Source organism: Enterococcus sp. DIV1337a (genome assembly GCF_051712285.1).
GTDB lineage: Bacteria > Bacillota > Bacilli > Lactobacillales > Enterococcaceae > Enterococcus > Enterococcus faecalis.
This window is the reverse complement of sequence record NZ_JBIOOP010000002.1, coordinates 1-57,671: the sequence shown is the minus strand read 5'-3', so window position 1 is coordinate 57,671 and position 57,671 is coordinate 1. Positions and strand designations below refer to the sequence as shown.

Sequence of the window (57,671 nt, the reverse complement as noted above, 5' to 3'; positions counted from 1 at the left end):
ACGGAAATTCAGGTAAAATTCCTTTAGAAGCTGAAACCATAAAGTTAATCAGTTTATGGTCTGCAAATGATCCTGCTCTTATACTAAAAAGATGGACTATTTTTCTACCAGAAGTCAAGTGTTTCAATGCATTTAGGTTGTTTTATGAGCGTTATGGCAAAGCTGTGCGTACTATAACAGCCGACAATGGTTCTGAATTTATCTCATGGGACTTTTTAGAATATGTTCAAAAAGAGCTTAAAATTAAGCTATACTATGCCACACCGTCATCACCACAACAACGTGGTTCAAATGAAAACAGAAACCGTAAGCTACGTGATTGGTACCCTAAAGGCACGTCATTTAAAGATGTGAAACAACGACAATTAGATGAAGTAGCTTCAAAAATGAATGCTATGCCATTGAGACAGGCACTTGACGGTAAACGACCTATGGTAGTCTTTGAGCAGGAATATAAAGCCATGCAACGTTACCGTAGAGCTTATGAAAAGCGTAAACAACGTATGCTTGAAGTTAAAAAACAAGAATTCGAGAATAATTAAAAACGACATTGCAATTAAGCGGAGTAAATGGTATAATAAAAAATATACCAATAGCTGGGTTGTGGCTAGCTAAAAAAAGGTAGGTGTAATTTAATGGGATATATATTTTTGGGGCTCGCGGTTCTAGGTGAACTCTTGGGAACGAATTTGTTAAAAGCTTCAAACGGATTCAGTTCGCTTTGGGAAACTGTGGGGTCTTTAGTTTCATACGGTGCAAGTTTTTATTTTTTAGCATTAGCTATGAAAACTATAAACTTGAATGTTGCTTACGCTTTATGGGCTGGCTTAGGAATTGTATTGACAACTGTTTTGGCAGTAGTCGTTTGGAAAGAATCTATTAATCTGAGCAGCGTCTTAGGAATTGTATTAATTTTGTCAGGAGTTGTCGTTTTAAACTTGTATGGTCCTGGTCATTAAACCAAAATAAAAAACGACTAGCTGTATAAATATTATAATAAACAAAAGGCACCTGGTGTGTCTTTTTATTATGCTTAGAATATAAATATTTGAAAACGGGTTAATTAATTGAAATATTTGATATAATAGTGAGTAATTTGATTGCTAAAAGCCTTTGCGTAGACGTTCCAAAAACGTGTACGTCCGATTTACTTTTAAACCAAATCATGATATTCTAAAAAAAGTTGTGCTCTGATTAAAAAATAATCTTCGTTAATTTTACATACATGTAACCAGTAGTTTACTAAAATATTAAACATGTGGTTTTCAACTTGACATCCGCCGACCAATGTTTGGTTTACTTAATGTCGCTTATGCCAAGTTAAAAGCGCCAAACCTTAATTTAATCGGGTTTGGCGCTTTTTCTGTGATCTGTTCTTGTGAATTTGGCTCAAATAAATTGGTCTAGTTCTCACAATCCCGGCAACAAGGCTTTTGTCATTTGTGAAGTTTTAGTCCGTGAGCGGTTTATGAGACGGCTGTTTGTGCTTTTTGCGGAGGCGTAAACGGACCACCAATTTGTGTTGGGCGACTTCCTCATCAGACAAGGTTAACTTTTCATCAATTGAAAACGAGGTCGTTTTGTAATTTTTGGCTAGGACAACTGCATAAACCGCCTGGTTAATCTGTTCACTTTGTTCCGGTGTTAGGGCAAACGTATAGGATTTCTCGCCATACAAAATCGTTTTATCAGGGGCTACGCGCGTAAAGCGACCCTTAATTGCATTGTACGTCATAACAGCACCTTTCTTGATTTTATTAGATAAATCTCATCAAAGGGGCGTTTATTACCTTTTTGCCCCATAATAGAAATGTCAACTTAATCTTACTCCCCCAAGCGTTGAGGAGGGGTTACCTGTCGGTTTATTTGCAATTTTACCCCCCCTATTAGTAATTTGGGGGGCTTAGTTATTTTTTTAATCGTCTTTAATTGTCAAAAATAACAGTCTAGCCATCATACTATCAGCGTCACTGTATTTTAAAGTGGGCCACCAGGCTTGCCCAGCGTACTGGCCCAAGCCTTTGAAACAGCAGAGCTGTTTCATGGCAGTTATTGTTTATAATTATACACTGTCTCGCCCTGAAAGGAAACTTGCTTCAAAAAAAGACAAACAAAAAGAGCTGGTGTTCCTACGCACTAGCCCTTTTTACTAGAGAGGTTAGTCTCCATGTACTTTTTCCTATTAACATTATAACATCATATTATTGGTATTTCAAAACATGCTATACTTAAAAAGCTGTTGTTTCCTACTATACTGCAACGGCAAGGAGGTTTAGACTCCATGATTTACTTTTTTCAAGAACTCACACAATTGTTTAACGCAATCTGTGTTGCTGTTGTGACGTTCGCAATTAAACGTTATTTTGATGATCTTAATGATCGTTAAAATAATGTGGGCACCTTAAGAGTGCCTTTTTGTTTGCTTTTATTGTATAACATCTATTAATTGCGATAGTCCACTACAATTTTTTTGTTATTATACACTTACGTTTACAGCTATCAAAGGCGGTGTGGGAAAGACAACTATGACGCTTAATTATAGCGATTGGCTAGTTAGGCAAGGAAACAAAGTTCTATTAATTGACTTAGATCATCAATGTAATTTAACAACGATATTTGAACCAACAAGAAGAAACAACACAATTGCAGAAGCCTTTAAAGATGAAGAGGACGCTCAAAAAGTTCAAATAGATCATATTAAAGAGAATTTGGATCTAATAGCTGGATATTTTGATTTAGATGAAATCGGAAGTAAATTAGAAAACAACAGCAACAAAGAAATGATGTTGTACATGTGGCTTAAAAATAACTATGATATTCTCAACATTGCTAGCTATGATTATATATTGATCGATACGCACCCTGATTTTGGAACTATTACTAAAAATGCTATTGCATTAAGTAATTATTTGATTAGTCCTATCACACCAAGTGAACATGGTTATTCAGCTAAATTTGACTTAGAAACACGTTTAGAGAAGTTTAGAAAAGCATTGTTTGACTATAAGACTGGTGAGACTTACGTAGACGCAAAATTATTCTTTGTAGCTAACATGGTCAAGCACAACACTAGCACCTCTCGTGAACTACTGGATCACATTAAAGATGATAAGACGGTATTGACTATTGTTCCTGAAAGAGAAATATGCTCTTATGCTAGATTTACGGACAGATTTTTCTCTGCCCTGTAAACTAATAGCAGAGGAGCATTTTTTATATGATTCGATATTCACCAGAATTTAAGCAATCTCTTGTCGAGATGCACAACCAAGGGCGTTCTTACACTGAACTAGCCGCTGAATACGGGCCTTCGGCCGATTCAATCCGTAACTGGGTCAAATTGTACACAGTCCACGAAGTGGACGGCGAAAAATGGACGCAAGCTGATGTAAACGCATTACAAAAGGAAAACGCCAAACTTCGCGAAGAACTTGAGATTTTAAAACGAGCCGCGGTGTTGCTTTCGAAGTACAATTAACGCAAAATCGCGAGTTAGGACTGGAAATCATTGACCGGTCACTCGCAATGGGACACCGCATAACAAGCGTTTTATCGGCTTTGAACATTGCTCGAAGCACGTATTATCAATGGAAAAACTGGCAACCTAGCCAACGAGAAACACGGCGTAATGCTCTGAAAACGGCAATTAAAGCCGTTTATAACACCAATCGTGGCATCTATGGCTACCGTCGTATCGCAGCGTTCTTGCGCTTCATTTTGAAGACTGATGTTGGCGATCGTTTGGTTTGGGAACTCATGAATGAGCTCAATCTCAAATCTCGCATGGTCAAGAAGTCATACAAGAAGCCAACAACAACCACTGACACACCTCAAAAGCCCAACCTCATGAAGAAGTTGGATAATTTGAGTGGCGTTCTGGCAACTGACATTACATACATCCAGTTGATGAATCGTGAGTGGGTTTATCTGGCAACCGTCTATGACCCAGAAAAGCGTCGCGTAGTCTCATACGGACTAAGTCCAGAAATGACCAAGGAATTCGCAACATCCGTCGTAGTTAAGGCTCTAAGAGCCAACGGTAAGCCAAAGATGATTCACAGCGACATGGGAAGCCAATACACTTCTAGCCTGTTCGAAGGAACATTACAAAACTCTGGAATAAATCACTCTTACTCCCGTAAGGGGCATCCTTACGATAACGCTCGTATCGAGAGCTTCCATTCGCTCATCAAGCGCGAAATGATTTATCACGAAGAGTACAGGACCATTGATGATGTCCGGGTGTCTGTCGAGTGGTATGTGAACTGGTACAACAACAGTCGCATCAACTCACGCACTGATTGGCTTCGGGCCGCCTAGACCAATGTCTGGTTTACTTAATCTCGGTTATCGGCACTAGCCGGTACGACGCCGTTTATAAGCCGTCACTTGTGAATTTCAAAAATTCGCCTTGTGAAGGCTTATTTGTTGCACGATACAACTTGTGAAATTCGGCTGGTTCACAATCTATACCACCTGTTTTCTCTCACCGGTAGGGCTCGGCCCTGTTCCACCTACAAAAACACCCAGAAATCACGCCGTTTTAAGCTGAAATCCGGGTTTTGAAAAATTTTCGGAGTGCGGTACCTCTCGGTGCCAAAAAAGCCTGTCCATAATCTTGACATCAGCGCCATATTCAATAAGGCTACAACTCAACATTTATCTGTTTTTGATTTTTCAGAGATAGACACTAAGATTGCACAATCGAATAAAAAAGCCATTGTTGAAATTAACAATAGTTTTAACGCAATTTATGACATTACTAAATAAAAAATAAAGGAGAATGATTATGAGTTTTGAAGCATTCAACAAAGATAAAGATAAAGCAGTAAAAAACAATTTAAAATCTACAATTAACCCAGAGACAAGCGAGGGAGAAAGTGTAAAAAAAGCCTTGCAAGCTATTATTAGTCCTAAAAACAAACCAGAAGAAAAAAAGCGATCAGTTACTTTTTCTATCACTGAAAGTCAATTGAAAAAAATGGATCAAGAAGCACGTAAGAATGGTTTTAAAAATAAGTCTGAAATGCTAGCTTCGTTCATTGACGCTTTATAAATAAATTATTTATTTATTTAATTAATTATTTAATTATTGAAAGGAGGAGAAAGTAGATTAATGGCAACTAAATTACTGGATTTTTGGTTGTATTTGTATCTAGGTTGTATCTATTTTGTACCTTTGGTTGTTATCATGCGCTCAAAAGACACAGACGGACGTTTCTTGCTACGCAAGATGTTATTCCCACTAGGGTTCTGTTGCAAAGTTTTAAATCTACTATCAAATAAGGTAGAATAATAGAAAAAGATAGCAGGAGGAATGACGATGAATCATTTTAAAGGAAAGCAATTTCAGCAGGATGTGATTATTGTAGCCGTGGGCTACTATCTTCGTTATAACCTTAGCTATCGTGAAGTTCAAGAAATCTTATATGATCGTGGCATTAACGTTTCTCATACGACGATTTATCGTTGGGTGCAAGAATATGGTAAACTACTCTATCAAATTTGGAAAAAGAAAAATAAAAAATCCTTTTATTCATGGAAAATGGATGAAACGTACATCAAAATTAAAGGAAAATGGCATTATTTGTATCGAGCCATCGATGCAGATGGTTTAACCTTGGATATTTGGTTACGTAAAAAACGGGACACACAAGCAGCGTATGCTTTTCTTAAGCGGTTAGTGAAGCAGTTTGATGAACCGAAGGTTGTGGTCACAGATAAAGCCCCCTCTATTACAAGTGCCTTTAAGAAACTAAAAGAATACGGCTTTTATCAAGGGACAGAACATCGTACCATTAAATACCTGAATAATTTGATTGAACAAGACCATCGTCCAGTAAAGAGACGCAATAAATTCTATCGAAGTTTACGCACTGCCTCACCCACGATTAAAGGCATGGAAGCCATCCGAGGGTTATATAAGAAAACCCGAAAAGAAGGCACTCTCTTCGGGTTTTCGGTCTGTACTGAAATCAAGGTATTATTGGGAATCCCAGCTTAAATCATAGATACCGTAAGGGATTTTATTCTTTATTTAAAACTTTGCAACAGAACCAAAATTAGGATGAATGATTCAAAAGGTTTTTCAAATGATGTTACAGAAATTAAAGATATTTATTTGACTGGTGTCAAACAACCCGCATATTACTCAAAAGAATCAATCTATGATTTTATAAAAGGCGGAAATACTGTTGATGTTAACATCTATCCATACCCTAAATTAATTCCTGCAATGAGAAATGGACAGCGATATGTTCGATCTGAACCGAATGATACACCAAATGATAATTTGCTAAAATTGCCTAGGGATTAATTTTCATGACTACGGTTAATCACGTATTCTTTTTTCATTTTAATAACGCGAATTGTAAAATTAAGTTAGAAAAATAAAAAGGCATTTATGGTACACTCAAATTGTATTTCCGACGAAAGAAAACAAAGGAGTGTAACCATAAATGACCTACAAACATCTTACCATAGACGAACTGACAATGATAGAATCATATTATCTTCAACATAATAAGCCGGTTGAAATCGCTAACCGAATGGGACGTGCTATACAAACTATTTATAGTGTAGTCAATAAGTTCAACCAAGGCAAGACTGCTCTTGATTATTGGCACCAGTATAAAGAAAATAAGAAAAAATGTGGGAGAAAAGTCATTCAATTACCTGCTCATGAAGTAGATTACATTAAAGAGAAAGTCACTCTTGGTTGGACGCCTGACGTCATTATCGGGCGAAAAGAAAGGCCTGTTTCATGCGGTATGAGAACACTTTATCGTTTATTTTCTAAAGGAATATTTGATATTGACACACTACCGATGAAAGGTAAAAGAAAACCCAATGGCCATCAGGAAAAACGGGGAAAACAACAGTATCAGCGCTCAATCCATGATCGACCTGATAATTATCCTGATTTCAATTCTGAGTTTGGTCACCTTGAAGGTGATACGATCGTTGGCATTCATCATAAAAGTGCCGTCATTACTTTAGTTGAAAGGTTATCTAAAGTCATTATCACGATTAAACCCAACGGCCGTAAGGCATTAGATATTGAAACTGCCCTTAATCAATGGTTTTCTCGCTTCCCTAAAAACTTCTTTAAATCTATTACGTTTGACTGTGGAAAAGAATTTTCTAACTGGAAAGCCATTAGTAACCAACATGATATTGATATATATTTTGCGGACCCTGGAACACCTTCTCAACGCCCATTAAACGAGAATTCTAACGGGATTCTGCGTCGTAATGGACTGCCGAAATCAATGGATTTTAGAGAAGTGAATCAGACATTTATTTCCAGTGTCAGCAATCAACGTAATCATATTCCAAGAAAATCATTGAATTACAGAACACCAATCGAAATATTTTTGAGCTATGTACAAGAAGCATTTTATTCTAGCTTAATTTGACAAATCATATGATATAATTACGTATTACAAGAATGAACAGAAAAAATTATTTAAGTATAAAGGAACAAAAAGATGGGACAATAGGCATTGGTACGATTTAGACCAAGAAAAGAAAACAAGCATACTGAAGTTGATGAAAAGACTTAATATCGACAAATCTCTATATTTTTCTATATATGGAATTGGATCAATGGATGTTCATGGAACTGGCACTATTAATCATATTGCATCAAATATTGGAATAGAATCAGCGTTACAAATACATGTATTGGAAAAACTATCATTTGTGATAACTTTAGATACTTTGAAAGTAATAAAAGAATTCTATAGATGTAACATCGAGAGAGTGTAAAATATTTTGTGTAAATAGAAAAAAGGAAGTCCCTTCTGTAGAATAGAGTTACCACAACACATTCACAGAAAAGAGGACTTCCATATGAACGATTTTACTACAGAAATTCTAAAGACTCTAGCGAACAAAGGCGATTTGAATGAATTATTCCGTGTCCATTTGGAAAAAGCTGTCAATACGCTTCTCAAAACGGAGTTAACGGCTTTCCTCGATTACGAAAAGTACGATCGTATTGGTTTTAACACGGGTAATTCTCGTAACGGCTCCTATGACCGTACGGTCAAGACCGAGTACGGGGAACTTCATCTCCAGATTCCGCGCGACCGCAACGGCGAGTTCAAGCAACAGACTGTTCCTGCTTATAGACGGACGAATGATACCTTAGAGGAGACCGTCATTCACCTCTTCCGAAAAGGTATTACCATGTCGGAAATCGCAGACTTGATTGAGAAAATGTATGGGCATCACTACACGCTCCAAACCATGTCCAACATGACTAAAGTGCTGACTGAAGAAGTAAATGCATTTAAAGTTAGAACTCTAAATGATAAGTATGTCGCTATTTTCATGGATGCTACTTATATTCCTTTAAAACGGCAAACCGTCTCCAAAGAAGCAATCTATATTGCCATTGGTATACGAGAAGACGGCACTAAAGAAGTACTAAGTTATGCGATTGCTCCGACTGAATCGACCTACGTTTGGAATGAGTTGTTACAGGACATTTACTCCAGAGGGGTTCATGATGTCTTACTGTTTATTACCGATGGCTTAAAAGGCATGAAAGATACGATTCACCAGATTTATCCTAAAGCTAAATACCAACATTGCTGTGTTCACGTTTCCCGTAATATTGCTCATAAAGTACGTGTCAAAGATCGAAAAGAAATCTGTGATGATTTTAAGGCTGTTTATCAAGCTAGCTCAAAGGAAGAGGCAAATACCTTTTTAGGGAGTATGATTGAGAAGTGGCAGAAAACTTATCCTAAAGTGACGCAGTCACTGATAAAAAATCAAGATTTATTGACTTTTTATGAGTTTCCGCCTGGTATCCGCCGAAGCATTTACTCAACTAATTTAATCGAATCTTTCAATAAACAAATCAAGAAATACAGCCGCAGAAAAGATCAGTTTCAAAATGAAGAATCACTAGAGTGTTTCCTAGTATCCATCTTTGATACATACAATCAAAAATTCTTAAATAGAAGCCATAAAGGCTTCCAACAAGTGACGGATACATTAGCTTCAATGTTTACTGAGTAACCCATTATTTTGCAGAAGGACGAGTTATTTACACAAAATTATTGACGCTCCCAACATCGACGATTTGGATGATAATATTATATTAATGGAGGAAGCTTTTAAAAAGATAATTGAGTAATTATATTTACATTTTACAAATTTTATATAGGAGGAAAATAATTATGGATTCGGGATTTTTATGGAATATAACAAGTACAGTGTTGGCATTATTTATACCAATTGCTACATTTTTATTTGAAAATGAGAATGCTGTTGATTGGGATAAAATGGTAGTATTTGATCAAGTTATAAAAATAAAAAAACTGTCTTTTGGACTAATATTGTTAACATTGCCTTTACTTTTCTATCAAACAAATTCAGCAAGTAATGAGTTTTATAGAAAACTTAACTGTATAGTACTTCTTTTATATGTAATCGGCATAAGCTTATCTATTCTATCGTTAGTTAGGTGCTATTTTTGGATTATTAACAAGCGTACTTATTCAAAAAACAATTCTAGTGAAACCGTTAAATATAGAACAGAATGTAGGAAAAGATATATTAGTAACTTATCCAAGAATGAAGCTGTTCAGAAAGAAATATGGTCTCTCATATGGAATTCAGTGGATCAACATGGAGAGATAGAAGAAATCGATCTGATGGATATGTATATAGATCAATGTGAAGAAAATAAAGACTATGAAAAAAAATTAAAATTTATGTCTATCTTTTTCACTAGTATAGACATGAATAAATTTGATGAAATAAATACGTACAATACTATCGATTATGATGTTTATGAGCGTTTATCCAAATTTATTTATTCCGAAATAAAATGTGTGTATCTTGAAGGAAAGAATATAGATATAAAAAAAGTAAATGATTTTTTCGATATCTATACAAAAAACTCTATTTTTAATTGGAATTCTAGTAACAGATATAATCAATTCCTATCACAATTTTTAGAAGAATTATCTGGAGAAGAATATAGATTATTCCTAAATAATAATATTTTAAAATTAATATCTTATGCCAAGAAAGCTAATAGCCTATCTTTAGTAGATAACTTAGATAATCTTTTACCCGATAAACTTATTTATGATGAGAATGAAGATAATTCACAAAAACAAATAATTATATTTGAATTGTATTTAAAGTGGCTTAGCAGCCTGTCAGTGTCACCAGAAAGCAATGATGATGATAAATATTTTGCGAACAAACTGTTTCAATTTATATTTCCAGACTATTCTTCAATGCCATTTTTTACATTAATAAATTTTATGCTGTATGTTAAAGAACACTTAGGATATGATGATTTAGTAGAAATGATAAAGGCATATGATAAAGAACCTTATCCATTCAAAGGAATCAATACTGGTTCAGATATGGCTATGATTTCAGGCGAAACTGTAGAAGAAATTCTAGCTAATTACAAAGAACAAAATATAAAAACTCTGGAATTAATTAAAAAGAATATAAAATACTATGATCCTTTACTAGCGAATAAAGAAAATATTGATGAGTTATTAAATGCAATTGCTGATTCTGATGTTAGATCTCCTAGAATTGATGAGTTAAAAGAAGAAATTTTAATGTATAAAGAACTTTTTTAATTCATTTGATTACTGTTATACTCAATATCATTCTTAATTCTGTAAATAGTTTGTCTAGTAATATTGTAGTTTTTAGCAATTTTTGAAATAGCTATGCCCTCATTTAAATCCTTAACGATGTTTTCATAAACTAAACGTCGTTGAGGATTTTTTGTATCTGCACTATAGAGTTTTGGACGATCTTTATAGACGCCATTTGCTTTTGCAATTTTAATGCCTTGCGCCTGGCGTCGTTTAGATTCGGTACGCTCTTGCTCTGCAATCATGGCCAAAATTTGGATGATTAAATCTTTAATGAATTTATCCAAAAGAGGATTGCCAATTGCTTCAGCCATGATCGGTAGACTGGTGATGATCAGCTGCACGTTTTTCTTCTTTAGGTAATTGACTGAAGCAATGATTTCGTCGTAATTTCTTCCAAGTCGGTCGATTGCTTCGACAATAAAAATATCTTGGTCTCGGACAAACTCTAAAGCTTCCTGGAAAATCGGTCGATGAGTAATCGTTGCTCCAGATTGTTTCTCGATGAAAATTTTTTCTGCGCCGAACTTTTTCATTTCTTCAATTTGGATTTGAGTCAATATCTTGGACACATTTTAGTAGAGACGGTTAAGCCATTTTTTCTTTTGCTAATTCTTCAAATTCCTGTGGGGTTAGATAGTGAATCGAGCTATGGATTCGATTTCGGTTATAAAATCCTTCAATGTAGCTAAATAGCGCTCGATTTGCTTCTTCAAAATCTGAGTAGCTAGTCGTGTAGACTTCTTCTTTTTTCAATGAGGCATGGAAAGATTCGATTCCAGCATTATCATAAGGTGTTCCTTTTCTACTATAAGAATGCCTTATTTTGTTGGTTTTAAGCCATTGTTCCACTTCTCTTGCTGTGTATTGGCTGCCCAAGTCAGTGTCTAGAATCATTCCTTCTGGAATGTGATAATGTATTTTTGCTTTATTCAATGTTTGAATGACACAATCCACAGTCATTCGTTTTGAAAATGTATAACTAATAATTTTTTTCGTGTGTAAATCCATGATTGAAGATAAGTAACACCAACCATTTTTCTTAGTAGGAATGTACGTAATGTCAGCTGCCCATTTCTCACAGATCGTTTCAGTAGAAAAGTCCTGATTTAAGAGATTCTCTTTTAAAATGATCGGTTTATTAGACCTTTGAGGTCTATATTTTTTAACTACAATCGACCTTAAATTTAATTGTTTCATTAGCTTTTGGACATGTTTAAGAGATACTGAAATCCCTTCTTTTAATAAAACTTGATGGATCTTTGTGGCACCATAGCGTTGTTTATTCGTAAAAAAAATTGTTGAAATCTTCTTTTTCAACTTATTATTTCTGATTTCTGTAGCTGTCAACGGTTTATTCTTATAAAAATAATAGACACTTCTAGGGATTTCTAATAACCGACACAACAAAGAAACAGTGTAATCCTTACACCATTTTTCAATAAATTGAACAAGCGAATTTAGGTTTTCCGAGAGAATATGGCTGCGGCTTTTTTTAAGATTTCAAGTTCCTCATTTAAACGAGCATTTTCTTTTCTCAGTTCAGCTACTTCTTTTCCAGTCAGTCCTGTGGACTGATCAGGTAAATATAAATTCTTCCATTTGTAAATCGTTGCTTCAGATAAGCCATATTCTTTCGCTAACCCTCGAACAGAACGTCCAGTTTGATTCAGTTCAATAATCATTTGTTTAAAATTTTCTTCATATCGGGTCATAAAAATTCATCCTCTCGTAGATAAGTTTAATTTATTCTTGTCTCTACGAAAAGCTGTCTAAGATTTGATACTAACACCATTAAAAATGTGGGCACAATACCTAACAAACGTACTAAATATTTACATGGATGATCAACTTAATGAAAAACAGAATCGATTAAATAAATTAAATCAAATCGTAACAAATTGGCACAATTTATTGCCATCCAGTCATTTGGTAGAAGGTCTACACGGCGCTTTCCAACGTTTATCTGACAGAAACGGTGATCGTCCAAACAACATTCATATTCCACCTGTATACATTTTAAAGCCATAGGAAAAAGCCTAGTATCTATTGCTAGGCTCTTTTGTATACCTCTACACATTCATTTCCTTCTTCCAGCATTCATAAGACTCAACAGTTGCACTTTTTTTCATTCTCCTACAAATTCCACTAAACAACGACCACTTATAGTCATCCAAAATAGCAGTACCTACTCCCCCTAATCCTAAGAAAAACAGTAAAAGTAAATACAAAAATAGCATCATATTATATGTACGGAGGCATTTCATTTACACAAGATTCTTGACGCTACCCATATTACTCAATAGATTAATATCAAATGGTAAAAATCAACGAAAAAAGGAGATCTATCAAGCAATCTCCTTCCCAATAAATCTCCTCTTATATAAAGTTATTTATGAACACTGATTTAAGCTAAGCTGCCGATATCACAATCTCATCATCCACTAAATCAGCCTTCAAATTTTTGACATCTAAGTGGTCAAGGTAGAAATCCGTTACCTTATCACGAATTTGTTGTTCAATTACTCGCCGTAATGGCCGCGCACCCATTGCTTCATCATAGCCTTGTTCCATCAGCCAATCTTTAGCCGCTTTAGTTACCTCAAGTTTGATGGATTTTTTGGCTAAAGTTTTTTGTACATCCGCCAACATCAAATCGACAATTTGACTTAAGTCTTGCTTAGTCAGATGTGAAAATTCCACGATTCCATTAAAACGGTTCAGAAATTCTGGGCGGAAAAATGGTGCTAACTTATCCATTAATGACTGATCTCGTTGCTTGTCACCACTTAATGCTTCATTACCAAAGCCAGCATTAGAAGTAGCAATAATAATCGTATTTTTGAAATTAATGACATTGCCTTGTCCATCCGTTAAGCGCCCATCATCCATCACTTGTAACAGTAACGTTAATACTTGTGGATCAGCCTTTTCAATTTCATCTAATAATACAATGGAATATGGATTACGCCGAACCCGTTCAGTTAGAGTATTAGCATTATCTTCATAGCCTACGTATCCAGCCGAGGTACCAATTAATTTCGACACAGCTGTACGATCAGCATATTCACTCATATCTAGCCGAATAATCGCATTTTCATTTCCAAACATATCTAAGGCTAATTGCTTAGCTAATTCAGTCTTTCCTACGCCAGTTGGGCCCACAAACAGAAAACTTCCAATCGGCTGATCACCCTCTGAAAAGCCCGCACGGTTACGCCGAATTGCTTTTGCTACCATTTCAACCGCTTCATCTTGACCGATTACCTTACTTTTCAGACGCTTATCAAGATTTTTCAAGCGCTCAATATCATTAGCGCCCATATCAGAAACTGGTATACCAGTTAAACGTTCAACCGATTGTGCCACATCATCAATCGTGGCAGTGATTTTTTCTTTTTGATCCGTTTCTTTAATTTTTTGCTTGGTTTCCTCGATCGACTTCTTGATATCAGCGGCTTTTGTAAAGTCCTCCGCTTTAATGGCGGCCTCCTTAGCTGCCTCTAATTTTTTAAGGCGTTGATCCAATGTCTCAACATCAGTTTGCGAATTTTTAGCCGCTAAATGAGCCGCAGTCATGTCGATCAAATCGATAGCTTTATCTGGCAAAGTGCGTTGTGGTATATATTGGATTGAATAATCCACAGCCGCCTTCAAAACATCATCTGGTAATACAACATGATGATGTTTTTCGTACAGCTTTTTAACACCTTGTAATATACGTAAAGTGTCAGCGGCCGTCGGTTCATTAATCACAACATCATTGAATCGCCGTGCCAAAGCCGCATTTTTCAAAATAGTATTGCGATATTCATCTTGAGTCGTAGCCCCGATTACACTCAGCTCGCCACGTGACAAAGCAGGTTTAATGATATCAGCCAATCCTTTGCCACCATCTTCACCACCAGTGGCACCCGTGCCGAGAATCTGATGAATTTCATCGAAGAATAGAATAATATTACCAGCTGCTTTAACTTCCTCTACCAGCTGTTTAATATTTTCTTCAAAAGAACCGCGATATTGAGTTCCCGCTTCCAAAGACGATAAATCAATCGAATAGATTTCTTTATCTTGAATCGTTTCTGGAACTTTACCAGCCACAATTGCTTGTGCCAGACCTTCGACGACTGCAGTTTTACCTACACCGGCATCACCAACTAAGATTGCATTATTTTTCGTTCTACGACTCAAAATTTCTGCAGTATCTTGAATCTCTTTCTCACGTCCAATCACTGGATCTAGTAATCCATCACGAGCCTGTTCCGTCAAATTAGTCCCTAACTTTTCTAAAATCCCTCCTTTTTTAACAGCCTGTTCACCATCTTTAGATACTTCTATTGTTTTATTATTTTGGGGTAGCTTACCAGTTGCTCGGTATTGAGCAAACTCATCCGGTGTCAACGATTGTCCATTAACTAAATACCGTGCACGCTCCGAATTTTGATTATCCATACGCCGAAATAATTGATTGAAAACATCATCCATATCATTGTTGAAAAAAGGATCATTTCCGTAGAAATTTGCCATAATACAACACCTCCATAAAAATTTATATGTGTAACTTAGTGACCATAATATCCTTTAAAACTACAATTGAATTGTACCATAATTTTTATGTATTGCTAAGTAAAGTGCTTATAGAATCAATTAGAAATAATATGGTATAACAATGAGGAATATTGACAAATTTTGGTTTTTTATATACTATATTTTGTATAGTATATATAGGAGGGTAATTCAATGAAAGATCTTTCTCGTGAAGAAGTTTTAACTTATTTAGAAAACAATGTGGTAGATAAACAAGGTGCTGCAAAAATTACAGGCCAATCATTAAATGCCTTCACACAATCCGTAAAATTGAATGCAATTAAGCCTTACTTTGAAATTAAACATGTAAACGGTGAACGACCTACTGTACGCTTGTATCACGTAGACGATTTAAAGGAATACGCAAAAAATAAACGAAGATAAAAGAGAACTCCCTTCTTTTATTCTCGTTTATTTTTTTATATAAAATCCTTAGTTTATTTTATGACTATTCACTGAAAAATCGTCTTTCCATTTTTTCATACCTAATTACTTTGTTTAGTGTTTATTTCTATCTCGCTCCAACCGCCACCACCGCTCGAAAGAAATGCCTTGCTAAAGCAAGGCAAAAGAAAAGAAAGAACTAGCCGCTTTGCGTCTAGTTCTTTTAAGTGCATTAAAATTTCGCCTCTTTGGCTCATGCTTTTACGGACGTGTGTCCTCTCAATCGTTTTATGACCGCTCATTGTCGTCTGTCCCGGTCAGTCGCTATTTGTTACAGTATCATAGCCAGTCGAAAAGACAAGGGTATATGAACTCACTCCGTTCGCCCTTGTCTTTTCTTGGTGTCTATGATTCTTTCTCGGCACAGCAACCGACCGAAACATACTGGCGAAAATGAACAATCAACTCTAAAAACGAAAGGAGGATAGTGTCCCACGTCCTAGCATGAGCCAAAGAAGCGAACAGCTTCCCTCCCTCACGCCAGACAAAAATGGTTGCTCGAAAACAAAAATCAAAACCAGAAAGGAAGTAGTAAAAATGAACGACCCACAGCTAAAAAATCAGCTAGAGCAGGCACGTAAAGAATATCAGAAGTTAAATAAAGCCATTCTTGAAAATGATACGCCTACATTGTTACTAAACTATGGTTGTCTGAAAAATGCCAATAATCGTTTGAATCAGTTAGCATTCTTTTTAAATCACATTGAATGGAAGGACATATAAATATGTCAGAAAAAAAGAAAAAATATTGTGTGACAATTGTTGAAACCTTAGAGGTAGCTGTTTCTGTATTTGCTGAAAGCGAAGAACAGGCACATGAATTGGTTTCTAACATGTATTACGACCAAGAAATTATCTTGACAGAAGAAAATCACGAAGCAACAGAGTTTATCATTTAAAACAACGAAAGAGGAGAGCTTTTATGGGAACACGAACAGCAATTTTTAAAGAACAAGCAGACGGAACGTATCAAGGCATATATTGTCACTGGGACGGTTATATAGAGGGCGTAGGCGCTGTTTTATATGAACATTACCAAGACCCTGAAAAAATTCAAAAAGTTATCAATCAGAAAAAAGGCCTGTCCTGTTTAGGAGTGAAAGAAAACGTACTTTACGAATACGACAATGTCGGCTGTCGGGAACTAACTTGTTGTGGTTGGCACGAGTTTTGTCTATATGTTCGACCAGAAACAGAAATGTATCTTGCACAATCATTAGAAGAAATAAGAGAACAACAATACTTCACGCTAACTGACCTTGACCGAATTGATGGTTGGACGGAACTCGTTGAAGGGAAAGTAACCTTTACACCTTATCGTGGCTCTGATAACAACGGCTATTTATATGCACAACGTCAGTCTGGAGAGTGGCTAGTAAGCACCATGAATTGCAATGGAGATATGAAAGATTTTGAACCATTATCAAAGTATTTCCACGAAAAAAAGACAAAAAAAGAAACCTTTTGCGGCGAACAAAAGATTTCTAAAGAATTGGTAGTTATACCTGAATAAATTTGTAATTCAAGTATAACGTAACTCAAGACCTTTGACAAGTGAATTTTCCCCAACCTCTTATTCATAAGAGGTTGGGCTAACAAAAGAAACGAGGGAACGTTATGGACTTTCAAAATATACAAACCGTAAAAGAATTGATACACGCACTTAAACAATACAATCAAAATCTAGCAACCACTATTTTTGACGATACACAAGGTTATATCAGTGTAGCTTTCAGAAAAGAAAGTATTGAAAGAAACGGAAAAACCTTCCAGTTTTTATGTTTCTATCCTAATTATGAAGTAGCTCTTTATCCAGTCGTGACGTTGCTTTCTTATCTTGAAAAGCTACCAGAACAAGCCACCATTGCGATTAAAGACCCAGACGGCAACTATTCTTCCCTTTATCTAACAATTGACGAAACAATAGACCAAGGGAATAAATACAAGTGGCTAGTAATTAGTGACAAACTTTCTTATGAACACTTTTTCCTAACAAGTACATTGACTGCACAAGAACAAGCACTTGAAAAAATGCTAAAAGAACTAGAAACCGAGCATGACGACACAGTCGAATATATCCATAATTGGCTATGCAACCAAAATGATGAATCCCTTTTTCAAGGTATTCTAAAGGAAGATAGAACCATAAAAGGCGCTGTCACTTACTGCATGGGAAAAGCCAAAGAACAAGCAGAAAACCAAACAAGTGCTATGGTGCCAGACGAGGTAGCATTTAATTGGATAAAGGAATATTTCATGCTTGATAAACTACCCGAAATAAAAGCCATGGGAAAGGTAATGACGACTGCCAAAAAGCAACCGACAAAAAAAGAAGAGCCTAAACCTCAAAGAAAAGAGGTGGACGAACAAATTAAATTGTTCGAGTTATAATGAATATGAATCGGGAAATACAAAAACCACTAACCCCACCCAAAGCATTTTTTGATTGGTGTACATCACAAATACCCACGTATGAATGGAAAAACAAAAAGGAGACAATTCTTGCGAGTTCTCGCAAGAATTGTCCGATTATCAAAAAGCGATTAACAAAGGCCTCAAGGCTCTCTTATCCTACAAAATTTTATTCATTCGGTATTATCCTTATCAGTAAAAAACGAATAGAAATTCAAACGTATAGCTATTGGCACACGATAAAGGACGGTAAAGAAACGCTTATTTATGAACAGTCAAACTTTGAGCGTTTTTCAAACGATACCCACCTCAAAGCCCATTACAACCATGGCGACTGGTATGAGGGCTTGTTGTCAAATTATGGTTTTATGAGTAGTGCTTATACAAATACGGTATTTTATCCAAATAACTGGCAAGAAAAACTAACCACTGTATCGGAATTAAAATACTTACAGTTACCTGAAATAGAGCGCCATGAACTGGCACATATTTATAAATACCGAAACGAAATTGAGTTTTTACAAAAGATAGGAGCAACAACTCTTGCGAATGAAATCATTTTTGACGACTATCGCAACGTTTTTGGACTGTATTTTCATAAAGCAGATATGAGAGTGATTACTAAGAAATGGCTAAAAGCGAATAAACAAAAATTAAAAACAAGAAATCCAACCTTTCATGAATTCATGTTAGAAAAAACGTTAAAAGAGCGAAATGCGCCTATGATAAACGAAATAGAAAAGTACGTGCATTATTCGCAAATCAAGCAATTACCGAAAGAAGTGAACTTAACCAAGTTTCAAAAATGGTTTATACGAAAAGGGGAGCGTTTTGACTATTATATGGACTATTTACACATGTTAGAAGAGTTGAACACCCCACTTAATAACGATAGTGTATTGTATCCTGAAAACTTACAAGTAGCTCACGATAACGCTATGAACACGCTAAACCTTTTGAAAAGTGAGTTTGAAGAAAAGCAGTATCAAGAACGGAAAAACCAAATTAAAGCATTAGAAGCTGAAATTGACGACTTACTTTTTCTCACACCACATTCATTACAAGAAATCATTCAAGAAGGAAGTATTCTACACCATTGTGTGGGCAGTCAACATTATATCGAACGGCATACACAAGAAAAAACAACGATTGTTTTCATCCGAAGAAAAGAAAAACCAGATATGCCTTACTTCACATTAGAATGTCGAAATCAACAGGTTATACAAATACAAGGAAAATGTAACCGTCAGGAAATACCAGAAAAGATAAAACAAGCAGTCAGACAATGGCAAGAGAATTTACAGCACGCCTTATCATCATAATATAAGACAAACCTGATACTCGCTTTTAGCGAGTATCTTCTTGATTAGAAATCAAGAAAAGAGCGTTTTTTTCAGCGCGCCAAACTCCCACCGCCACCGCCGTTAAGGCGCGCTGAAAAAAAAGAAAGGCTTCCGCCTTTCTTCTTGTAGAGAATGTGTTATAATAAACATGTAAAGAGGACGTACTAGTCATACGCCCTCATGATAGCACCGCTAAAGACGGTGGCAAGTTTTAACAGATTTTAGAAATAATCGTCAGCCTGCTAAAGTAGACGGTTATTTCTTTTTGTCATTTTTAAGCAAATCCACAATCAACTTAATCAATGCGATGGTAAACATACCAAAGCTTAATATCAGCTGAATTGTTTCCAATGCAGACAAAAGGCTTCCCCTTTCTTTGGATTTTGGAAGTACGCACATACGCACCACCTCACTTTCGGATTGGATAGCCACCGTCATTAAACTTTACTATCGCCTCTATTATAACATAAAAAATAGTACATTTTTTATTCAATACTTCTTAAACGTAAGATAAGCTATTCATCCCAAAGTTTACTTGGCACCCTGCTCAACAAATTAGAAAAATCCAGAAACCAACTGCCTATATCTTCGTTCCACGCAGCTAGATAATGGAAAAATAGAACGATCAATCCAAATAAAAGCCAAGCAATCCAACTTGACCATTCCATTCTAAGTTCTTCAGTTGTTAAAATCACAATCGGGTAAATTAAAAAAATAAAAGCTAAAATTCGAGCAACGATTAGTATTAAAGTGGTAGTAAAACCACTAGTAAGAATCGTTAACAGCCCAATGTAACGGAAAAGAAGACGTAGAATAAAACAGGGTAAAAATAACACTACAGACAATCCTCGTTTCAAAATAAGCATAAAACTCTCCTTTCATTCCTTAACAGTTGTTTTTATAATTTGGGTTTGACATTATTTTGGTTTGCGGTTTCTTTTTTTTGTACAGCTTGAATTTCATGAAGTTGATTGATTTCATTTCGCGTTCGTTCCAATTTATTCTCTAACAGAGATTGACTGGTTTTAATTGCTTCTATTTCCCCTCGAACATCTTCATAAGAAAATTCCGCAAGTGTTGCGTCTGGTAACAATGTTTTCAATTTTTGCTGAATCAACTCTAGTTCTCCATTCAGTTCGTTTTCTAATAAGAGGTTGCTTAACTGGTGCAACTCCAACATCTTCTCGTCAAGAGTTTCTAAAGTTTCTTCTGCTTCAAGAAAAGCAGCTTCTAATTTCTCTTCTAATAATTCTAGTTGTCTTGTGTCCTCAATTTCATTAGCTGCTAAAAAATTAATAGCGTTGACTAATTCATCGATGGTTCGCATCACAGGTTCCTTTTTCAGTGGTGTTTGGCCATTATACAAGCGTAATTGTTTAATCAAAGTTTCACCAGTCATATACCGATTCCGGTCTGCATTTTTTTCATTCATCAGATAAAAAAAATCTTTACGTTTTACATAAATATTATACTGACCATTTTCAAGTGGATCTACTTTGTACGCCCCAATAAAGACTTTTCCTCTCTCTCCAAAGCCAAAATCAACATTTACATAATACCCTCTTGTTGTTTTATGAGAAATCTGCCACTCATCAATAGTTAATTGATAGTCAAATTCATTTTTAGACTTCTCACTTTTTTCTACATATTTTTCAACAACCTCTTTCAAAGTTAAAACACTTTTATTTTCTTTCAATCGTTCAACAATCTTTTCATAATTATATCTAGTGGGGTCATTTTTTGACAAGCTTCGACTACGAGTATTTTTTATTTGTGGTTCGTCAAGTAATCGATAGGTCGTCCACTTTTTAGAAAAGTCTACCGATAAATTCAAAGCTTCTGCTTTTTCTAAGAAATCATTAATTGAAGAACTTTGTTCTAATAAAAAGTCTAAACGAGATTTTATTTTTTCCTTGTATAACGATTCAGTTTCCCACATGGTATATTTTTTATGCGAATTTTTTGGTGATTTTTCGATTATTTTTGCACCTTCCTTCGCTGCAATCTTATCCGAAATTTGTTCGAAGACTCTTTTGGTTCCTTTTTGCCAACGAAAGGCTTTACCTGTTTTTAAGTTGGTTGAACTAAAAATAATATGATTGTGTAAATGTTCCTTGTCGACATGTGTTGCGATCACAAATTCATACTCTCCACCCGTCAATTCCATCACCGTGTTGTATCCTATTTCATGTGTTTTTTCTGGCGTTAAATCATCTTCTGGAGAAAATGATTGGATTAAATGGTGTGCTAAAACGGCGTTGCCTTTTTCTAATTCTGTTAACGTTGGTGGAAGCAATCGTTCTGATTTTGGATCGAATGTGTACCCGATTTTTCGTTGAATTGCTGCTTGTAATTTTGTTAATTTAAATTCTTCATAAGGATTTGTTGGATCCACAATGCCATGCCCAGAAACTAATTTTTTCATGTACGTCTTATCGTCATTTACAATATATTGAAATAAATGTTCCAAGTGTTCAGACGGATTATCATTCGTGACTTCAGTTTTTTCTGCATTCTCAATATACGAGCAGGCATTGTTTAATTTATCAAATGTATGAATAACAAAATGTTTTGTATACACCATTTACGATTGTTCCTTTCTCTTTATTAATTTGTTTAATTCGCTCTGAACCAGCGCATTTAAACTATGAACTTTATCGGTCAAATCTTTAATATCTTCAGACGAAATTTCGTGAAACTGATTGGCCAGACGAGCCATTTGATTAATATTAATGCCAATTTTATGAATTTCGGTAGTTAGTCTGTTGAGTTCGGAATAGTCAACGTGGCGAATCTCTCCTTGAATCAAAAGGTGCAATGCAAAATTTTGAAAGTTCGGAAAGAAACTTTCTTCAATTTTTCGTTTGATTAAGTTATTTTCTTCTTCTGATAGTCTAACTATTCTTTGAATAGGACGTTTTAGCTTTTGTTTATTCTCCATAATTATTTCTTCTTTCTTTTACATAATAAGTAGTCTCCTTAGTTTGACAATTGGTTACACCCAAGGGTAGGCTTTCTTTTTGCGAGCAGAGCAACATGCTAGCATGTTGCGATATTTTGAATGACTCCTACCAAAAATACTGGTAGGAGTCGTTCAAATTTTTGGGGTTCCCCCAATCCCCATCGCTACACTTTGACATTTATTGACGTTTCAACTTACCAATTTTGACCTTTATTTTTTCTTTCTTATTGATAAGGAGCTAATAACTCATCCAGAAAGACCAAATACGCGTCATTTCCTTTCAACTTTCGTAAATAAGTGGCTGCTTCTTCGTAAGGAAATAAATCAATTTCTAATTCTTTTTCTTTAAAATCATGAATCAACGTATCCAGTTCTTTTAGCACCGTTCCTTTTGATTTTTCTTTCTTTTTCTGGTGGACTCTTGGTTGTTCACTAAGCGGGTCTGCCAAGAAAAATTGTATCAGAATAAATTTACTTTCGTCCGTTAATTGGTCCATTTTGTTTTCTCCTTTTCTCTTATTATTTGTTTTTAAAATCGAGTAGAATTTGCTATTTGAGCAGAAATTTTTGGTTCATTTTGTTGCCTTTTTTGCTCGTTAGCTTGGGACTTTCCCACTTCAGTTTCTTTTTTCTTCGCGTTCAATAAACGTTCTTCAAATTTATTTTGGGGAAGTTGAATGCCTTTTTCTATGGATAAAGCATGGTCAGCTTTTTCAATTAGCGTACGCGCCTCTTTCGTGATTGTTTCTAACGATTGCGTAAATTCTTCTAACTTTTCTCCTTGCTTCGTCCAAGAAGAAAGATAACCAAAAGAATACGAGGACGTATCCAGCCCTAAGTGACGGGAGACAATATAGGCAACTGATTCCGCTTCAAATTCTTGTCGAGAATAAACGTCATCTCCAAATATCGCTTGCGAATCTGGGTGAAGCATGGCATGCGTCATTTCATGAAGTAAGACTTTTAAAGTCATCACTTCTCCTAAATGTTGTAGGAGGACAATTTCTTTTTTCGTTGGATCATTGGATAGGCTACAATTAACTAGACAGAAAAATTAAGGTGTGTAGACTAGAAGAAAACATACCAGGAGGAATTTTTATGTCTAAGAGAACACGAAGAACTTTTTCACAAGAATTCAAGCAACAAATCGTCAATCTTTACTTAGCTGGAAAGCCACGTGTAGAAATCATTCGAGAATATGAACTAACGGCTTCAGCATTTGACAAATGGGTAAAGCAATCTAAAACGAGTGGTTCATTCAAAGAAAAAGATAATCTTACGCCTGAACAAAAAGAATTGTTAGAACTACGTAAAAGAAACCAGCAATTAGAAATGGAAAATGATATTTTAAAGCAAGCAGCGCTGATATTCGGACGAAGAGACAAGTAATCGATGCGAATAAGCATCTTTACCCTATATCAGCGATGTGCAGAATATTAGGTCTATCACGTCAGTCCTATTATTATCAATCAAAACCAAAGAAAGACGAATCAGAACTTGAAGAAGTAGTCGCTGAAGAATTTATCCGCAGCCGAAAGGCCTACGGCTCAAGAAAAATAAAAAAAGCCTTATCAAAACGAGGCATTCAGATCAGCCGACGAAAAATTAGTAGAATCATGAAAAATAGAGGATTAAAATCGAGCTATACTGTTGCTTATTTTAAAGTACATCATTCTACTTGCAATGAAGCCAAAACGACAAACGTATTGAATCGTAAATTCTTAAGAGACAACCCATTAGAAGCGATCGTAACAGACTTGACTTATGTACGAGTCGGGAAAAAATGGAATTATGTCTGTTTCATTTTGGATCTGTTCAATCGAGAAATTCTCGGCTATTCTTGTGGAGAACATAAAGATGCCGTTCTAGTAAAAAGCATTTAGCCGTATCAAACAACCTCTGACAGAGGTTGAGATTTTTCATACTGATCGTGGAAAAGAGTTTGATAACCAAGCTATTGATGAATTATTAACAACTTTTGACATCAATCGATCATTGAGTCATAAAGGCTGTCCTTTTGATAATGCCGTAGCTGAATCAACTTATAAGTCGTTGAAAGTAGAATTTGTCTATCAATACACATTTGAAACCTTACAACAATTGGATTTGGAGTTATTTAACTATGTCAATTGGTGGAACCACCTTCGGTTGCACGGTACACTTGGCTACGAGACACCGGTTGGTTACCGTAACCAGAGATTGGCGCAGCGAATCCTTGATAATGAGCTCGGATGTGCTAACGCTAGCGAGGCAGTCTAACTTTAACTGTTAGCTCCTGCCGAAGATCGTCACATCCGAGGAGGCTCATTGTCAAGGACAATCGGAATAGCATACGGAAAGAAGTTCTGCACCTTATAAAATTTGTCAAAAAAACTGTTCCCATTCCACAAAAAAATAGCTAAAAAACTCACTGCTCTAATCGACAGTGAGTTTTTGTGTAATACATACTAATTTATGATTAAAATTTTTTGGTTTTTAGTAGGATTGAATATTGTTATTTGGACATACGGTTTTTACAAGCATTTTTAGTTGAAGAGGTAAAAAAGGTAAATAGGTAGATTCTTTTTAATTATATATACCTCCTTACAAAAATGTTAGAAAAAAACTTTTATTGTATCGTTTACAAAACTATACCAATAACTATATAATTTCTATATAGAAGACGTTTTCTAATTTTTATTTTTCGAGGTGAACATTAATGAAAAAGAAATTAGTTAAAGGTTTAGTTATTTGTGGCATGATTGGGATTGGTTTTACAGCATTAGGAACAAATGTAGAAGCTGCCACATATTACGGAAATGGTGTGTATTGTAATAAGCAAAAATGTTGGGTAAATTGGGGACAAGCTTGGTCAGAAGGAGTTAAACGTTGGGGAGATAATTTGTTTGGTAGTTTTAGTGGAGGAAGGATTTAAATGATTGATATTGAGGAAACAAAAAAAATAATTCATGAACTATATAATAGTTTAATGAAGCGTGATAAGACCAAAGCTATATTAGATATTACAGATGTTTTGTTGCAAGTCTATAAAAAAATAGATAGCGAAAAATATCCAGAAATATTAATAAATAAATTGGTAAATTATATCTATATTGTTGGATTTGACAATAAAATTCATTTTTTAGGAAATGATGAAAAGTTATTAATTGAATTGGGAGATATATCTAAAAAGGCTGGAATTAACAGTAAATATAAAGCTAATTTTACAGATAAATCTCAATTCTATAGTTATTCTGAAAAAGTACCTATTAGATAATTATAAATTAGTATGTATTACACAAAAACTCACTGTCGATTAGAGCAGTGAGTTTTTTAGCTATTTTTTTGTGGAATGGGAACAGTTTTTTTGACAAATTTTATAAGGTGCAGAACTTCTTTCCGTATGCTATTCCGATTGTCCTTGACAATGAGCCTCCTCGGATGTGACGATCTTCGGCAGGAGCTAACAGTTAAAGTTAGACTGCCTCGCTAGCGTTAGCACATCCGAGCTCATTATCAAGGATTCGCTGCGCCAATCTCTGGTTACGGTAACCAACCGGTGTCTCGTAGCCAAGTGTACCGTGCAACCGAAGGTGGTTCCACCAATTGACATAGTTAAATAACTCCAAATCCAATTGTTGTAAGGTTTCAAATGTGTATTGATAGACAAATTCTACTTTCAACGACTTATAAGTTGATTCAGCTACGGCATTATCAAAAGGACAGCCTTTATGACTCAATGATCGATTGATGTCAAAAGTTGTTAATAATTCATCAATAGCTTGGTTATCAAACTCTTTTCCACGATCAGTATGAAAAATCTCAACCTCTGTCAGAGGTTGTTTGATACGGCTAAATGCTTTTTTTACTAGAACGGCATCTTTATGTTCTCCACAAGAATAGCCGAGAATTTCTCGATTGAACAGATCCAAAATGAAACAGACATAATTCCATTTTTTCCCGACTCGTACATAAGTCAAGTCTGTTACGATCGCTTCTAATGGGTTGTCTCTTAAGAATTTACGATTCAATACGTTTGTCGTTTTGGCTTCATTGCAAGTAGAATGATGTACTTTAAAATAAGCAACAGTATAGCTCGATTTTAATCCTCTATTTTTCATGATTCTACTAATTTTTCGTCGGCTGATCTGAATGCCTCGTTTTGATAAGGCTTTTTTTATTTTTCTTGAGCCGTAGGCCTTTCGGCTGCGGATAAATTCTTCAGCGACTACTTCTTCAAGTTCTGATTCGTCTTTCTTTGGTTTTGATTGATAATAATAGGACTGACGTGATAGACCTAATATTCTGCACATCGCTGATATAGGGTAAAGATGCTTATTCGCATCGATTACTTGTCTCTTCGTCCGAATATCAGCGCTGCTTGCTTTAAAATATCATTTTCCATTTCTAATTGCTGGTTTCTTTTACGTAGTTCTAACAATTCTTTTTGTTCAGGCGTAAGATTATCTTTTTCTTTGAATGAACCACTCGTTTTAGATTGCTTTACCCATTTGTCAAATGCTGAAGCCGTTAGTTCATATTCTCGAATGATTTCTACACGTGGCTTTCCAGCTAAGTAAAGATTGACGATTTGTTGCTTGAATTCTTGTGAAAAAGTTCTTCGTGTTCTCTTAGACATAAAAATTCCTCCTGGTATGTTTTCTTCTAGTCTACACACCTTAATTTTTCTGTCTAGTTAATTGTAGCCTATCCACTTACTGTTTATTACCGATGGCTTAAAAGGCATGAAAGATACGATTCACCAGATTTATCCTAAAGCTAAATACCAACATTGCTGTGTTCATGTTTCCCGTAATATTGCTCATAAAGTACGTGTCAAAGATCGAAAAGAAATATGTGATGATTTTAAGGCTGTTTATCAAGCTAGCTCAAAGGAAGAGGCAAATACCTTTTTAGGGAGTATGATTGAGAAGTGGCAGAAAACTTATCCTAAAGTGACGCAGTCACTGATAAAAAATCAAGATTTATTGACTTTTTATGAGTTTCCGCCTGGTATCCGCCGAAGCATTTACTCAACTAATTTAATCGAATCTTTCAATAAACAAATCAAGAAATACAGCCGCAGAAAAGAGCAGTTTCAAAATGAAGAATCACTAGAGCGTTTCCTAGTATCCATCTTTGATACATACAATCAAAAATTCTTAAATAGAAGCCATGAAGGCTTCCAACAAGTGACGGATACATTAGCTTCAATGTTTACTGAGTAACCCATTATTTTGCAGAAGGACGAGTTATTTACACAAAATTATTGACGCTCCCGGTTGGTACAACAAGAATTGCAGTAGCATAGTCACCATTGATGAAACTACTTAATGATTAAATTGAGCAATTTCTCAAATAGCACAAACTGCTCTTCATAAAACGAAAAGCAGTTCATAATGTATTTAGATATTTCATTGTGCTATTGACCAGAAACACACTATTTAAGGTACCTTTCTCTTTTCGCTGAGATTCACCAACTTCAATTGCACAAAAAAGCGTGAGCACAAGGCTCACACTTTTTCTAGTTGACTATCCTAAAAATTCGAAAACATCTTTACGATCATACAATTTCAAGATTTTTTCAAATAAGATTTGACCTACGAAAGCAGCTACGATTGGTACAACAAACCAGCTGATTAATAGTAGAATAATACTCAAACCGGCGTCCAATGAAGCCAACGGACCTACCAACCCTACCAAACCGAAACCAGCAGAAGCAGGAGTCCCTGAGACTGAGAATAACGCTACTGGAATTGCTGAGATGATAGCGGTGAATAGACATGGCACCAAGATAATTGGTTTCCTAAACAAGTTTGGCATCATCATTTTCATAGCACCCAATGCGATGGCCAAAGTAACCCCTGGTTTGTTGACTTTCCAAGAGTTAACTACCAAGACAACTGTTGTTGCGGCAACACCCATAGCGGCTGCACCAGCAGAAACACCGTTCAATTGAATTGCCATACCAATGGCAACTGTAGAGATCGGCGAGATAATCAAGAAAGCAAAGGAACATGCAATCAAGATTGACATCAAAATTGGTTGCAAAGTAGTAAAGGTATTAATTAAGTCACCGATAGCGGCAGTAATCTTGGTTACGTAAGGATATAAATAATAGCCGATTAGACCAGCGCCGATACCAACAACGATTGGTGTTGCAACAATTGCCACGGACCCAAATTTTTCGCCGATCAACAAGATCATGCCGACAGCGATTGATGCAGTAATCATGGTATTGATGATGTCTCCGGTACCAGCACCGATATAAGTAGCTGTGTCAGGATTGAATTTCACAACACCGGAGCCAACGAAAGCTGCACCGGCAACTACTAACATTTGCATTGGTTTGAAGCCAAACTGCACCGCAATCAAAGCGCCAATCAATAGTGGAGTAGCTAGTTGGAAAATAACTGCCATTTGTGTGATCGTTACTGCTAAGGTATTTTCACCAAATAATTTCAAAATTGCTGCCAATACCGCGTTAGGAATCAACCCTACGATGATCCCCGTTGCGGTACCCGCTAATACTTTATTTAAAAATATTTTTGGAGTTAATTTTTCTTCCATTTTCTCATCCTCTTTCTAATGATTACTATTTCGCTCCTAGAATTTCTTCTTTACTATGAACCAGTTGCGTTAAGAAATCACAGTAAGGAGTTACTACTCCATATTTTTTACCTTTACGAGAAATGGCTCCGTTGATGTAGTCAATCTCGGTCAAACGGTTATTTTTTATCAAGTCTTGGTGCATCGATGGGAAATGCATACCAATCGTAGTCGGGTCAAAACAAGTTTCTACATGTTCGATTACTTCGGGAATGTCTAAGTTGACGTTTTCTTTGGCAGCAACAGCTGCAAATTCGTTAACAATAGTCACTACCATGTCATGAGCAGGTTTGGTTGCACCAAGCCCCGCCATATTGACGTCTAAAATCGTGCATAAGCCATTCATCGTACCATTGACACAAGCTTTACGATAAATTGAATAATGAATGTTGTCGGAATATTTGGCATTTAAACCAGACGCGGACAAAGTTTCCGCCAATTTTTTCGCTGATTCTTCTTGGCCAATACCTAGATTTTGCAATTCAACAGACCCGCTGCCAAATAATTTAGCCTTGCCGGGACCTTCTAGACCAGCAGTCCACATGGTGTTGCCGATAAAGATTTTTTCCATCGGTACGAATTTTTCGATTACGTCTTCATGACCGATACCGTTTAAAAGACACAAAACTTCTGTGTGATCAGCAATTAATGGTTTAACATCCTGCAGCATTTTTTCCAACTGCATTGCCTTCGTGAATAAGATAATCAAATCAAATTGCTCACCAGTGGGCACCTCATTCTGATTAACAATTGGGACTTTAACAGTAATTTCTTCGCCATTATAATTAGCCTTCAATCCGTTTTCTTTGATGGCATTGATATGCTCCTGCCAGCCGTCGATTAGCAAAACATCGTTACCACCTTGTTTCAACATCAGTCCGAACCGGGAACCCATCGCGCCGGCCCCTGCAATTGCAATTTTCATAAATAAAAGCCTCCAAACTTAATTTATAATAAGTGAACATTTTCACATTTCTCATTATAGAGTTTTCATTCGGAAACTTCAAGTAGGAGAGTGTAAAACTTGCGACCATGCTTTTATAAATACTTAATTAGATTCTCTTTTTAAAAATGAATGCTGATCCTAATACCATTAATGAACCTAGGACAGACAATGCAATATTTTCTGTTTCTCCTGTTTTTGGTAAAACTTTCATTCTTCCGTCTGAACCTTTAACCGTTACTGTTCCGTTTTTTTGAACGTCTGCTCCAATTTCTTTATCTTCAACTTTCTTTGTTGTTCCGTCTGCTAATTGAATAATCGGTTTACTATCTTCAACTGCGACAATCACAACGCCTGTATCTGTATTAACTGGGTTTTCGTTTGAATGCTTTTTTCCTAGCTTTTCTTTTATTGATAATTTAAAATATAAATCAAACAACTATTGTATGACAATAACGGGAGAGAGTGTAAAATATTTTGTGTAAATAGAAAAAAGGAAGTCCCTTCTGTAGAATAGAGTTACCACAACACATTCACAGAAGAGAGGACTTCCCTATGAACGATTTTACTACAGAAATTCTAAAGACTCTAGCGAACAAAGGCGATTTGAATGAATTATTCCGTGTCCATTTGGAGAAAGCAGTCAATACGCTTCTCAAAACGGAGTTAACGGCTTTCCTAGATTACGAAAAGTATGATCGCATTGGTTTTAACACGGGTAATTCTCGTAACGGCTCCTATTACCGTACGGTCAAGATCGAGTATGGGGAACTTCATCTCCAGATTCCGCGCGACCGCAATGGTGAGTTCAAGCAACAGACTATTCCTGCTTATAGACGGACGAATGACACGTTAGAGGAGACCGTCATTCACCTCTTCCGAAAAGGTATTACCATGTCGGAAATCGCAGACTTGATTGAGAAAATGTATGGGCATCACTACACGCCCCAAACCATGTCCAATATAACAAAATCATTTACAGAAGAGGTAACGGCGTTTAAAGGGCGGGAGCTTCATGACCGTTATGCTGCTATTTATATGGACGCAACGTATATTCCGTTAAAGCGGAAAACCGTCGCCAAGGAAGCTATTCATATCGCAGTTGGCATTCGCCCGGACGGATCAAAGGAAGTATTGAGCTATGCGATTGCACCGACTGAATCCATCACGATTTGGGAGGAAATTTTATTGGACCTTCAAGAGCGCGGTTTGAAAAATGTCCTCCTGTTCATCACGGATGGCTTAAAGGGGATGGTAGGAGCGATTAGTCGGTTCTATCCCAAAGCTCGTTTTCAACATTGTTGTGTACACGTTTCCCGTAATATCAGTCACAAAGTGCGTGTCGATGATCGTAAGGAAGTCTGTGATGATTTTAAAATGGTGTATCAAGCCTCATCTAAAGAGGTGGCGTTGGAAGCACGTGGTGCTTTTGCGGAAAAATGGAAAACCAGCTATCCAAAAGTGGTTGAATCGATTCTTTCAAACGATCACTTGCTCACTTTCTATGATTTCCCCTTGGTCATACGCAAGAGTATTTATTCTACGAACTTGATTGAATCCTTTAATAAGCAAATCAAGAAATACAGCCACCGCAAGGAACAGTTCCAAAACGAAGAGTCGATGGAACGTTTCTTAGTCTCGTCTTTTGATACTTACAACCAAAAATTCCTAGGTCGCAGTCATAAAGGCTTTCAACAGGCCGAAGGCGAACTTGAACAAATGCTAAGCCAACTGATTGAGAATTAGAAACAATCTGCAGTAGGGAAGAATCATTTACACAAAATTATTGACGCTCCCTAACGGGAGGATCCTATGAAAGAAGATAAAATACATGTTTTAAGTTTATTCATATCTAGTATAGTTTTATTCTTAATAACAATTATTTTTCACGAAATTGCTATCGGTCTGGTTATCGCATTAATTTGTTTTCCCATTAGTAATTCTATTGCAAAAAAAATATATCAAAAGAACAAGCAATAAAAAATAAGCAATCCGAAACTCTTTAGTAAATTCGGGCTGCTTATTTTTTTATGATAATTGCTCTATAACACTCTTGCTCATATTTTTTAAATGCTTAAGTTCTAAAAATTCCATAACTTGAAGGGTTCTGTTGCAAAGTTTCCAAAAAATCTATTTTAGTGTAAAATTGAGAAAAAAGACAGAGAGGACAGAGTAATGAATCATTTTAAAGGCAAACAATTCAAAAAAGACGTCATTATTGTCGCTGTTGGTTACTACCTGCGTTACAATCTAAGCTATCGTGAAGTTCAGGAATTGTTATATGATCGTGGAATAAATGTTTGTCATACTACGATTTATCGTTGGGTGCAAGAGTACAGCAAAGTCCTCTATTATCTTTGGAAGAAGAAAAATAGACAATCCTTCTATTCATGGAAAATGGACGAAACCTATATCAAAATTAAGGGACGTTGGCATTATCTTTATCGTGCAATTGATGCGGACGGCTTAACCTTAGATATCTGGTTACGAAAGAAACGGGATACGCAAGCAGCCTATGCTTTCTTAAAACGACTCCATAAACAGTTTGGTGAGCCGAAAGCAATTGTGACCGATAAAGCACCTTCTCTTGGCTCCGCCTTTAGAAAGTTACAGAGTGTGGGTTTATATACTAAGACAGAGCACCGAACTGTGAAGTATCTTAACAATTTAATAGAACAAGACCATCGACCTATTAAACGACGGAATAAATTTTATCAAAGTCTCCGTACAGCCTCTTCCACGATTAAGGGCATGGAGACCATTCGAGGAATATATAAAAAGAACCGAAGAAATGGAACGCTCTTCGGCTTTTCGGTGTCTACTGAAATCAAGGTATTAATGGGAATACCAGCCTAAGATATTTGGAGTTCAGAGAGGGCGCGTTTGATTTTCAAACTTTGCAACAGAACCCTTCACTTTATCGACAAACGCTATAACAAACGGATTCATTTGTAATTCATTTTCATGCGCATAATTTATTTCTGCTGTAAAAATTGGTACATTACTGGGCACCATTCCTAAAACTGACGCAGAAATCATTAAAATAGCACATACTTTTTTCATTTCGATTCAAACTCCTTCACATTTTTTAGTCTTTTAAATAAATACTAATACACCTATCACATTTATAACTCTATGATTTGTCAAATTAAGCTAGAATAAAATGCTTCTTGTACATAGCTCAAAAATATTTCGATTGGTGTTCTGTAATTCAATGATTTTCTTGGAATATGATTACGTTGATTGCTGACACTGGAAATAAATGTCTGATTCACTTCTCTAAAATCCATTGATTTCGGCAGTCCATTACGACGCAGAATCCCGTTAGAATTCTCGTTTAATGGGCGTTGAGAAGGTGTTCCAGGGTCCGCAAAATATATATCAATATCATGTTGGTTACTAATGGCTTTCCAGTTAGAAAATTCTTTTCCACAGTCAAACGTAATAGATTTAAAGAAGTTTTTAGGGAAGCGAGAAAACCATTGATTAAGGGCAGTTTCAATATCTAATGCCTTACGGCCGTTGGGTTTAATCGTGATAATGACTTTAGATAACCTTTCAACTAAAGTAATGACGGCACTTTTATGATGAATGCCAACGATCGTATCACCTTCAAGGTGACCAAACTCAGAATTGAAATCAGGATAATTATCAGGTCGATCATGGATTGAGCGCTGATACTGTTGTTTTCCCCGTTTTTCCTGATGGCCATTGGGTTTTCTTTTACCTTTCATCGGTAGTGTGTCAATATCAAATATTCCTTTAGAAAATAAACGATAAAGTGTTCTCATACCGCATGAAACAGGCCTTTCTTTTCGCCCGATAATGACGTCAGGCGTCCAACCAAGAGTGACTTTCTCTTTAATGTAATCTACTTCATGAGCAGGTAATTGAATGACTTTTCTCCCACATTTTTTCTTATTTTCTTTATACTGGTGCCAATAATCAAGAGCAGTCTTGCCTTGGTTGAACTTATTGACTACACTATAAATAGTTTGTATAGCACGTCCCATTCGGTTAGCGATTTCAACCGGCTTATTATGTTGAAGATAATATGATTCTATCATTGTCAGTTCGTCTATGGTAAGATGTTTGTAGGTCATTTATGGTTACACTCCTTTGTTTTCTTTCGTCGGAAATACAATTTGAGTGTACCATAAATGCCTTTTTATTTTTCTAACTTAATTTTACAATTCGCGCTCTATATTTTTTTTACACTTCAAAAAAATTATGCGGACAATCGTAGTTACTCTTATAACAAGCTATCCTTCTTATTAAAAAATTACAAGCGTTTACTATTCATTTTTTTATAGAAAATATGAATACAAAAAAACAACTATTCGTTTTATAAGAATAGTTGTTTTTGATATTAATTGTTAAACCCTTTTTTTCTCAAAAATCCACTTTTTCATGTAATACTGTACTTTTTTTGTCATCTTTCCTTAAAGCATCTAATTTGTTTAATTTATCATCAATTACCTAGTAGTTATCAATAACTTAAATCTACTCTTCTATTATTCCCGTTTATTTAAACTCATTTCGAAAATACTTATAAAAACAAGAATTACAACAAATTAATTAGCATAGTTAATTTGTTGTGTTTCCACCATTGGATAAACAATTAAGCTATCCTTCTCTAAATTTTCCTTATTCATATCCACAGCAGTAATTTGACTATTGTCATACGTACGATAGTAATAAATTCCCTTTTCCAGGTTACAACATGAAGAATAAATCGTATACTCATATTTTTCATCACCAACATCACACAATCCTTTTTGTTGTTCGACAGAACTTAAAATATGAAAAAATTGGCTAATACTTTCATATTCTGAACTTCTTGATACAGAATTTAACTTAGTAAAAGTTGCTTTTACAAATCTAGATACTGATGATAAATCTCCTGGCAACCCAATACCACCCATTCCTCTACTATAAATATCTAACTCTATTTGATCTGAAAAATTATTTTTTGGAGTTCTAGTTGAAAGTACACGATAATTGTTTAAATTAAATAATTGGTAATCAAATGTTGGGTTATTTGTTAATACGCCTACAGGATTATCAAATACACGTAAGCCTTCTTTCGTGCTTTCAACCACAATAGATTGCTCTTTATCAGCCAACAGCCAATGGAGAGGGGATAACGGAAGTTCATCACTAAAATTAATATTTACTAAATTAAGATTCTTCAATAATTTTTTTGCTTCATCTACAGTAGAGCATTGGCCCAATACCCAAGGAATAAACTCAAATGGAGAAACATTTTCTTTTCCTTCTTCAATTTTTTTATAATCTGCATAGCCTGAAAAGTTTAATCCAGCCATTCCTAATCCTTTTTCATTTATTGCATCATAATAAAGCGGATAATCAGCAATCCCAGCAGCAATTCCAATTATTGCAAAATGATGATCTAAATTTCCAACTTCTCGAAATGAAAACTTATAATTTCTCGGCGTAATAGTAACCACCTCATTATAAGAAATTTCATAATCAAAATTCCTTCCAAAGTAATGATCTTTTGATACATAAGTAATTGCTGTACACATAATCAATTCCTCCTATATACTAATTCAGTCACTAAAATAGTACACCCAATACTCTTTTTTATCAAATTTAACCTATCCACAAAATGGCTAAACAATATATGAACATTCAATTTAAATATCACAGTTCCTAACTGACATAAAAAGATATATTAACTAAAAAACTAGCTATTTTTATTTTATAACAGGAACTGTTGCTACATAAAAATTACTAACCTAAATACTTTAATCATATTCAAAGTTTATACAAATAAAGTATGCTCAACTTAAATGACCTACTACATACTTAGTAAATGGCGTCACTGGAACATCCGTACAGAAAATAGCGGTAGTGAGACATGAAAAAACAAGAAATGCTGTTAAATCAACGTTTCTTGTTTTTTTCTTTTTCTCTTCAGAAATATTCTTCTGGAACATTCGTGCAGAAAATAGCGCTAGGATTTAAAACACGAACATTTTAGTTTTATTGTGTATTTAAAGGACGCAAATGTCCATTTTTCAAGGAAGGATCATATCGAAAAGAGTATTTACAAACAAAGTTAATATGCTCAACGAGAAGTGGTGATAATTTATTGATTTTCTCTTCTGAACAATCAAATCCTTCTACACGCATTTGGTCAATTACTCTTTCTAAATAGAGCGTATTCCAATAAATAATTGCATTTGTCACAATACTAAGAGCAGTCAATTGCTCTTCCATTCCGTCAATATAGGTTTGATATAGTTTGCCCTTTTTCCCATAAAATATGTGGCGACATAATGTATGCGGTTCTGTTGCAAAGTTTTAAATCTACTATCAAATAAGGTAGAATAATAGAAAAAGATAGCAGGAGGAATGACGGTGAATCATTTTAAAGGAAAGCAATTTCAGCAGGATGTGATTATTGTAGCCGTGGGCTACTATCTTCGTTATAACCTTAGCTATCGTGAAGTTCAAGAAATCTTATATGATCGTGGCAGTAACGTTTCTCATACGACGATTTATCGTTGGGTGCAAGAATATGGCAAACTACTCTATCAAATTTGGAAAAAGAAAAATAAAAAATCCTTTTATTCATGGAAAATGGATGAAACGTACATCAAAATTAAAGGAAAATGGCATTATTTGTATCGAGCCATCGATGCAGATGGTTTAACCTTGGATATTTGGTTACGTAAAAAACGGGACACACAAGCAGCCTATGCTTTTCTTAAGCGGTTAGTGAAGCAGTTTGATGAACCGAAGGTTGTAGTCACAGATAAAGCCCCCTCTATTACAAGTGCCTTTAAGAAACTAAAAGAATACGGCTTTTATCAAGGGACAGAACATCGTACCATTAAATACCTGAATAATTTGATTGAACAAGACCATCGTCCAGTAAAGAGACGCAATAAATTCTATCGAAGTTTACGCACTGCCTCTACCACGATTAAAGGCATGGAAGCCATTCGAGGATTATATAAGAAAACCCGAAAAGAAGGTACTCTCTTCGGGTTTTCGGTCTGTACTGAAATCAAGGTATTATTGGGAATCCCAGCTTAAATCATAGATACCGTAAGGGATTTTATTCTTTATTTAAAACTTTGCAACAGAACCAAAGAAGATCAACAAAAAAGAAGCAGGTACGCCCTTCCCTTATTGCATGGTTTTTAGTACAATATTACTGCAAACGCATTAATAACCTAAGAAAGGAAGCTTACCCACCATGCCTAGAAAAATCTTTGTATATCCACACCCTATCAACGCATACATTATCAAGCAACTAGGGATTACTGTAGAAGAATTTTGTGAATTACATGCTTTCTCTCAAGGAACTGTCTCTTCTTGGATTACTCGCAACAAAAAAATTGAAACACTTCCTATTTCATTTATTCATTCTCTTTCTTTGTCGGCCAGCAAAACTATGGATCAGGTATATTCAGACCTTTTAAAACTGCAAGACGATTATTTGCTGCACCTGGAACGTTACAGACGTACTAAAAAAATTATTGATGATGAAGTTTAGTGTAACACGGGTTAACAATATTTCTATTTTTTTGTTCAATCAAAACCAAGTAACAGCAATTCTTATTTTTAGATTATTACACCTTAGGATTATCTGTACAAACCTATCTATAAATAACAAGTCGGCGAAAAATGCCTAGCTGTTTATCCATTTCAACTTCTACATTTTGTTTCTTTCTATTACTTATATATCAATATTTATTATGTATTACTTACCACTTTTAATACATTTAGTTACTACCTTAAATCGCTTTATCTAATACTTTTTTCCTATACTTATAACGTAAATAACGTTTTTATTTTATTTAGCTACTACCTATCAATATTTACTTACTACTTTAATAGAATTTATCTACCACCTTTTATTGAAATTCATTACTTATACATCAGTATTTAATATATATTACTTCTTATTACCTACCACTTTTATTGTATTTAATTACCACCTTAAATATATTTAAACATACGTAAGAAAGTGTGAAATTCAAAACTTATACTTTTCCTTATAGACTTAAAAAAAATCATTAAGTAATAAAAAAATACCTACCACTTTAAATAAATATGGTAGGTATTTTTTTATTTTCTTATTTTATCGTTGATTCCCCATTGTTTCTTTATATCAGTAAAAGTTTCTTGCTTTATTTCTTCAGACGAACGTATCACATTATTGTCTATATCTACATCAGGAATAATAGGATGGGCTTCTCTAAACAAATCTAATTCAAGGGCAACAGAATTAAGTAAATCATTTTTATCTTCTTGAGAAAGATTTAATCGAATATATTCATTTAAAGCTTTTCGCAATAATTCGTCTTTTTTCATATTTGTTTCATACTTTTCAACCATGATGCTTGCTGTAGCATTAGTAAGGGCAGATAATTTAACGGATTGCATTGCAGCGTAAACTTTATCAAATTTTGTTATTGGGGCACCTTTTCTTTTCTTTCGAATAGGTACTTCATGAGCTACAGAGCTTGTTTTCTGGCTTCTGAAGGTACTATGAGTCTTAGGAATATTACTTATAGTTGTTTCTTTTGACTTCTCCTTTGATCGCTGCTTTATTTTATCTAGTCCTTTATTACTACTACCAAAGATACCTAAGTTTTTAATCTCAGCCATTCTTTAAACCTACCCTTCATACCAATGTTCATGTTCTTCTAATTCGTCCAAAATGTTGATAAATAATTCATGGCATTTCTTATCCCATTGCTTTAATTTTCCTTTTTTAGTTAATTCAGTAGTGATACCTGATCCATCATATCTTTTAAGTCGTGCATTTTTTAACACAACGTTTTTAATTAAGTGCTCTCCATAGATTTCCTGTGCTTGATGATACATTTCTTTATCTACGGAATCACCGCTTTCTAACATAAATGGAACAACGCCAGCAACTTTTAAATTTGTATCAAATTCATTAGTAAAGAAGTCCATATATTCCAAATACTGCATAGCATTACGCATAGATTTGACTTGAGTTTGTAACACAACAATAGCCCAATCAGCTATATACATAGCAGATTTACTATAAATAGAAATTGATGGAGGTACATCCAAATAAATGACATCAAAATCATTAAATAGAGGGGATAATTTTTCTTCCATGTATTTAAACTTATCAATTGAATTAGGAAATCTATCTTTAATCCAATCATCGTATAATTCAAACGACATATCCGCAGGTAATATATACAGATTTTCAATAATCTTATAAATAGCGTCATGTGGATCAACATTTGAAATAAGTACGTCAGTAATTGTATTTGTGTATTCGATTAATTCGCCTTCCCCCCCGCCCTCATCTTTAGAAAAATTCATATGCGTTAAGTTCATAACATCAGAAGTATTTCCTTGCATATCTAAATCAATGATTAATGTTTTTAATTCCTTGAATTTTGCTGACTCAAATCCAAACATTTGAGCACAAGTACTTTTACCGACGCCACCTTTAAAGTTACCAATTACATATTTTTTTGCTACCATACATGCAACTTCCTCTCTAAGTACAATTTTACAAATATTATAACATACCACCAAAAATATAACTAGTTTAAATACCACCATAAATACTTAAGGTAGTAATTAATTTCAATCCAACAATAATCACTGTGGTATTCAATTTATTTAAAGGTGGTAAACAAATAATTTATTTATGTATTTACAGTGGTAAATAATTAATTATATTGTTGAAAAAGGTAGTAACTAATTATATTTTAGGTGGTAATTAATTCATAGTGTTTTAACATTTAAAGTGGTAGGCAATTAAATTAAAAGTGGTAACTAATTTATTAGATAACTATCATTATTACTACTATTTATACATTTTCATACAAAAAATAAGTGGTAGATAAATAAATTAAAAGTGGTAACTAATTTATTATTAAAAGTGGTAGATAATTTATTTTATAGTAGAAGCGAATTATATATTCAGGTAGTAACTAAATAAATTATTTTGACATTAATGGTGGTGGTTAAATACTTATTTTTCAAAATTGAGGTGGTAGCTAAATAGTTTTTCTTTGGATTTAATGTGGTAACTAATTGAATTAGCTATTATTATTGCTTGCCAACCTCTTTTGTCTTTGATATTTTTAACTTACTTACTATGCGAATAAAGGATATTTACTAAAGGAGTATGTAAAATAATGACGAAGATTAAAGAACGGGGGTATAGTTATCAAAACAGCTACTCAGAGCTATTTTGGAAATTCCCACAGTTTCTGTTGAAAAATAAAAAATACAAATCCATGAAAGATAGTTCTAAAATTGCTTATATGCTTTTTAAAGACAAAATTTCTCTTGCTCTCACAAATAACTGGATTGACGAAGACGGAATGATCTATTTGATTTTTCAACAAAAGGATCTCATGGAGATGTTAAATTGCTATCAAGGAAAAGTTAAATCTACCCTAGACGAATTAGAAAAGTATGGCTTATTGGAAGTCCTCAGAGGGGGATTCGATGCGAAAGCTGGAAAAAACATAGCAAACAAATATTATCTCTTACAGCCAGAGTTAGAAAAAGAAGATTTATACTTATCAACAAATACAACTGATGAAACCTTTGATAAAACTGGATATGCTGAAATCGCACACCGTGAAACAAACGCTGAAACTCTTGATAATAGCGGATATGCTGAAATCGCACGTCGTAAAAAAATGTCTGAAACCCTTGATAAAACTGGATATGCTGAAATCGCACAAGTAAAAGATAATATCTATATAAATAATTCTTTAGATACATTAGACACAAAAGATACGAATAACGAGCAGATGCGACAACGTACTTTATTAGATCAGTTTCATGAAGTTCAAGAACAAACATTTTTAAACAAATCCAGCTTAAAATATATAGCGCTTTTTTCAAATACAATTCAAGAAGCTCATGAAAAAGTTGGAACAATTATTCGAGCTAAAAATAAAGCAGAGAAAGAGTATAATACGGTATTGTTAGGTGAAGATTATCAAGAAGAAATAGAAAAATGTTTGCGTCGTGTTCAACATAAGATTACTACAGATTCTACAATTAAAAGTCCCCAAGGTCTATTTTACAAGTCTTTTTACAATTTATTTGTTGAATGTGTATTAGAAAAAGAAAATATAAAAAATAGGAATAATTCTAAAAATTCTGAAATTACTTTGCATAATTGGATTGAAAACTAAGTAAATTGATTTATTTGTTTTAATAGATCTTATACTTTATTTTGTATCCTACTTAAAGTTTATTTGATAAAAATAAACTTTAAAATGTTTTCATCCATTCGGTTAGAGCAAAGTATGAACATAAAAAATGAAAATTCAATAGAGAATGGAGATTGCTATGGATGGAGTAGAAAAATTAGTTATACAAGATAAAACATATTATCTTGTAGGGACAAATCATATTTCAGAAGAAAGTGCGAAACTTGTAAAAAACGTTATTGATGAAGTTAGGCCAGGTTGCGTTTGTGTAGAGTTAGATCAAAAGAGACACCAAAAATATACCAGTCCTGAAGAATGGGCAAAAACAGACATTATTAAGATAATCAAACAAAACAAATTAGTAGTGTTGTTCTCTAATATTGTTTACGGTGGATAGGCTACAATTAACTAGACAGAAAAATTAAGGTGTGTAGACTAGAAGAAAACATACCAGGAGGAATTTTTATGTCTAAGAGAACACGAAGAACTTTTTCACAAGAATTCAAGCAACAAATCGTCAATCTTTACTTAGCTGGAAAGCCACGTGTAGAAATCATTCGAGAATATGAACTAACGGCTTCAGCATTTGACAAATGGGTAAAGCAATCTAAAACGAGTGGTTCATTCAAAGAAAAAGATAATCTTACGCCTGAACAAAAAGAATTGTTAGAACTACGTAAAAGAAACCAGCAATTAGAAATGGAAAATGATATTTTAAAGCAAGCAGCGCTGATATTCGGACGAAGAGACAAGTAATCGATGCGAATAAGCATCTTTACCCTATATCAGCGATGTACAGAATATTAGGTCTATCACGTCAGTCCTATTATTATCAATCAAAACCAAAGAAAGACGAATCAGAACTTGAAGAAGTAGTCGCTGAAGAATTTATCCGCAGCCGAAAGGCCTACGGCTCAAGAAAAATAAAAAAAGCCTTATCAAAACGAGGCATTCAGATCAGCCGACGAAAAATTAGTAGAATCATGAAAAATAGAGGATTAAAATCGAGCTATACTGTTGCTTATTTTAAAGTACATCATTCTACTTGCAATGAAGCCAAAACGACAAACGTATTGAATCGTAAATTCTTAAGAGACAACCCATTAGAAGCGATCGTAACAGACTTGACTTATGTACGAGTCGGGAAAAAATGGAATTATGTCTGTTTCATTTTGGATCTGTTCAATCGAGAAATTCTCGGCTATTCTTGTGGAGAACATAAAGATGCCGTTCTAGTAAAAAAAGCATTTAGCCGTATCAAACAACCTCTGACAGAGGTTGAGATTTTTCATACTGATCGTGGAAAAGAGTTTGATAACCAAGCTATTGATGAATTATTAACAACTTTTGACATCAATCGATCATTGAGTCATAAAGGCTGTCCTTTTGATAATGCCGTAGCTGAATCAACTTATAAGTCGTTGAAAGTAGAATTTGTCTATCAATACACATTTGAAACCTTACAACAATTGGATTTGGAGTTATTTGACTATGTCAATTGGTGGAACCACCTTCGGTTGCACGGTACAATCGGAATAGCATACGGAAAGAAGTTCTGCACCTTATAAAATTTGTCAAAAAAACTGTTCCCATTCCACGGTGCATTACAAAGAAAATTAGCTAAGGAAAAAGGTACTATACAGGCAGGAGAACTAATTCAAGCCTTAGAGAGTGCTGAAGACGTGGGGGCTGATATTCAATTAATTGATAGGGACATACAAGTGACTTTCAAAAGAATGTGGAGACATTTAAGTTTTACACAAAAGCCCAAATTAATAATGACTTTTTTTTCAGAATTTGAAGATGTTGAGACTGAAAGATTGGAAGATTTTTTAGAGTCAGATAGCTTTGATAATGTGTTTATACAACTTTCAAAGAAAATTCCAACTATATACAACGATATGATAACGGAAAGAGATAAAGTCATGGTAACTAATTTACAAAACTCAAAATATGAGGTGAATGTTGTTGTTGTTGGTAAAGCGCACATAAGCGGTATTAAAGAAAAATTAAAAGAAGAAAAAAATTATGATATTTCAGAATTAACAAGTATTCCTTCTAAAAAGTTGAGTAGTAAATTAATTGAGCTTATATTTCCGTTAACGATAATTTTACTACTAGCCGTATCTTTTTTTTTCGGGTGTGCAAGTTGGGTTTCATCAGCTTTTAAAATGGTGGGTCTGGAATGGTGGTTTAGCAGCGATATTTACTTGCTTTGCATTGCCTAGTCCTTTAACTATTTTGACGTCTCTAATAATGGCTCCAGTAGGTGCACTGTCTCCGGTTTTGTCAGTAGGTGTTTTTTCAGCATTAGCAGAAGCAACTGTTAAAAAACCTACTGTTAGAGATTTTTTAACAGTTCAAGATGATTTTCTATCAATTAAGACTATTTACAGTAATAGACTTATAAAGATAGGGCTTGTTTTTCTTTTATCAAATTTAGGAGGAGCTATAGGTAATATTATTGGGGGAATAGGTATTTTAAACAGTTTATTTTAAAAAATCATAAGGACTACAGTCTTATTCAAACCGTAGTCCTTATGATTTTTTAGTTTATAGATCGTTAGAATAAGGCTGTGTAGCAAAAACATTTTTATCTGGGTAAACAAAGTTTTCTCTTTGAGAAATAGATCTTAGTTCATTATCAAGATTTTCATAAGTGGAAATATAGCCTAGTTTTTTAAACATGTTTGCAGTTTGGACAGCTTCTAAAAAGATAGTAATATCTCTTGTTTGAAGAAAATTGGTTAGTTGTTCTAAGTAAACAATTTCTAAGTTTATAGACAGACCAATATGAAACCTAGGTATTTTCCTTAGTGATTTGAAAGTAGTTATATAGTCTAGAGCAAGAGAATATTCTTCTTGATGTAGGCACTTAGAAATTATATTACTAAGGCACTGTTGTACACAAAAATCAAAAGTGGAATGGGAACAGTTTTTTTGACAAATTTTATAAGGTGCAGAACTTCTTTCCGTATGCTATTCCGATTGTACCGTGCAACCGAAGGTGGTTCCACCAATTGACATAGTCAAATAACTCCAAATCCAATTGTTGTAAGGTTTCAAATGTGTATTGATAGACAAATTCTACTTTCAACGACTTATAAGTTGATTCAGCTACGGCATTATCAAAAGGACAGCCTTTATGACTCAATGATCGATTGATGTCAAAAGTTGTTAATAATTCATCAATAGCTTGGTTATCAAACTCTTTTCCACGATCTGTATGAAAAATCTCAACCTCTGTCAGAGGTTGTTTGATACGGCTAAATGCTTTTTTTACTAGAACGGCATCTTTATGTTCTCCACAAGAATAGCCGAGAATTTCTCGATTGAACAGATCCAAAATGAAACAGACATAATTCCATTTTTTCCCGACTCGTACATAAGTCAAGTCTGTTACGATCGCTTCTAATGGGTTGTCTCTTAAGAATTTACGATTCAATACGTTTGTCGTTTTGGCTTCATTGCAAGTAGAATGATGTACTTTAAAATAAGCAACAGTATAGCTCGATTTTAATCCTCTATTTTTCATGATTCTACTAATTTTTCGTCGGCTGATCTGAATGCCTTGTTTTGATAAGGCTTTTTTTATTTTTCTTGAGCCGTAGGCCTTTCGGCTGCGGATAAATTCTTCAGCGACTACTTCTTCAAGTTCTGATTCGTCTTTCTTTGGTTTTGATTGATAATAATAGGACTGACGTGATAGACCTAATATTCTGTACATCGCTGATATAGGGTAAAGATGCTTATTCGCATCGATTACTTGTCTCTTCGTCCGAATATCAGCGCTGCTTGCTTTAAAATATCATTTTCCATTTCTAATTGCTGGTTTCTTTTACGTAGTTCTAACAATTCTTTTTGTTCAGGCGTAAGATTATCTTTTTCTTTGAATGAACCACTCGTTTTAGATTGCTTTACCCATTTGTCAAATGCTGAAGCCGTTAGTTCATATTCTCGAATGATTTCTACACGTGGCTTTCCAGCTAAGTAAAGATTGACGATTTGTTGCTTGAATTCTTGTGAAAAAGTTCTTCGTGTTCTCTTAGACATAAAAATTCCTCCTGGTATGTTTTCTTCTAGTCTACACACCTTAATTTTTCTGTCTAGTTAATTGTAGCCTATCCACATCCACCAAATGCAAGCTTATACTGTTTACCACAACTTTTACATTTGTATTCTGTTCGTTTCCAACGAATACGTTCCGCTAACATGCCACAATCACAAGAAATATACTCAATCAAAACACCTTCAGCTCTGTTAGCTACTTCTATTTTCTGATAATCATACTCTTTTCTCATAACTAGTCACCTTAAATAATAACTACCACAAATTTATTTATCATGAAGGCAACAACTAAAAATTAAGGGATTACTTTAAGCACTTTATTTGACACTATTTAATGAGTAATTAGTTGTTGCCTATTACTATTTTATCAATATTTCCTCTTTTTTCAAATTTTTTTTGGCTTATTTCTACAAAAATACCCTTACTTAATTTGTATTCTTTTTTACAATTACTACACTTAAAATGATTATATTTTCCCAACTCTCTTCTAGCCAATTGGCCACAATCACAATCAACATAAGCAACTACATTTGTTTTATTCCACGTAGTAATTTCTATTCCCCAATGATCATATTTTTTTCGAACAACCATCTTAATTCTCTCCATTTCTAAAGCTATATCTTGCAACCATTTCTCTAAATTCTTTTTTTATTTTAGGACGCACTCGCAATACTTCTTCGGCCAACTCTAATAATAGTTTTTCTACTTTTACTGACATCGTATCAAAAATAACCATTGGCTTATTTTCTTTTTCGACGCGTTTTTTGTATCTTTGATAATTTGCAGAATAGAGTCGACCATTTGACATTTTTTCTATTCCGTATCCTGAAATCAAAGGATTTTCCAACATCTGAATAATCTTCTCTCTATTTTCCATAATAACTACTCCTGAATTATTTCTCATTAAGTAACTGTTCTTCCTTTGCTTGTTTCTTGATTCGTTTGAGAGTAGATAAAGAAATACCTGTTTTCCTTTCCACTTCTCGCATGCTATTTGTTTCCATTAACTCTAGTGCATGTTTATATTTATCATTTAGAACTCTTTTCGGACGTCCTTCTCGATAGTTTTTATTGTTTGCTCGATGCCATTGTTTTCCTTCTTGCGTTCTCGTCACGATTAAATCTCTTTCAAATTGCGCAAAGCTCCCCAACATGTTCATCATTAATGTTTGCATAGAATCACTTTTATTTGGCTCAAAGGTTAGGGCATTATCTAAGAAGGTGATAGTCACTCCTGAATTGTTTAAAGAAGAGATAATCGAATTTAAATCAACGATACTTCTAGCTAGCCGATCAATTTTCGTAACTAAAACTTTATCGCCAGGTTTTACAATAGATAGTAGTTCTTCTAATTCTTTTCTTCCTTCTTTTTTTGTTCCCGTATATTTTTCACTGAATATTTTTTCTGCTCCGGCTTTTTCTAGTTTTTGAATCTGGGTTTTGTAATCTTGATTACTAGTACTCACTCGTGAATAACCATAAATGGGCAAAATTTCCTCACCTTTTCTGAACATAAGTTTTTGACACTAGATAATTCCAAGTGTAGCACGAAAAAACAAAGAGGTCAAAAACTTTTAAGTTTATGGACCTAACAAATTAATTCTAAAATATCTAATATCAATTAAATAACTAAATTACACTAAGTTAATTAAATGTAGTATACAATCATTTGAAACCATTTAATTATTTAGTATAATAAAATATAAGAGGTGATTTTATGTTAACCACAAAATCTAGAAAACAAGGAAGTTCTGTAGTATTGACATTACCATCTAATAACGGACAGAAACCAAAAGCAGACCAAGAATATATAGTAATGTATTCTGATGATGGGACAATTACGTTAGTCCCTAAATTACAAGACCCATTTAGTGGTGGATCAGAAGGGGAGTACTACGAAAAAGATGAATGGCATGACATTGAACCTGGAGGGAGAGAATTATTTTAATGAGTGACGAAAAGAAATATATTCCTAAAAAGGGCGATATTGTATGGATAGATTTCGATCCTTCAGCTGAAAAAGAAATACAGAAAAGACGTCCAGGTCTAGTAGTTTCTAGATATGAGTTTAATAGAAAGACATTGTTTGCAGTAATTTGTCCCATAACTTCTACAATTAAAAATATGCCAACTCGTTATACATTACCTGATGAAATGGAAACTCATGGACAAGTCGTTATTTCCCAATTAAAATCTTTAGACTTTGCAGAAAGAAAGTTAAGCCAAATAGAATATTTACCATTAAAGGATATGGCTAAAATAGATCAAATCATTGAATACATTTTTTAATTATAATAGGAAGAAAGAATACATATAATATTTAATGTTCATGAATTCTTTCTTTTTATAACGTCTATTTACTATAACACATTATAGTAAATAGACAGAAAGGAGGATAAATTGAACCTAAGAAAAATAGAACATGAAATCGAAGAAATATTGTCTAAGGATACTCATTCATGGGTGCGTCTATACGAGCTAATAAGAGAAGTAGAATATAATAAATTATGGCGTAATGAGTATAGTTCTTTCACACAGTGGATTAAACATTTAGCATATGTAACAGGAGTAACTGAATCTCTAATATGGAAAAGAAAAAAAGCAGGAGAAATATACTTTGACTACCAGCAACGAGCAGCAGGTAGAGGAGTTAGTGTTCCTAACATAGAAGATGTAGGAGTCAGTCCAGATAATTTTGAATTAGTAGAAAAAATCAGCCAAGGAAACAGCCAAATAAAAGATGAATTGATGCAGCAAGTTTTAGCAAAAGATATTAAGAGATCTGACTTATTAAACACTTGGGCAACTATTAAAACGATACAAGCTAAAGAGGGTGGAGGAATAGTTAAAAAAAACAGATACTCTAAAATTGATAGTAGCGACGAACAAATATTCACCGTATCTGATTTCTCGTTTGCATTGTCAGATAGTTCGTGGTTACAAAGTACTAATAACTCATATCATAAAGGAAAATCAGTTTATAAATTAGTTCCTGATTTCTCTTTTTATTCTTCATTATTAATGAGACAAGTTACTTTAGATTTTTTGTTACTAGAAAACGTTTCTAGTAAATATACACAAGAATTAAATACGCATAGCATCGAAATAGTTTTTTCGGATAACAAACTTAACAATATAATTTTAAATCCTAAAACTAATTATAGTTGGATAGTTGTTCCTGAAGATATCTTATTACTTGCATCTAAAGAGCTTCCTGAAGGAATAGGGTTATTAAAAATTTCAGATAAAAGAAAAATTCAAATTATTAAACCTGCGGCACGTAATATCGAAACTAGCAAATTAGATATTTTACAAGCGTTCATTGTTAAAAATATCTAAATTAATGTCTTATATGTAATAAAAAAACATCTATTATATATCATCAACTATCTATCATGATGATGTTCCAAATCTAAAAAAGGGCATTAAGTTTATTTTCACCATTAGGAAAAAATATATTATTGGAGAAAAGCTGGATAGTATGTATCTTTAGATTTTTGATTGTTATGTAGCTTTCGTGCTAAAATACATTGAAAAACTTAGCATGAAAGTTGAAAGAGTTATTGAAAAAGAGGATTAATAATTAATAGGCGGTGAATTCAGTTGTTAGAAAACAAATTAGGTATTATTAACCAACTTGAGTTAAACAGAGTTGAGGAACGTGTCAGTAAAGAAAAGGCAAAACAATTATATGACTCTGGAGATATTGACAGAGTAGAAGTTGGAACATTCAAAGGTCTATCATATATCCATAATTATTTGTTTGAAGATATTTATGAATTTGCAGGTAAAGTACGAAATCAAAATATTTCTAAAGGAAATTTTCGCTTTGCACCAGTAATGTATCTAGAAGTCGCTTTAGAACATATAGATAAAATGCCACAAAGTAATCTAGATGAAATTGTAGCCAAATATGTTGAAATGAACATCGCTCACCCATTTCGTGAAGGTAATGGTAGAGCAACCAGAATATGGCTAGACCTAATCCTGAAAAAAGAATTACAGCAAGTTGTAGACTGGAACTTAATCGATAAGGAAGATTATTTGTCTGCAATGGAAAGAAGTCCAGTCAACGATTTGGAGATTAAATATTTAATCTCCAATGCTTTAACGGATAAAATTAATGATAGAGAAATCTTCATGAAAGGTATTGATATTAGTTATTATTATGAAGGATATACCGAATACAACGTTGATGACTTATAATTGAAATAAGAAAAACCGACTCTATACTTTCTGATGTTGGTATTTTTATCAACATCAGAAAGTATAGAGCCAAAAACGATAACTATAAGATACATGACTATAGAGGTGTTCTTTTTTAAGAGGATCTCTTTTTATTTTTTCATTAATGTTTACAATCACCTCACCAAAATATTTTGAGAGCAAATCCTATTTTTTTGAATCAGTGGATCGGGTTGATTCAAAAAAATGCGATGCGCTTATGTATGCCTCCATTCTTATAAAAACTTTATGTAATAAATATTGTTTGATATAATAAATTGAGGTGAATAAATTGATATCAAAAATAGGAGAATTCTTTAATACTGAAATTCAACCAACTATAGGAGGACAGTTACTTTGGTTAGTTGCAACTGTTTTAGTTACGCTAATTGTAATTCTATTTTTTAGTCAAACAGGTAAAATAATAAAAAAAGTATTTATATTTATAAAAAAGAAGATTTTAGAAGTGTATAATTCGCCTTCAAATCAAAATAGAAGATTGTATAAGAAAATAAAAAAATCATTAAAAAAACCTATTGAATCAAAACCAATTCCATTTCCAGATGGTGTACCATTAAAATTGCAAAGGGAGTTTTTAAAAGCGAAAGCTGAGGGAAGAAAACTATCATACGAACCACTACATGACATAATTGTTAAATATGAGTTGGAATATCCTCAAAGGCTAGAGGAGTATTATGTTTTACATCCAGAAGAAAAAAAGAAAGATGAAGAAGTGCAAAAAAATATGCAAGAAACTCTTAATAAAGCTTCTGAACAGTTACGGGAATTAAGCAACTTTATTTTACCAAGAAAATAAAGCTGAATATACGTTTAAAAAAGAACTAAGAAAATTAAAACCTATTTGATGATTAGTTATATAATGTCGCATTTGCATAGTGTTTAAATCGATGAATTTTAGTTACTTAGTTAGTTATTTAAATATTGGCAAAACGTTATCAAATAAATGTTTTTGTGTCGCGTTTGATGTTATAATTCGGCCCCTTTAATCTACTTTGAATAATATATCTTATGTAAACTAAAAATATTAAAGAGTGAACCTAAATCACTCTTTGTAAGCAGGGTTTTTATACCACACCTCTTCTTCTTCGGAAATTTTATTTATTGCTTTTGCTTGGAGTAATGTGTACTTGATTTGTCCTGATCCATAGTCAACATTTTTCTTGAAATTTGAAACACATACATAATTAGCAGGCTTTGCTCTATATTCTTCCAAAAATAGATATCCGGAATCAGTTGTATTATAAGTAAATTCAAGAAGATATGTCCATCGAATTTTACTATTAGGAATCATTAGCTTTCTAAATTTAAAAACACTATTTATATTGAAAAATAGGTTTTTTAACGATAAAAGTATTGATATTCTGTCTTGTATTAAAGTATAGAAAGAGGAGGCCTCTAAATCACTTAAGCATATTTCTCTTTCAAGTATTTTTGAAAAAACTATGCTCGCATTTTGCTTATAGACTTGTACTATGTCAGTTAATTTGTGTAAACCAGCCAGATGATGAAAATCACTATCTTCAAAAATAATTGTAAATACTTCTGCCTGGCCTTTTCTTCCTATTGTAATCTCAATTTTATAGGATTTAATTTCTTCAAAAATTTTAGCTGCTTGGTACAATATATCATTATTTTCCATTGATTTTTCCTTACAAAAAAGAGATTTCTTTCGAAATCTCTAAAAGTTAAAGTATGAGTGTTTTAACTGCTGGTTTGAGGTGTACACACACAACCCTATTAAAGCTCAAATCTCCAGTGCATGCCAGCGCACCGATGATTATCACAGCTAAAGTAGATACTCAAGTTATCTACACTATTATATTCTCATCTTTGCTCTATTTTGTCAAATATTTCTTATGAATTGTCACTAATTATTCGTTTAAATAAAGTAAGGTTTAAATCCTGTTTTATCAAATTATCAATATGTCTAAAGTTCTTTAGCTGATTTCCATAAGAAAGATATTTATCCAACAAGTCTTCTTTATTTCCCAAAAACTTTATTTCTTTTTCAGTTAGTAATTTCCATCTATTTTCAAAAATTCGTTCTATTAATATTTGTTTACTAATTAGAGTTAAATCATTATAAAAAATAATATCATCAAAGCGAAAATAAATAGGATCACCCAGTGCCGATCTTATCTCATTTTCATTTCTGTAATTTGATGTACATATAATAATACTGTTATGCATTTCAACTAAATAGTTTGAGTCTTCAAATACTCCTTCATCGAAAAGTTGATAGAATGCGGTTAAGATCTCAGGATGTGCTTTGTCAAACTCGTCAAAAAGTACTATGTTAGTTTCTCTTTGAATTAAATCTTTTGCTAGGCTTGGTTCATCATGGCTACTGCCAAAGGTATAGCTAAATGATTGATTTGATTTTGACATAGACATTTGTTTCCTAACTAATCCTCCTCCCATAACATTTGATATGATTTTAGCAGTTTCAGTTTTACCTACCCCTGATGCACCATACAACATAAGAACAATAGGTTTTGATTTTTTATTCTTTGTTAACGAATACATATTAGCCATCACTCTATCTAGTGCACTATCTTGACCTACAATATTATTTCGTAAATATCTATTAATCTTTTTCAAATTATTTACATTAATATTTTTATACCTAAATAAAATTTCTTCGTAATCAATATTTCTCTTATAATTGGATCTTATCATATGCAAAACATTTTTAGGTGGGTTTTGCAGAAAGATCCCATCTGAATAATCAAATAAAAGATCCAATATATTTTTAAAATTTTGTACAGCGCCCGTCTTAATAGATGAGTATGCGTTTGTTTCAGCCACGACGATTTCCGAAGAAAGATAATCTTCAACTTTAGTGTAGTCAAACTCTTTAAGAATATTTACGGTAAGTGAGTCAATAAATCGAATATAATGCTCTAAAGGAATATAGTTCTCAGGAATTTGCTTTTGGAAAAATGTATTGGGTCCAAAAATAATTTTAATTTTAGCCATGTTAGACTACACCTGCCAAAACAATATCATATACATCTAAAATCTCTTTACTGCGATCATCGTGAAATGAAGTCAATACTTCATCATTAACTTTTCTAGCCATATACTGCTGAAAATCTAAATCAGATCTGTCCATCGTCCCGACTTTAAATCCCCAAAATGATAAATTCATTTGTTCCAAATCCGCTACGTTATAATTATTAGAAAAAGCATTATTGTTGAATCTGAAGACCTTGAGAGCTTCATCATCAAATGCTAACATTTCATAATACCCTTTACTAAATTTAAGAGCCTCGTACATCTTAGAGATTGATAATCGAATACCATCACTGATTTCAACGTCTCCTTCTGTCATAACAAGGTATGGTGAAATAGTTTGATAATAAGCAATAGAGTTTTTCTCAGGAAATACTTTATGATTTTCTAATTTACATAAGCCGTTCGATTGCTTACGAGATTCAGAGAGAAAATCAGATAGTAATGCATTAGTAATAGATTTTTGTATTAATTTATCTGCGGATTTTCCCAATTGAGCATTCATATCTACACCGACACCAATAAAACCACTAAATAGTTTTGAAAGTCTTGGAGCAATTCCTATATTCCCTGCAACACTAGCTGATTTCTTTGATTCATTTTTTTCATCATGAATCTCTAATAGAGTTCCATTATTCAGTATGGTTAAATAGTCTGTGATAGTACCCTCATCAAAATAAACTAATTTCATATAGATTCCCCTTCAGATAGCCCAATATTTTTTCCATGTATCTTTAAATTCAAGCATATTTGATGGATCAGATAGTCCTAATTTAGTTATAGACGATGCTAGACCACTCATACTATTTACATCATTGATTTTTGTCATTTGTAAACTTGCCAGCGGGGTATCGCCTAAATCTTTATAATTTGTATCAGTGTATAGAACCGGAAATATTTTTTGATTCAACGCCCAAGCAGCCCCCATTTCGGCTAAAGAAAACTTACTCTCTAAAAAATTTTTTGTGATTAAAAAAATAACCACAGACGAATTTGTAACTTCTTTTTTTATTTTCCCGATAAACTCATCTCCGACTTCAATACTACCATTTAAGGATGTACAAAAAACATCTGCCTTCTTAATATCAAAAGCGCTACTTAAAAAATCAATAAATTTTAAAACTATATCTCTATCTTTTGAGCTGTGACTGATAAAAATTTTTTTCATGTTATTTGCCTCTTTCTGCTCTTTCGAATTCTCTATACATAAAATTGATAATACTTCTTCTAATTGACGCTTAGGATTACTATTCCTAAAAAAATATGCATTCTTAAAGTCTTTTTTTAACACGCTATCGCTGAGACTATTCTGAAAAAAAACATTTACATTTTTCATCCATGATATATATTTAGGATTGTCTTCTAAATTTTTCTCATTCTCTTTTCTTAACTCAACACCGCGGCTTATTAATTCTTCTAAATTCATATACTTCTCCTACATATTTTACCACTATCACAGTAGTTTATTCATAAATTACAAATACAATTTGGGATTGGTTAATAAATTAACATTAAATTTATTTTCATTTGAAATTTGACTAATAGATCAATTGGATTTTTCAAAACGCTAGCCAAAGAAATCACTAACTAACATTTTTATTAAAAATTAATTCCAAAAATACAATTAGAATACATAAAATCCAATATTTTTAAAGTATATATATCTTCTTCACTATTATAATATTCTGATAGCACTTCATTAAACCTTTTAACCATTACTTCTGGAATCGATAATAAGCCTGAACCATGATCAAACATAATTTTATTTGCAGTAATAAGAGTAGTCCTCTTATTATGATTCCCAAATATTTGATATTTTGAAATAAATAAAAACAGTCGCAACGCTTTTTCAGTTCCTGATACACTTTGGTCCATTAATTTCTGGTATCGATCCCTTACATCTTCTTCAGATAACATTGGTGAAATATATCTTCCTTGAATGGTCGATACTTCGATACCACCAGTTCGTATTTCGGCAGGGAAAGGGGCATCTTCCGCTGCAACGATCCGATTAATCCGCTTACTTGTCTCTATTAGGGGCTCTTGTACGTCGTTTAAAAGCATTTCAAAGCCTCTTTTTAAGTTAACGACGGTCAGGACATCATCTACAGCCACGTTATTGGCCCGATTATACTTGATAATCTCTTCTGTTTGTAATAGCGTTGTATTCAATCCTTCAAATTTCCCCGCATTATACACCAGTTCCACAATATTTTTCTTCAATAAATACACAGACTCTTTGCGAGACAAGTGGTATTTATCCGGAAAGTTAGGTCGCTTTTCTTCGTTCATTTTCTCACCTCTTGAATTTTTCCTTCTATTATATAGGGTATTATTCTGTCATAGATCCAAACTCTTTACGGCAGTATCTTTGTCTTCCTGAGTGATCCCAATATAGCGTAAGGTCTCCCGTTGTGAAGAATGATTGAGCAGCGACTGAATAATCTCTGTTTTGGTCCCTTGTTTGTACAAAAAATAGCCGAAGGTCTTGCGCATCGAATGAGGACCAATTTCTTTCAACCCAACCGCCGTTCCTGCTTCATGAATGATCCGCCAAAGGCTTTGTCGGGTCAAAGGCGTATCTGCTCCTTTTCGACTTGGAAACAAATAATTGCTGAAGTCTTGTGCTTGCAGCTGCTCAGGAAATTCGGATTGAACATAATCAAGAATCACTTTTCGTAATTTGTTCGAAATGAAGACCGAATTGTGTTTAGCTGTTTTTTGTTCCTTCATGGCCAGACGTTCTTTGACAATTACCCGACTACGGGAAATTTCTAACACATCACTTAATTTCAACTGTCTTAAATCAGAGATTCGATACGCCGTATTGATCCCAATCGAAAAAAGCACCAAATTTCGTTGCCCATATTTTCCGGAAGCCAAAATTGCCTTCATGGCATCGATCTTTTTTTTGTCGCGAATCGGTTCCACGCTCTTCATTTTTAGCCACCTCTCAAATGTTACTTAATATGATTATAACAGATAATAAGTCACATTTAAACATGCTATAGAAAAAAGGCCCTAAAAGAAAAGTGATTTTCTCTTAGAGCCTCTAAGGATGGAGCGATTTTAACGAATGTGACAGAATCCGATTGTGTCACATTGGACTTTTGAGATTTTCGGTAAGATTTGATTATCTCAGAACATTAATATTGCCCCTTTAAAAAATTTTGTCAGTACTTTTAAGTTGTTATATTCTGAAAATTCAAAATTTTCAGTCTATATAATTAACTTATATTCAGTTTTACCAAATCATAAGCTTTAAAAAGTATTCAGAATTTAGTCATGTTATGGATCCAATAAAGTAGATATGGAATATTTATTTTCTCTTGTCTAATTTATAAGAACTAAATGATTTCATCATTGTTTTGACACTCTCATCAAATCATTAGAATCGTGATAAGACATTGTATTAAATCTAATCCTTTATCCATTTTTTATCAATCTTACTTCGCACCATCTCCAATACTTATTAGTTGCCAGGTTAACTGTTATCAGATCATCTTGCCCGTCTCATTCTCTTTCTCACATTATATTCTCTTCATTTATCGGTAGCTGCTAAGGAATTTACTGATAGTTCTTTCAATATTAAAGTGGTAAATCTTTCTTTGTAAAGATAACATTTGACGCTGCATATAGAACGAAAGCAATGGTTCCTAAAGCAACTAATCCCCAACCAAACTCGCCACTAGCTAATATCGCATCTGTATCAAATAGAGTTGTTATCGTTAGATACTCGAGTATAACTGGAGCATCGTCCATCAGTTGCTGAACCATAGTAAGTAGGAAGAAAGCAAATGGTATCCCCCCACCGATAGCTAAAGCTAATCCTGAGCGGTTAAATAGAGTTGATGCGAAGAATGAAACAGAGCTTATGGCTAGGATTAAGATGAGTAGACCAAGACTTAACCAAAAATAAGTTTCTGTATCAAATTCCAGAGCAGCATCGACAGATCTTGCAGATGATACCATGGCATGGTTTGCCATCGTAATGATTTGTTTTTTATTTAAATCAGTTGCTTTCATAGACGCCTCTAAAGCGGTAGGATCTTTAATTAAAGTCAAATTATCTTTCACTTGGGCACTATTCATATTTAAGGCCTTTGCAGAAGAGTCAATAACAGCCTGTAATAAGAGTTCGCGATTGGCTTCCGTAATCATGACAGTTGGCTGAGATTTTCCTTTATTTTCTTCATTCTTTTCAGCTTTAAGTGCATTTATTTCATCTGCTAGAAATTGACGGTACTCATTAACAGAAATTCCTTGTACACTTGCACCAGCCTTCAATGCGTCATTACTTGCTAATATCATCGCCGGGTTTTTGATCAATTCCTCAGTTGTGATTTCAATATCATCATCTTCCATGTCATCATCATCTTCATAGATATCCCGACGTTCATCAGTGATAATTTTTGCAGCCTCTTCATAGGAGTGATCCTTGATGACCTCTCCTAAGTATATTGAATAGGCGTCCAGATCCATATCGCGAGCTGCAGCAGCATCTCGCATAGCTTGTTCATTATCTTTAATTAAATATAAATGTTCAGATAGATAACCTTCACTTTTATCTAATGTTTCTGATGCTTTTTCTATATCCTCTGTGATCGGATAGCCCGTCACGTTGTTGTACTTTAATTGAGAGGCACCTAAACCGGCTAATGAAACAATGACATACATTAAAATAACCGATAAGATGAGGTAAAGCGATTTGGTAAAAATGACACTTGAACGTTTTATGGGTGTTGATAAAGTATAAGCCATAGATCCAGAGTCTACCTCGCTCACTACAAGAGTATTTGCTGTAAATACAACATAAACAATTCCAAGAATAAGACCAATCAGTTTATAGAAATTTTCTAAGTTTCCTAAGAGACTGTCCATTGATGAGAGAAGACTGGAAAAAGCGGTTCCTTTCGCTGCAGCGGCAATCGATGCATATCCTTCCGCATCATAACCTATGATGAAACCAGATAAAATGACTGAAGCGACGATTGTGATAATTGCCCATAGTTTCCAATTGGTTTTGATACTTTGCTTAAATATTGGTTTTGAAAACATTTATACTCCCTCCTTAAATATCTCAGTAATATAATCTTCAAATGAGAACTTAATTTCTTTAAAATAGACCAAGTCAAAATCTTTTAAATCTTGAATGAGATAATTAATATTTTTATCATGAATTTGAACGACAACTTGTAAATCTTCCGCTTT

General features: G+C 34.0%; 66 protein-coding genes and 4 pseudogenes (1 of these 70 running past the window's edge). 37 read left to right on the top strand and 33 right to left on the bottom strand.

Going from position 1 to position 57,671, the window contains the following annotated elements:
* Both IGL49_RS12500 and IGL49_RS12495 read left to right on the top strand, forming a co-directional pair.
* On the top strand, positions 1-542 hold the 3' portion of the coding sequence (locus IGL49_RS12500) for an IS30 family transposase (RefSeq protein WP_240185546.1). 589 nt of this gene lie to the left of the window's left edge; only the last 542 of its 1,131 coding nucleotides appear in the window; its start codon lies off the left edge, out of view; it ends in the stop codon at positions 540-542.
* Between the two features lie 93 nt (positions 543-635).
* A complete protein-coding gene (locus tag IGL49_RS12495) occupies positions 636-959 on the top strand; it encodes a DMT family transporter (protein WP_113837408.1) in 324 nt (107 codons plus the stop codon).
* A gap of 491 nt (positions 960-1,450) precedes the next feature.
* Here the strand turns inward: IGL49_RS12495 and IGL49_RS12490 are convergent, their stop codons facing one another.
* Positions 1,451-1,735, bottom strand: a complete 285-nt coding sequence (locus IGL49_RS12490) for a hypothetical protein (protein WP_113837407.1) — start codon at positions 1,733-1,735, stop codon at positions 1,451-1,453.
* A 706-nt stretch (positions 1,736-2,441) separates the two neighbouring features.
* Between IGL49_RS12490 and IGL49_RS12485 the strand changes: the two genes are divergently transcribed.
* The 9 genes from IGL49_RS12485 to IGL49_RS12445 all read left to right on the top strand — a co-directional run bounded on the left by IGL49_RS12485 (position 2,442) and on the right by IGL49_RS12445 (position 10,625).
* Positions 2,442-3,191, top strand: a complete 750-nt coding sequence (locus tag IGL49_RS12485) for a ParA family protein (RefSeq protein ID WP_258528739.1) — start codon at positions 2,442-2,444, stop codon at positions 3,189-3,191.
* A 26-nt stretch (positions 3,192-3,217) separates the two neighbouring features.
* Entirely contained in the window at positions 3,218-3,478 is a 261-nt protein-coding gene (locus IGL49_RS12480) for a transposase (protein WP_003610944.1), read from the top strand.
* A gap of 20 nt (positions 3,479-3,498) precedes the next feature.
* Positions 3,499-4,320 (top strand): IS3 family transposase, encoded by an 822-nt coding sequence (locus IGL49_RS12475; RefSeq protein WP_267490115.1) that lies wholly within the window; start codon positions 3,499-3,501, stop codon positions 4,318-4,320.
* Between the two features lie 469 nt (positions 4,321-4,789).
* Positions 4,790-5,056 (top strand): hypothetical protein, encoded by a 267-nt coding sequence (locus IGL49_RS12470; RefSeq protein ID WP_141409983.1) that lies wholly within the window; start codon positions 4,790-4,792, stop codon positions 5,054-5,056.
* 267 nt (positions 5,057-5,323) lie between these two features.
* Positions 5,324-6,004: an IS6-like element IS1216 family transposase gene (locus IGL49_RS12465; protein WP_013646119.1), complete on the top strand. Its 681-nt coding sequence runs from the start codon at positions 5,324-5,326 to the stop codon at positions 6,002-6,004.
* Between the two features lie 63 nt (positions 6,005-6,067).
* Positions 6,068-6,316 carry a DUF3892 domain-containing protein gene (locus IGL49_RS12460; RefSeq protein WP_113837406.1) on the top strand — a complete coding sequence of 83 codons (249 nt, stop codon included), beginning with the start codon at positions 6,068-6,070 and terminating at the stop codon, positions 6,314-6,316.
* A gap of 142 nt (positions 6,317-6,458) precedes the next feature.
* A complete protein-coding gene (locus IGL49_RS12455) occupies positions 6,459-7,418 on the top strand; it encodes an IS30-like element IS6770 family transposase (RefSeq protein WP_002362389.1) in 960 nt (319 codons plus the stop codon).
* A 436-nt stretch (positions 7,419-7,854) separates the two neighbouring features.
* Complete coding sequence (locus IGL49_RS12450; protein WP_113837405.1) at positions 7,855-9,033, top strand: IS256-like element ISEfm2 family transposase; 1,179 nt, start codon at positions 7,855-7,857, stop codon at positions 9,031-9,033.
* Positions 9,034-9,194: 161 nt separating this feature from the next.
* Complete coding sequence (locus IGL49_RS12445) at positions 9,195-10,625, top strand: hypothetical protein (protein ID WP_002362390.1); 1,431 nt, start codon at positions 9,195-9,197, stop codon at positions 10,623-10,625.
* Here IGL49_RS12445 and IGL49_RS12440 read toward each other — a convergent pair.
* Positions 10,622-11,182, bottom strand: coding sequence for a recombinase family protein (locus tag IGL49_RS12440; RefSeq protein WP_240185545.1), 561 nt, complete (start codon positions 11,180-11,182; stop codon positions 10,622-10,624). The genes IGL49_RS12445 and IGL49_RS12440 overlap by 4 nt on opposite strands.
* A gap of 52 nt (positions 11,183-11,234) precedes the next feature.
* Positions 11,235-12,361 (bottom strand): IS3 family transposase gene (locus IGL49_RS12435; protein ID WP_104854808.1). Its coding sequence is split into 2 segments (ribosomal slippage): positions 11,235-12,133 and positions 12,133-12,361, totalling 1,128 coding nucleotides; the frame shifts between segments, so codons are not numbered across the junction.
* A gap of 124 nt (positions 12,362-12,485) precedes the next feature.
* Here IGL49_RS12435 and IGL49_RS12430 point away from each other — a divergent pair.
* Positions 12,486-12,677 carry a hypothetical protein gene (locus IGL49_RS12430; RefSeq protein ID WP_002293199.1) on the top strand — a complete coding sequence of 64 codons (192 nt, stop codon included), beginning with the start codon at positions 12,486-12,488 and terminating at the stop codon, positions 12,675-12,677.
* Between the two features lie 381 nt (positions 12,678-13,058).
* On the opposite strand, the gene clpL is transcribed toward IGL49_RS12430, so the two are convergent.
* A complete protein-coding gene (gene clpL / locus IGL49_RS12425) occupies positions 13,059-15,173 on the bottom strand; it encodes an ATP-dependent protease ClpL (protein ID WP_002362396.1) in 2,115 nt (704 codons plus the stop codon).
* Between the two features lie 213 nt (positions 15,174-15,386).
* On the opposite strand from clpL, the gene IGL49_RS12420 reads away from it, so the two are divergent.
* The 6 genes from IGL49_RS12420 (at position 15,387) to IGL49_RS12395 (ending at position 19,411) form a co-directional block, all read left to right on the top strand.
* A complete protein-coding gene (locus IGL49_RS12420; RefSeq protein WP_002360849.1) occupies positions 15,387-15,617 on the top strand; it encodes a hypothetical protein in 231 nt (76 codons plus the stop codon).
* A gap of 597 nt (positions 15,618-16,214) precedes the next feature.
* Entirely contained in the window at positions 16,215-16,400 is a 186-nt protein-coding gene (locus IGL49_RS12415) for a hypothetical protein (RefSeq protein ID WP_002362398.1), read from the top strand.
* Positions 16,385-16,576 (top strand): DpnD/PcfM family protein, encoded by a 192-nt coding sequence (locus IGL49_RS12410; RefSeq protein ID WP_025186373.1) that lies wholly within the window; start codon positions 16,385-16,387, stop codon positions 16,574-16,576. The genes IGL49_RS12415 and IGL49_RS12410 overlap by 16 nt, the downstream gene beginning before the upstream one ends.
* 23 nt (positions 16,577-16,599) lie before the next feature.
* Entirely contained in the window at positions 16,600-17,190 is a 591-nt protein-coding gene (locus tag IGL49_RS12405) for a hypothetical protein (RefSeq protein ID WP_002362400.1), read from the top strand.
* A gap of 104 nt (positions 17,191-17,294) precedes the next feature.
* Positions 17,295-18,068: a Cas9 inhibitor AcrIIA9 family protein gene (locus IGL49_RS12400; RefSeq protein ID WP_104858755.1), complete on the top strand. Its 774-nt coding sequence runs from the start codon at positions 17,295-17,297 to the stop codon at positions 18,066-18,068.
* Entirely contained in the window at positions 18,068-19,411 is a 1,344-nt protein-coding gene (locus IGL49_RS12395) for a PcfJ domain-containing protein (protein WP_073438139.1), read from the top strand. The genes IGL49_RS12400 and IGL49_RS12395 overlap by 1 nt, the downstream gene beginning before the upstream one ends.
* A gap of 276 nt (positions 19,412-19,687) precedes the next feature.
* On the opposite strand, the gene pepG1 is transcribed toward IGL49_RS12395, so the two are convergent.
* The 6 genes and pseudogenes from pepG1 to IGL49_RS12365 all read right to left on the bottom strand — a co-directional run.
* Positions 19,688-19,831 carry a type I toxin-antitoxin system toxin PepG1 gene (gene pepG1 / locus IGL49_RS12390; protein WP_073438140.1) on the bottom strand — a complete coding sequence of 48 codons (144 nt, stop codon included), beginning with the start codon at positions 19,829-19,831 and terminating at the stop codon, positions 19,688-19,690.
* A gap of 116 nt (positions 19,832-19,947) precedes the next feature.
* Complete coding sequence (locus IGL49_RS12385) at positions 19,948-20,298, bottom strand: PcfH protein (protein WP_104858756.1); 351 nt, start codon at positions 20,296-20,298, stop codon at positions 19,948-19,950.
* Between the two features lie 32 nt (positions 20,299-20,330).
* Positions 20,331-22,016: a relaxase/mobilization nuclease domain-containing protein gene (locus IGL49_RS12380; RefSeq protein ID WP_104858180.1), complete on the bottom strand. Its 1,686-nt coding sequence runs from the start codon at positions 22,014-22,016 to the stop codon at positions 20,331-20,333.
* Positions 22,017-22,373 (bottom strand): plasmid mobilization relaxosome protein MobC, encoded by a 357-nt coding sequence (gene mobC / locus IGL49_RS12375; RefSeq protein WP_002365872.1) that lies wholly within the window; start codon positions 22,371-22,373, stop codon positions 22,017-22,019. It lies immediately after the preceding gene.
* Between the two features lie 245 nt (positions 22,374-22,618).
* A complete protein-coding gene (locus tag IGL49_RS12370) occupies positions 22,619-22,891 on the bottom strand; it encodes an LtrD (protein WP_073438450.1) in 273 nt (90 codons plus the stop codon).
* Between the two features lie 32 nt (positions 22,892-22,923).
* Positions 22,924-23,415 (bottom strand): annotated as a pseudogene (locus tag IGL49_RS12365) (ArdC-like ssDNA-binding domain-containing protein); the annotation flags it as partial.
* Between the two features lie 77 nt (positions 23,416-23,492).
* Here IGL49_RS12365 and IGL49_RS12360 point away from each other — a divergent pair.
* The 3 genes and pseudogenes from IGL49_RS12360 to IGL49_RS12350 all read left to right on the top strand — a co-directional run bounded on the left by IGL49_RS12360 (position 23,493) and on the right by IGL49_RS12350 (position 25,650).
* Positions 23,493-24,653: pseudogene (locus IGL49_RS12360) on the top strand (IS3 family transposase).
* A gap of 439 nt (positions 24,654-25,092) precedes the next feature.
* Entirely contained in the window at positions 25,093-25,308 is a 216-nt protein-coding gene (locus tag IGL49_RS12355) for a leucocin A/sakacin P family class II bacteriocin (RefSeq protein ID WP_010709166.1), read from the top strand.
* The gene (locus IGL49_RS12350) at positions 25,309-25,650 is read left to right on the top strand and encodes a bacteriocin immunity protein (protein WP_002367792.1); all 342 of its coding nucleotides are present in this window, start codon (positions 25,309-25,311) and stop codon (positions 25,648-25,650) included.
* A 199-nt stretch (positions 25,651-25,849) separates the two neighbouring features.
* On the opposite strand, the gene IGL49_RS12345 is transcribed toward IGL49_RS12350, so the two are convergent.
* Positions 25,850-27,012, bottom strand: a protein-coding gene (locus IGL49_RS12345; protein WP_104866402.1) for an IS3 family transposase whose coding sequence is annotated in 2 segments (ribosomal slippage) — positions 25,850-26,736 and positions 26,736-27,012 — 1,164 coding nt in all. Because the reading frame shifts where the segments join, the coding sequence is not laid out codon by codon here.
* Positions 27,013-27,088: 76 nt separating this feature from the next.
* On the opposite strand from IGL49_RS12345, the pseudogene IGL49_RS12340 reads away from it, so the two are divergent.
* Positions 27,089-27,601: pseudogene (locus tag IGL49_RS12340) on the top strand (IS256-like element ISEfm2 family transposase); the annotation flags it as partial.
* A 304-nt stretch (positions 27,602-27,905) separates the two neighbouring features.
* Here the strand turns inward: IGL49_RS12340 and IGL49_RS12335 are convergent.
* From IGL49_RS12335 to IGL49_RS12325, 3 genes are all read right to left on the bottom strand, one after another.
* Positions 27,906-28,943, bottom strand: coding sequence for a PTS sugar transporter subunit IIC (locus IGL49_RS12335; RefSeq protein ID WP_002355369.1), 1,038 nt, complete (start codon positions 28,941-28,943; stop codon positions 27,906-27,908).
* A 25-nt stretch (positions 28,944-28,968) separates the two neighbouring features.
* Complete coding sequence (locus IGL49_RS12330) at positions 28,969-29,907, bottom strand: 2-dehydropantoate 2-reductase (protein WP_002335374.1); 939 nt, start codon at positions 29,905-29,907, stop codon at positions 28,969-28,971.
* 127 nt (positions 29,908-30,034) lie between these two features.
* Positions 30,035-30,364 (bottom strand): LPXTG cell wall anchor domain-containing protein, encoded by a 330-nt coding sequence (locus tag IGL49_RS12325; RefSeq protein ID WP_073438924.1) that lies wholly within the window; start codon positions 30,362-30,364, stop codon positions 30,035-30,037.
* Between the two features lie 116 nt (positions 30,365-30,480).
* Between IGL49_RS12325 and IGL49_RS12320 the strand changes: the two genes are divergently transcribed.
* From IGL49_RS12320 to IGL49_RS12310, 3 genes are all read left to right on the top strand, one after another.
* Positions 30,481-31,671, top strand: coding sequence for an IS256-like element ISLgar5 family transposase (locus tag IGL49_RS12320; protein ID WP_104858757.1), 1,191 nt, complete (start codon positions 30,481-30,483; stop codon positions 31,669-31,671).
* Positions 31,672-31,737: 66 nt separating this feature from the next.
* Positions 31,738-31,905, top strand: coding sequence for a hypothetical protein (locus IGL49_RS12315; RefSeq protein ID WP_002362382.1), 168 nt, complete (start codon positions 31,738-31,740; stop codon positions 31,903-31,905).
* A gap of 195 nt (positions 31,906-32,100) precedes the next feature.
* The gene (locus tag IGL49_RS12310; RefSeq protein WP_024046927.1) at positions 32,101-32,781 is read left to right on the top strand and encodes an IS6-like element ISS1N family transposase; all 681 of its coding nucleotides are present in this window, start codon (positions 32,101-32,103) and stop codon (positions 32,779-32,781) included.
* A gap of 12 nt (positions 32,782-32,793) precedes the next feature.
* Here IGL49_RS12310 and IGL49_RS12305 read toward each other — a convergent pair whose 3' ends face one another.
* From IGL49_RS12305 to IGL49_RS12290, 4 genes and pseudogenes are all read right to left on the bottom strand, one after another.
* A complete protein-coding gene (locus IGL49_RS12305; RefSeq protein WP_002358658.1) occupies positions 32,794-32,988 on the bottom strand; it encodes a hypothetical protein in 195 nt (64 codons plus the stop codon).
* Positions 32,989-33,068: 80 nt separating this feature from the next.
* Positions 33,069-34,028, bottom strand: a complete 960-nt coding sequence (locus IGL49_RS12300) for an IS30-like element IS6770 family transposase (protein ID WP_002362389.1) — start codon at positions 34,026-34,028, stop codon at positions 33,069-33,071.
* A 471-nt stretch (positions 34,029-34,499) separates the two neighbouring features.
* Positions 34,500-35,474: a choloylglycine hydrolase gene (bsh, locus tag IGL49_RS12295; RefSeq protein WP_002355428.1), complete on the bottom strand. Its 975-nt coding sequence runs from the start codon at positions 35,472-35,474 to the stop codon at positions 34,500-34,502.
* Positions 35,475-35,934: 460 nt separating this feature from the next.
* Positions 35,935-36,237, bottom strand: a pseudogene (locus IGL49_RS12290) (Tn3 family transposase); the annotation flags it as partial.
* A 75-nt stretch (positions 36,238-36,312) separates the two neighbouring features.
* Between IGL49_RS12290 and IGL49_RS12285 the strand changes: the two are divergent.
* Positions 36,313-36,993 (top strand): IS6-like element IS1216 family transposase, encoded by a 681-nt coding sequence (locus IGL49_RS12285; protein ID WP_041591852.1) that lies wholly within the window; start codon positions 36,313-36,315, stop codon positions 36,991-36,993.
* Between the two features lie 163 nt (positions 36,994-37,156).
* Positions 37,157-37,456, top strand: coding sequence for a type III secretion system protein PrgN (locus IGL49_RS12280; RefSeq protein WP_104858766.1), 300 nt, complete (start codon positions 37,157-37,159; stop codon positions 37,454-37,456).
* A gap of 575 nt (positions 37,457-38,031) precedes the next feature.
* Here IGL49_RS12280 and IGL49_RS12275 read toward each other — a convergent pair.
* Positions 38,032-38,574, bottom strand: a complete 543-nt coding sequence (locus IGL49_RS12275) for a hypothetical protein (RefSeq protein ID WP_033788522.1) — start codon at positions 38,572-38,574, stop codon at positions 38,032-38,034.
* 9 nt (positions 38,575-38,583) lie between these two features.
* Entirely contained in the window at positions 38,584-39,435 is an 852-nt protein-coding gene (locus IGL49_RS12270; protein ID WP_033788523.1) for a ParA family protein, read from the bottom strand.
* 662 nt (positions 39,436-40,097) lie between these two features.
* Here IGL49_RS12270 and IGL49_RS12265 point away from each other — a divergent pair.
* From IGL49_RS12265 to IGL49_RS12245, 5 genes are all read left to right on the top strand, one after another.
* A complete protein-coding gene (locus IGL49_RS12265) occupies positions 40,098-41,114 on the top strand; it encodes a replication initiator protein A (RefSeq protein ID WP_033788525.1) in 1,017 nt (338 codons plus the stop codon).
* A 157-nt stretch (positions 41,115-41,271) separates the two neighbouring features.
* Positions 41,272-41,529 carry a TraB domain-containing protein gene (locus IGL49_RS12260; protein WP_238641402.1) on the top strand — a complete coding sequence of 86 codons (258 nt, stop codon included), beginning with the start codon at positions 41,272-41,274 and terminating at the stop codon, positions 41,527-41,529.
* Positions 41,530-41,597: 68 nt separating this feature from the next.
* Positions 41,598-42,700, top strand: a protein-coding gene (locus IGL49_RS12255; protein WP_113837402.1) for an IS3 family transposase whose coding sequence is annotated in 2 segments (ribosomal slippage) — positions 41,598-41,874 and positions 41,874-42,700 — 1,104 coding nt in all. Because the reading frame shifts where the segments join, the coding sequence is not laid out codon by codon here.
* Positions 42,701-42,703: 3 nt separating this feature from the next.
* Positions 42,704-43,360, top strand: a complete 657-nt coding sequence (locus tag IGL49_RS12250; protein ID WP_240185281.1) for a TraB/GumN family protein — start codon at positions 42,704-42,706, stop codon at positions 43,358-43,360.
* Positions 43,361-43,388: 28 nt separating this feature from the next.
* Positions 43,389-43,631, top strand: coding sequence for a hypothetical protein (locus IGL49_RS12245; protein ID WP_240185280.1), 243 nt, complete (start codon positions 43,389-43,391; stop codon positions 43,629-43,631).
* Positions 43,632-43,685: 54 nt separating this feature from the next.
* On the opposite strand, the gene IGL49_RS12240 is transcribed toward IGL49_RS12245, so the two are convergent.
* The 6 genes from IGL49_RS12240 to IGL49_RS12215 form a co-directional block, all read right to left on the bottom strand.
* Positions 43,686-44,015, bottom strand: coding sequence for a hypothetical protein (locus IGL49_RS12240; RefSeq protein WP_423243001.1), 330 nt, complete (start codon positions 44,013-44,015; stop codon positions 43,686-43,688).
* A gap of 67 nt (positions 44,016-44,082) precedes the next feature.
* A protein-coding gene (locus IGL49_RS12235) for an IS3 family transposase (protein WP_429109886.1) occupies positions 44,083-45,185 on the bottom strand; the annotation gives its coding sequence in 2 pieces (ribosomal slippage) (positions 44,083-44,909 and positions 44,909-45,185; 1,104 coding nt in all).
* A 68-nt stretch (positions 45,186-45,253) separates the two neighbouring features.
* Positions 45,254-45,433, bottom strand: coding sequence for a transcriptional regulator (locus IGL49_RS12230; RefSeq protein ID WP_104858764.1), 180 nt, complete (start codon positions 45,431-45,433; stop codon positions 45,254-45,256).
* Positions 45,434-45,542: 109 nt separating this feature from the next.
* Entirely contained in the window at positions 45,543-45,806 is a 264-nt protein-coding gene (locus IGL49_RS12225; protein WP_104858763.1) for a hypothetical protein, read from the bottom strand.
* Entirely contained in the window at positions 45,793-46,104 is a 312-nt protein-coding gene (locus IGL49_RS12220) for a hypothetical protein (RefSeq protein ID WP_033628686.1), read from the bottom strand. Before IGL49_RS12220 ends, IGL49_RS12225 begins: the two co-directional genes overlap by 14 nt.
* Positions 46,094-46,714, bottom strand: coding sequence for a recombinase family protein (locus IGL49_RS12215; protein ID WP_161971889.1), 621 nt, complete (start codon positions 46,712-46,714; stop codon positions 46,094-46,096). The genes IGL49_RS12220 and IGL49_RS12215 overlap by 11 nt, the downstream gene beginning before the upstream one ends.
* Positions 46,715-46,917: 203 nt before the next feature.
* Between IGL49_RS12215 and mazE the strand changes: the two genes are divergently transcribed.
* From mazE to IGL49_RS12190, 5 genes are all read left to right on the top strand, one after another.
* Entirely contained in the window at positions 46,918-47,148 is a 231-nt protein-coding gene (mazE, locus tag IGL49_RS12210) for a type II toxin-antitoxin system PemI/MazE family antitoxin (protein ID WP_002362431.1), read from the top strand.
* Entirely contained in the window at positions 47,148-47,489 is a 342-nt protein-coding gene (locus tag IGL49_RS12205) for a type II toxin-antitoxin system PemK/MazF family toxin (protein ID WP_010784114.1), read from the top strand. The genes mazE and IGL49_RS12205 overlap by 1 nt, the downstream gene beginning before the upstream one ends.
* Before the next feature lie 111 nt (positions 47,490-47,600).
* Positions 47,601-48,539 (top strand): hypothetical protein, encoded by a 939-nt coding sequence (locus IGL49_RS12200; RefSeq protein WP_002362433.1) that lies wholly within the window; start codon positions 47,601-47,603, stop codon positions 48,537-48,539.
* A 264-nt stretch (positions 48,540-48,803) separates the two neighbouring features.
* Positions 48,804-49,406 (top strand): protein adenylyltransferase Fic, encoded by a 603-nt coding sequence (gene fic / locus IGL49_RS12195; protein ID WP_002362434.1) that lies wholly within the window; start codon positions 48,804-48,806, stop codon positions 49,404-49,406.
* A gap of 301 nt (positions 49,407-49,707) precedes the next feature.
* Positions 49,708-50,241 carry a hypothetical protein gene (locus IGL49_RS12190; protein WP_104858742.1) on the top strand — a complete coding sequence of 178 codons (534 nt, stop codon included), beginning with the start codon at positions 49,708-49,710 and terminating at the stop codon, positions 50,239-50,241.
* A 246-nt stretch (positions 50,242-50,487) separates the two neighbouring features.
* Here the strand turns inward: IGL49_RS12190 and IGL49_RS12185 are convergent, their stop codons facing one another.
* The 7 genes from IGL49_RS12185 to IGL49_RS12155 all read right to left on the bottom strand — a co-directional run bounded on the left by IGL49_RS12185 (position 50,488) and on the right by IGL49_RS12155 (position 57,518).
* Positions 50,488-51,084: a PBECR4 domain-containing protein gene (locus tag IGL49_RS12185; protein WP_104858743.1), complete on the bottom strand. Its 597-nt coding sequence runs from the start codon at positions 51,082-51,084 to the stop codon at positions 50,488-50,490.
* Positions 51,085-51,299: 215 nt separating this feature from the next.
* A complete protein-coding gene (locus tag IGL49_RS12180) occupies positions 51,300-52,424 on the bottom strand; it encodes an AAA family ATPase (protein WP_104858744.1) in 1,125 nt (374 codons plus the stop codon).
* A gap of 1 nt (position 52,425) precedes the next feature.
* Positions 52,426-53,151 (bottom strand): DUF6414 family protein, encoded by a 726-nt coding sequence (locus tag IGL49_RS12175; protein ID WP_016630100.1) that lies wholly within the window; start codon positions 53,149-53,151, stop codon positions 52,426-52,428.
* Positions 53,152-53,163: 12 nt separating this feature from the next.
* Positions 53,164-53,886: a toll/interleukin-1 receptor domain-containing protein gene (locus IGL49_RS12170; protein ID WP_016630099.1), complete on the bottom strand. Its 723-nt coding sequence runs from the start codon at positions 53,884-53,886 to the stop codon at positions 53,164-53,166.
* Between the two features lie 173 nt (positions 53,887-54,059).
* On the bottom strand, positions 54,060-54,752 hold the full coding sequence (locus IGL49_RS12165; RefSeq protein ID WP_104858745.1) for a hypothetical protein: 693 nt from the start codon (positions 54,750-54,752) through the stop codon (positions 54,060-54,062).
* Between the two features lie 48 nt (positions 54,753-54,800).
* Positions 54,801-55,400, bottom strand: coding sequence for a tyrosine-type recombinase/integrase (locus tag IGL49_RS12160; protein ID WP_104858746.1), 600 nt, complete (start codon positions 55,398-55,400; stop codon positions 54,801-54,803).
* Between the two features lie 648 nt (positions 55,401-56,048).
* Positions 56,049-57,518, bottom strand: a complete 1,470-nt coding sequence (locus IGL49_RS12155; RefSeq protein WP_104858747.1) for an ABC transporter permease subunit — start codon at positions 57,516-57,518, stop codon at positions 56,049-56,051.
* Between the last annotated feature and the right edge of the window lie 153 nt (positions 57,519-57,671).

Coding starts and splice junctions, on each gene's coding strand:
- IGL49_RS12495 (WP_113837408.1), top strand. CDS start 636: ATGGGATATATATTTTTGGGGCTCGCGGTTCTAGGTGAACTCTTGGGA.
- IGL49_RS12490 (WP_113837407.1), bottom strand. CDS start 1,735: ATGACGTACAATGCAATTAAGGGTCGCTTTACGCGCGTAGCCCCTGAT.
- IGL49_RS12480 (WP_003610944.1), top strand. CDS start 3,218: ATGATTCGATATTCACCAGAATTTAAGCAATCTCTTGTCGAGATGCAC.
- IGL49_RS12470 (WP_141409983.1), top strand. CDS start 4,790: ATGAGTTTTGAAGCATTCAACAAAGATAAAGATAAAGCAGTAAAAAAC.
- IGL49_RS12465 (WP_013646119.1), top strand. CDS start 5,324: ATGAATCATTTTAAAGGAAAGCAATTTCAGCAGGATGTGATTATTGTA.
- IGL49_RS12460 (WP_113837406.1), top strand. CDS start 6,068: ATGAATGATTCAAAAGGTTTTTCAAATGATGTTACAGAAATTAAAGAT.
- IGL49_RS12455 (WP_002362389.1), top strand. CDS start 6,459: ATGACCTACAAACATCTTACCATAGACGAACTGACAATGATAGAATCA.
- IGL49_RS12450 (WP_113837405.1), top strand. CDS start 7,855: ATGAACGATTTTACTACAGAAATTCTAAAGACTCTAGCGAACAAAGGC.
- IGL49_RS12445 (WP_002362390.1), top strand. CDS start 9,195: ATGGATTCGGGATTTTTATGGAATATAACAAGTACAGTGTTGGCATTA.
- IGL49_RS12440 (WP_240185545.1), bottom strand. CDS start 11,182: ATGAAAAAGTTCGGCGCAGAAAAAATTTTCATCGAGAAACAATCTGGA.
- IGL49_RS12430 (WP_002293199.1), top strand. CDS start 12,486: ATGGATGATCAACTTAATGAAAAACAGAATCGATTAAATAAATTAAAT.
- clpL (WP_002362396.1), bottom strand. CDS start 15,173: ATGGCAAATTTCTACGGAAATGATCCTTTTTTCAACAATGATATGGAT.
- IGL49_RS12420 (WP_002360849.1), top strand. CDS start 15,387: ATGAAAGATCTTTCTCGTGAAGAAGTTTTAACTTATTTAGAAAACAAT.
- IGL49_RS12415 (WP_002362398.1), top strand. CDS start 16,215: ATGAACGACCCACAGCTAAAAAATCAGCTAGAGCAGGCACGTAAAGAA.
- IGL49_RS12410 (WP_025186373.1), top strand. CDS start 16,385: ATGGAAGGACATATAAATATGTCAGAAAAAAAGAAAAAATATTGTGTG.
- IGL49_RS12405 (WP_002362400.1), top strand. CDS start 16,600: ATGGGAACACGAACAGCAATTTTTAAAGAACAAGCAGACGGAACGTAT.
- IGL49_RS12400 (WP_104858755.1), top strand. CDS start 17,295: ATGGACTTTCAAAATATACAAACCGTAAAAGAATTGATACACGCACTT.
- IGL49_RS12395 (WP_073438139.1), top strand. CDS start 18,068: ATGAATATGAATCGGGAAATACAAAAACCACTAACCCCACCCAAAGCA.
- pepG1 (WP_073438140.1), bottom strand. CDS start 19,831: ATGTGCGTACTTCCAAAATCCAAAGAAAGGGGAAGCCTTTTGTCTGCA.
- IGL49_RS12385 (WP_104858756.1), bottom strand. CDS start 20,298: ATGCTTATTTTGAAACGAGGATTGTCTGTAGTGTTATTTTTACCCTGT.
- IGL49_RS12380 (WP_104858180.1), bottom strand. CDS start 22,016: ATGGTGTATACAAAACATTTTGTTATTCATACATTTGATAAATTAAAC.
- mobC (WP_002365872.1), bottom strand. CDS start 22,373: ATGGAGAATAAACAAAAGCTAAAACGTCCTATTCAAAGAATAGTTAGA.
- IGL49_RS12370 (WP_073438450.1), bottom strand. CDS start 22,891: ATGGACCAATTAACGGACGAAAGTAAATTTATTCTGATACAATTTTTC.
- IGL49_RS12355 (WP_010709166.1), top strand. CDS start 25,093: ATGAAAAAGAAATTAGTTAAAGGTTTAGTTATTTGTGGCATGATTGGG.
- IGL49_RS12350 (WP_002367792.1), top strand. CDS start 25,309: ATGATTGATATTGAGGAAACAAAAAAAATAATTCATGAACTATATAAT.
- IGL49_RS12335 (WP_002355369.1), bottom strand. CDS start 28,943: ATGGAAGAAAAATTAACTCCAAAAATATTTTTAAATAAAGTATTAGCG.
- IGL49_RS12330 (WP_002335374.1), bottom strand. CDS start 29,907: ATGAAAATTGCAATTGCAGGGGCCGGCGCGATGGGTTCCCGGTTCGGA.
- IGL49_RS12320 (WP_104858757.1), top strand. CDS start 30,481: ATGAACGATTTTACTACAGAAATTCTAAAGACTCTAGCGAACAAAGGC.
- IGL49_RS12315 (WP_002362382.1), top strand. CDS start 31,738: ATGAAAGAAGATAAAATACATGTTTTAAGTTTATTCATATCTAGTATA.
- IGL49_RS12310 (WP_024046927.1), top strand. CDS start 32,101: ATGAATCATTTTAAAGGCAAACAATTCAAAAAAGACGTCATTATTGTC.
- IGL49_RS12305 (WP_002358658.1), bottom strand. CDS start 32,988: ATGAAAAAAGTATGTGCTATTTTAATGATTTCTGCGTCAGTTTTAGGA.
- IGL49_RS12300 (WP_002362389.1), bottom strand. CDS start 34,028: ATGACCTACAAACATCTTACCATAGACGAACTGACAATGATAGAATCA.
- bsh (WP_002355428.1), bottom strand. CDS start 35,474: ATGTGTACAGCAATTACTTATGTATCAAAAGATCATTACTTTGGAAGG.
- IGL49_RS12280 (WP_104858766.1), top strand. CDS start 37,157: ATGCCTAGAAAAATCTTTGTATATCCACACCCTATCAACGCATACATT.
- IGL49_RS12275 (WP_033788522.1), bottom strand. CDS start 38,574: ATGGCTGAGATTAAAAACTTAGGTATCTTTGGTAGTAGTAATAAAGGA.
- IGL49_RS12270 (WP_033788523.1), bottom strand. CDS start 39,435: ATGGTAGCAAAAAAATATGTAATTGGTAACTTTAAAGGTGGCGTCGGT.
- IGL49_RS12265 (WP_033788525.1), top strand. CDS start 40,098: ATGACGAAGATTAAAGAACGGGGGTATAGTTATCAAAACAGCTACTCA.
- IGL49_RS12260 (WP_238641402.1), top strand. CDS start 41,272: ATGGATGGAGTAGAAAAATTAGTTATACAAGATAAAACATATTATCTT.
- IGL49_RS12245 (WP_240185280.1), top strand. CDS start 43,389: ATGGCTCCAGTAGGTGCACTGTCTCCGGTTTTGTCAGTAGGTGTTTTT.
- IGL49_RS12230 (WP_104858764.1), bottom strand. CDS start 45,433: ATGAGAAAAGAGTATGATTATCAGAAAATAGAAGTAGCTAACAGAGCT.
- IGL49_RS12225 (WP_104858763.1), bottom strand. CDS start 45,806: ATGGAGAGAATTAAGATGGTTGTTCGAAAAAAATATGATCATTGGGGA.
- IGL49_RS12220 (WP_033628686.1), bottom strand. CDS start 46,104: ATGAGAAATAATTCAGGAGTAGTTATTATGGAAAATAGAGAGAAGATT.
- IGL49_RS12215 (WP_161971889.1), bottom strand. CDS start 46,714: ATGTTCAGAAAAGGTGAGGAAATTTTGCCCATTTATGGTTATTCACGA.
- mazE (WP_002362431.1), top strand. CDS start 46,918: ATGTTAACCACAAAATCTAGAAAACAAGGAAGTTCTGTAGTATTGACA.
- IGL49_RS12205 (WP_010784114.1), top strand. CDS start 47,148: ATGAGTGACGAAAAGAAATATATTCCTAAAAAGGGCGATATTGTATGG.
- IGL49_RS12185 (WP_104858743.1), bottom strand. CDS start 51,084: ATGGAAAATAATGATATATTGTACCAAGCAGCTAAAATTTTTGAAGAA.
- IGL49_RS12180 (WP_104858744.1), bottom strand. CDS start 52,424: ATGGCTAAAATTAAAATTATTTTTGGACCCAATACATTTTTCCAAAAG.
- IGL49_RS12175 (WP_016630100.1), bottom strand. CDS start 53,151: ATGAAATTAGTTTATTTTGATGAGGGTACTATCACAGACTATTTAACC.
- IGL49_RS12170 (WP_016630099.1), bottom strand. CDS start 53,886: ATGAATTTAGAAGAATTAATAAGCCGCGGTGTTGAGTTAAGAAAAGAG.
- IGL49_RS12165 (WP_104858745.1), bottom strand. CDS start 54,752: ATGAACGAAGAAAAGCGACCTAACTTTCCGGATAAATACCACTTGTCT.
- IGL49_RS12160 (WP_104858746.1), bottom strand. CDS start 55,400: ATGAAGAGCGTGGAACCGATTCGCGACAAAAAAAAGATCGATGCCATG.
- IGL49_RS12155 (WP_104858747.1), bottom strand. CDS start 57,518: ATGTTTTCAAAACCAATATTTAAGCAAAGTATCAAAACCAATTGGAAA.